The organism is Deltaproteobacteria bacterium (genome assembly GCA_016177765.1).
Classification (GTDB): domain Bacteria; phylum UBA10199; class UBA10199; order JACPAL01; family JACOUP01; genus JACOUP01.
In genome coordinates this window covers 1-57,671 of sequence record JACOUP010000003.1, presented here as the reverse complement: position 1 = coordinate 57,671, position 57,671 = coordinate 1, and the positions used below count along the sequence as shown (strand labels likewise).

Sequence of the window (57,671 nt, the reverse complement as noted above, 5' to 3'; positions counted from 1 at the left end):
GTCTGGTTCCAGTCCGCCGTCAGGGCGCCAAGAGAAAGGGTCCCTGTGGTGGTAATTGTCCCCCCGGTGAGTCCCGAACCGGTCGCTACCGAGGTCACCGTCCCTGCCCCGACCGCCGTGCACCCTTCCGCGGCACCGGAGGCATCCACTCCTCGAGCATAACTGCCCGCGTCACAGTTCGCCCCGTTTGTGCTCAAGGCGGTCCCATTCCAGTAGAGATCACCGCTGACATTATAAAGTTTGTCGGTAGTGGTAGAGGGGGCTGATGCCTGCCCCAAGTGGACCCGGCCTGTCATCTGGATCTGTTCGTCAGGAGCGGTCGTTCCCAAACCGAGGTTACCAGCCCCGGTGACGACCAGTCTGGGGGCTGATGTCGTCGCGATGAGTGTCAGGGAATAGTTGTCAACGGTGGCCCCCGAGTTGTGTGTCGCGGCCGTGGTCCCCAAGGCGCCACGGGTCAAGCCGGTGAATGAGGTCGCGGCGGTACCGGTATAATTAATCGCCTCGGAATCAATGAGGAGTGTCCCGGCAGAAGCGTACCCTGACGTTGAGGTAACGCTAAGGCTCGTGTCTGTCGATCCGGCACCGGCCGACAAGGTCGTCAAACTGGTGGGGGCCAGACCGGCCCGAAGACCGCCGCTCACTTCCAGTTTTTCAACAGGACTGGCGGTGGCGATACCAACCATCCGGTTGGAGGTATTGACCGCAAGGTCACTTGTATTAATGGTCAGGTTCCCACTACCGGTAATCGCCCCTGCCGACAAGGTGTCCCCGGAGGCAATAGCGACAGTCCCACCGGCGCCATCCAGTGTGAGATCCCCGGAACCTGAGGCCACTGTTAAGGCCCCGGTACCGGCGATGGAGGCAATGTTTTGGAGGCCACCGGAATTGGTCAAGCGGGTTGTGCCCCCTGTTTGGACACTGCCGGTAAAATTGCCGGTCGCGAAGGTGGTATTCCCGGTGCTGGCAACCGACCAAGTCCCATTACCAAGGGTGTCTCCGGAGGCAATCAGGACACTTCCATTACCACCATCCAGAGTTAAATCACTCCCTGAGGCTGAAGAGACAGTCACCGCCGAAGAACCGGAATAGGTGGATCCCAACACCGTTCCGCCAACCGTAACCTGTCCATCCAGACGGATGGCAAACCGGTTGGTTTGGGTCCCAACGCTATCTTGATTAATAATCTCAAAGACGTTTTCTCCCGACGACATGTTTGCGTCATCATAGATGACCTTCAACGCGGTCCCTGTGCTGAGGCTGTTATCCGTCTGAATGAGCAGGGCGTTGCCTGTGGTCACGGAGGTCCCATCGATATAAGCCGTTGAAGAGGTGGTGTTGGAACTGGTGACATGCAACGGGTACGAGGGACTGGCGGTGCCAACGCCAACACGGTTATTGGTGGAATCCACCTTCAGGGTGCTTGTGTCAAAGACGGCATCCCCCGTCGTTGTCAGGGATCCCAAGGTGGCGGCACCGCTCGCCGTGAGTGTCCCGGTTGTGGTCGCCCCGGTGGTTGTAAAACCGGCGGCGGTGATTGTCCCGGTGCTGGTGTCACTGGTATCTTTTCTCAGGAGGTTTGAGGTGTCGGTATCTCCACGGGAGATCGTTTTACAATCAGTCTTGGTGCAGGCCTTGAAGGTGTCTGCCTGTGAATCATAATAGAGATGCCCTGCCTCGGTTCCGGAAACCCCCTGCCCCAAAAAGAGGTCTCCAAGATAAGAGGTCCCTTTTAAAACGATAAGATCTTCGTCAATGGTCAAATCGCCACCGGAGTAACCGGAACTGCCTCCGTTAAGGGCACTGACGGCAAAGGCATTATAGGTAAACCTTTGGCACGGCTCCAGTTTTTCATGGATCCTGTTACCGGTCTGGAACCAGATGCAGAGGTACAGCTCATCGGAGGTGTTAAAGATCGAAGAGGGCAGATCTCCCATATTGGGGTGGGTGCTGGCATCCCCCATAATAACGCTGAAATAACCCTCATCGACATCGACATTGATGCTGTTGGACGGTTCACCGGAGGTGTCGGTGTTTCCGTTGTGGCACCAGAGATTTTTACCGTTTGTGACCCCGGAGGCATTGGCGACGCAAAACTTAAACGAGGAAGGACCATTGATCGGAACGCCTTTGTTATCGGTGATAAACCCCTGATACCCAATGCGGAGCGGAGGTGAGGCGAATACAAACCGGCCTAGGAGCAGAATGAAGAAAACAATCAATCCCCTGTTGATAAACCTCCTCATGGATCTGTCGAAAATTGTATCATAAATTACCCCTGTACAAATATATATTTAATAAACATTACGGGTAAAAAATAACCCATAAAATTTACAAGTATAATCATAAACTTTCTTGATTTCGGTCCCCCATTATTATAGAAAGTTTTCATCGCCCCTTTTCTTCAATCTCTGGAAGTCTTTTTGAACAAGACCAGCGACTGGATCTGGGGCCCTCCCCTGTTGATTTTGCTGGTCGGAACGCACCTGTTTCTCACCTTCCGGCTCCGTTTCATCCAGCGTTATCTGGGGAAGGCGATCCGTCTTTCCCTCCAACGCACCACCGAAGGAACCGGGGACATCAGCCATTTCGGGGCGTTGACCACCGCCCTGGCCGCCACGATCGGGACGGGAAATATCGTCGGGGTGGCCACAGCAGTTGCCGCCGGCGGGCCGGGGGCAGTTCTCTGGATGTGGCTGACCGGCGTCTTCGGGATCGCCACCAAATATGCGGAGGCGGTTCTTTCCGTCCATTATCGGATCAAGACCCCAAAGGGGGAAATGGCCGGCGGACCGATGTACGTCCTGGAGAAGGGGATGAACTGTCGGTGGCTGGGAATTCTGTTCGCCTTTTTTACCGCAATCGCCGCTTTTGGAATCGGCAATATGGTCCAGGCCAATTCCATCGCACAAATGGTCGGCGAAACGTTTCATATTTCGCCCTGGATCAGCGGTTCGCTGATGACGGTGTTCACCGCCCTCGTTATTTTGGGAGGGATCCGTTCCATTGCCCGTGTTTGCGAACGGCTTGTCCCCTTCATGGCGATCTTCTACGTTCTGGGCTGTCTCTGGATCTTGATCCTCCATGCCGATAAAATTCCGGAAACCTTTCGCCTGATTTTTTCCTCCGCCTTGACCGGCCAGGCCGCCATCGGCGGATTCATGGGGGCAGGAATGAAAGAGGCGATCCGTTACGGCGTCGCCCGGGGGCTTTTTTCCAACGAATCAGGCTTGGGAAGCGCCCCGATCGTTGCGGCGGCGGCACAAACGAAAAATCCGGTCCGTCAGGCGCTGGTCTCCTCCACCGGCACCTTCTGGGACACTGTTGTCGTCTGCGCGATAACCGGTCTTGTGGTCGTCGGCTCGGGCGATTGGGCGGCCGGGCTGAAAGGGGCGGCCCTGACAAAATCGGCCTTCAGCCATATCCCCTATGTAGGCCCTTTGATCCTGACCGTCGGACTCCTCACCTTTGTCTTTTCCACCATCCTCGGTTGGTCGTACTACGGCGAAAAAGCGGCGGAGTACCTTTTGGGAACGAGGGCGATCAAACCGTATCGCTATCTGTGGGTTGCCGCGGTGATGGTCGGTTCGGTGGCAACGCTCCCGATGGTCTGGGCCTTTGCCGACATCGCCAATGGGCTGATGGCAATCCCCAATCTGATTTCGCTGATCGCCTTGAGCGGTGTCGCCGTCCATCTGACCCGTGAATACCTCTGGAAGGGAGACCTGGAGAAGAGTTCCTCCTAACCGGCTATTTTATTTGACAAAACGACCTAATCGTGGGACGTCCCAAGCCTCTATTTAAGGAGGGGATATGGGGACCAAACTGTATGTAGGGAATCTGCCGTTTAGCACAACCGAAGAAGAATTGAGCCAGACCTTCGCCGCTTACGGCGAGGTCACCAGTGCCCGAATCATCACAGACAAGTTTTCAGGCCGGTCCCGCGGCTTTGGTTTTGTCGAGATGACTTCTGAGGAGGCCGCCAAGCAGGCGGTTGAGAAACTCAATGATACCCCTCTCGGTGACAGAAAAATCGTTGTCAATGAGGCCCGTCCCGAAAGCAGAGACCGCCCCGGTGGTGGCGGCGGCGGGCCAAGACGTGGCGGTTTTGGCGGTAATCGCCGTCACGGCGGCGGCGAGAGTCGTTACTAGTCCTACAAGCGAATAAACTCCTAAAAATCCGGGATCGTAAAGTTGCCCCCGTCGTTGGCGATCATATCGGTGTCATCCCCTTCGAAGAATTCTGCCGCATCGAAGCCCTGACTGATCTCCGGGGTAAGACTAAAAGGGAAAACCCCCTCCCATGCAGTGGCGCTCTCCAGACTACCGCAGTTGAGCGAGTCGGCATCAGAAGGGAGTCCCGAACCGCCCGCCGGCGTCTGGAGGCAGAAGGTCTTGGTCCCCAGGTCTCTCAGACTGCTCATGTTAGAATTGATCCTGAAGAGAGAATATTGGTTTCCCCCATAATTGCCGCGCCCGATGGTCTGGGTCACTGCCGGAGAAGCCCCGTTTTCGGCTACATCGTACTTGGTAACCGTAAAATCGCCGAGACCGATCGTCGGGTTTCCGTCGTTGTCCAGGACGGCACGCCCCGTAATCCGGCTCCGGCTTTTGAAGATAACATCATCAGAGGTTGAAAAAGCCTTGTCCGCTCCATTGTAGGAGCTCCCATGGGCAAAATGGAGGTCAATATAACTCACCTTGCTGCCGTTTTCCTGAACCTCGGCATAAGTGGCATACCGGACGGCACGAATACGGACCTGATCACCGCGGATCGCCGTGCTCTCGGAATTGGTGCTCGTCTTATCCGACATATCGACAAGACGAACAACCCCGTCTTTGTCTTTGCCGTAAATCGTCGTCTCCTGATCCAGCTCACTGACAACGGTTTCCTTAACACAGTCAAAATAACGATTGTCCTGGGTCCCGTTGGCAATCGCTCCATAAAAGGAGATTGTTATTGAATCATCCGCAGTGAGAGGAACCGCCCCTGTGCAATCAATCTTTGAGTCCTTCGAAAAGATATCCTGAAATTTCCCCTTCAAGTGATCCAACAAGACACGAACCCTGGTCACCACACGAGGCTCTTCATTGGCGCCCCCGAAGATATCGGTCAGGACCGTCACGTTGTCACTGTTCCGATAGGTTGCCCAGTGATCGTTCGTCCCGTAGGTCAACGCCTCGATCGAGGTAAAACCGCTGGTGGAAGATTTGGGGATATTGGGAAGCAGAGCCGAAGCGACCGCCTCCACCCGTGATCCCAAGACCGACGTATCTATCTCATTGCCGGTATCCGTCGTCCCTGTCTCCGTCCCCCCCGCACCCCCACAGGCTGTCAGTAACAAACAGGAAAAAAACAGGGCTATTCTTGTAACGGTCTTCATATTTTTACCCCTTTCAAATCCTTCGTCACTGGGAAAAACTGGATGTTCAACTGAACCACCTCTTCAGGCTCGGTATCTTCGGAAACCAGTTTGAGGATCTCCTGGCGGAATTCACGGATTTTATTCCGGAGTTCTTCCAGCCTCTCCTTCTTAACCCCCAACGTCAAGGCACTGACCTCGCGGTCCTTGAGAGACAACTGATCCATCACCTGTTTGGAGAGATCCAGGAGAAGTTTGTGATAATTATGGACCACCACTGAGATCAGTTCCGGCCCTGTCGAGATAATCGTGCTGGTCTGTTGCCATCGCCCATTTTTATCCTTCTCTATAAAGCCGAGCCCTTCGAGAAGTTCTATCGATTTGGCCGCCTGGGCTGGTGCGATTGCCGGGAACAGATGCCTGGCGATCCATTCCGGCGTGCCGTCGAACTCCGGTGAAACAACAAGTTCACGAACAACGGGGTGATACCAGGCCGAATAGTATTGATACTGCTGTTTTTCAATCGGCTTGAGCTGACGGAACTTTCTGGAGCGAAGAAGCTGTTGGTAATAGAAATGCTTGTCCTCATGGGTCTTCGCCTGATTGAAGAAAACCAGGCTCCTGAAAAAATCCTGCTCCTGCTTGTTCAGGCCCAACCCCACGAGGCACTTCTTCAGGCTCTCCTCGGTTAAGTTCCGTTTGCCCTGCATCACCAGCATCAGGAAGTTGCTCGAAACAAACCCGGCCTTTTTGGCAAAGAGACGGAAGGAATAGGAACTCCTTTCCGCCTTGGCCGCCTTGTACCAGTCTTTTAAAAAGGACCGGTAGTCGCGGTATTGAAACAAGTCGATTTTGGAGCCGGTCCTGCCCATGATTTGAATTCTACCGATCTCCCAACCATTAAACAAGAAATTTATATCAATTTTGTGTTCAAAACAACTTTATACAAAAAAATATCTATATATAACAATATATTATAATAAATACTGTGTTCAAAAGAATACGTATTTTAAAATATTATCTTGAAATGCTTCGGACTAACCCTTACAATGATAAAGTATACTTTCAATACTAACGTAAAGGAGACTCTCTATGAAACGGAAGATGCTCGGATTCTTGATAGTCGCAGTAATCTTTCTGGCCTCTTGCGGTGGCAGTGGTTCTTCCGGCGGTACAGATACAGGAAGCACCGCCACCGAGCCAAAAATCTCCTCGGCCTTGAAACTGGCCACACAGACATCACCCCAAGCCTCCACTTCTGAGGCCACTCAGGCACTTGTGGGACAGGCCACGGCTACAGGACTTCAAAGTATGAAATATTACATCACCTCTATCACCATCTGCGAAAAGATAGACACCTCAGGGTCCGCCTACAACAACCCGACCGGCTGTTTGGAATTATACAAAGGTAATCAGTCGGATTCGCGTTACACTTATACCCTAGACCAGGACTTTGCCCCCTTTGGTGATGTCGCCCGTGGGTCCGATGACGGTTTTGTCGATCTGATTGACGATACCTCTCGAGCGACCCTCAAAACCGATAAAACTCTTACAACGGCGGACGTCCGCTCCTATAATTACGGTTACATCAACTGGTACCTTCCGGTTAAACTGAAGGCTGAAGTAACGATGGCGGATGGCACTACTTACAGAACCGCAGACGGGACAACGGCGACTGTTGATTCTAACCAGGGGCCAATGACCACAGCCACCGATGATTTTTCAATGATCTCTTCGGCCAAAGAAGCGGTTGTTGTCCTGGGTAACGGTGGATCCTGGTTCCGGTTTCAGAACCCGTTTGTCATCACTCAAGCGGACATTGATAACAACGTCCAATTTGCCCTCGATCTCACCTTCAATCCTGAAGGTTTGATCAAAGCTTATTCCCCCGGTCTTGGGGGTTGTGGCAGTTGCATCCTCAAGGATACCGTCGGGAACCAGTTGCTCGTCCCGATGATTAGTCTCACACCGGTTCCTCACAAGACCTCTGAGAGCGTCACCAAGGAAACCTACATGGCTACCGTTTCCAGCGGTGCCGATAACTTTGATATCCGGTTGGAATTCTATTCTGTTCAGGGGGATTTGACCAAAACCATTTATGGCGTTGATACCGCGACGCTGATCAATTCAAAAACAACAACCGCCGTTTCTCCGTTTTCAAAAGTGTCTTTCGTCAAAACCGGGAGTGACGGGAATCTGGAACTCCAAGACTACCGGGGCACCACCGGTCCTCTCCTCACCAAGTTTCAACGCCAGACAGAGGTGGGAACCTCTTTTACGGCAACCCTTCACTGCACTGATTCTTCCCAGGGTGGTTTTACATTTGATGGTTGCTCGAACACAACTCAGGAAGTCACGTTTACCCTGCAAAGCGTGGAGGCCTTGAAGTAGGCGAACCACCGGTTCTTGCCTTACCGCTCAAAGTTAACGGCTGACGAGGTGAAACTCCAGGTATTGGGGTCACTGGGACAGCTGCTACTGGAAGCATCCTTCTCCAATTTGAGGGCCGTATTACTGGTCATCTTCAGAAAAAAGCGGCCTGACAACGCCGTCCCGGTAACGGCACTGGCTGTATTTCGCAAACTGTCAAAACAGGCGGTGTTCCCGTCATTGGTGATATCCGCAAAACTCCGGCGGATGAGCCCGCTCGAGAGGGGATCAAAATGAGAAGCCCCCGTACCGACGGTCGAATTTCCCACCGAAAGGACCTTGACGTTAGGATCAAAATTGGAGGGGACCAGGGCCAGGTGCTGACTCTCATCCGAGCTGGAGGCGCTGGAACCGGCCAGGTACCATCTCCCCTGCGCCGTGTTCGTAACATCCAAGGCTACAGTGCCACAGAACGGCTCGGTAGTCCTTACGCTCTTGAGTTTGTCAACAAGACCGTCTTTGACGCTCCCCGAAACGTAATAATCATAAGGGCAAACAACATACTGGCTGTTAACCGCCCCATCCATATTGATAAATGAGGTCTTGGCCAGACGGGTATCCCGAGCGCCAAAATCAAGGGCCGCAGAGCCGTCGGCGTTGGGTCCTCCAATGGACCCTATCTGATCCCCCGCCTTGACCTGGATACTCGGGCAATAGGTGGTCGCCGTGGAAGGACCCAAAGAAGGACAGGCATTGGCAGAATTGAATTGTGAGGTAATACTCTCTACCAAGGTCGTCATATGGTCATAATACCCATAAATTTCGGCACAGGAGTAAAAGGTGACCGAATAATTATTGGAGTAATCAATAACCTTCGTAATCGTGAGATCCCCAGGGGCATAAACAGAAACCGACTGGGTCTTGTCGGTTAGCATCAGATAGGTGTGGTCTGTCGGAAAGGTGTGCGCCGAAGGGTTAAGGTTTCCCAGAGGGGTAATCGAGCTGAAAGCGGAAGCCTCCAAGGGTGAGGCGGTAAAAAAGGTGTTTTGGCTGCCACAAGCGGGGAGATCGTCACCGGTTCCCTCATCGGTGCCGGAATTTCCCTCCCCATTGTCGGCCGTTTGGGACGAGGAACCGCAAGAGGTCAGAAAGATCACCACCACTAAAAAGATTAGCCATGATCCCCGGCGCAAAATCACCTCCTTGTTATATAGAAATCCCAGAAAAAATCTACTAAAAGGGACATGATCTAGATCATGCTGAAAGATAATCCCGGCTGAGTTATAGTCTACTTTTCTGAATTCTGACAATGGGAGGGACCTATGAAAAAAATTATTTCGCTCGCTATTCTGCTCGGTTTTGTGGGCTTCAGCAGTTGTAGTTCGAGTTCTTCCGATGATACCACAACAACAGAAGAAGCCACAGAGGCCGCCACCTATGCCGTTTTTGGAGAAGCATTGAACAACCAGGTCCCTGCCGGTCTCAAAATCGGCACCGTCTCCTCAAGTCTCAATGCCTTCCGCGTGAATCACCCTAAAAATGCCCTTTCCGGAACCTGCAGTTCCAGTTACACCGACTGCCCCAGTCTGACCGCCTCCGGCGGGGCGGATTCCATGGCCGGAGAAATCCTTTCCCGGCTCTGGGGGCTCGATTACAATAACGAGTGTACGGACGCCTTCCTGGCTGACGGCACCTGTTTTAACTGTACCGACTGTTCCAACGGCAGTGTCGGCTCGAAGTATATCAAGCCGACCGTGCTGGCCGATCCCAAATCTTGCGCAACCATCTCAACAACAGCAGGGCACTACGTTAATTTCGGGGTCGATCCCTGTTTCTTTGATTCCATGATCGCCAAGATTGAGAACGTCAAGAGTTGTGTCGCCATCAGGGGGGAGGAGGTGAGCATTGTCAGCGCCATCCCCTGGTACGCCTCGTGGGGGATCCCCCAGACCATCGCCTTCTCCGGTTTCCAAAAAGGTTCAGACGCCACAGACGGTTTCTGGTGGACGGTCAATCAGGGCTCGGCGGAAGACCAATACTTTGTCTCCCTTAATTCCAACTGGCTCTATGGGGGGATCCGAAACAAGGCCGAAGACCGGTTTCTCTTTTTTGCGACCGGATCGCCGGCCTACTACGCCGGTCGCGGGGAGGGTTCAGGGATCAACGTCGCCGGCTATGCAGGAAGCTTAAGCGCCAGTACACAGTTGTTTGAGGCGATTCAGATTCGTGACCAGGCCCCTAATAGCTACATCAACCGATTGAAATCCAATGGGAGTTATCTGTGGGCCCAATATTGGCAGGGGACTGATTTCCCGGCAACCCCCACAGCGGCGGAAACCGTTAAAAACAGCCCTACGGAGACCCGTTGCGTCCAGATTGGGACAAGCATCTCTACCTCCAAATATGTCCCGCTCGCCACTTGCGTGGCCTCTTTTGGAGCCGCCTCGGTCGCTGAACTGAACCAGGATAGCGGTTTTACCCTAAAGATTGTGGATGGCCAAACGGCCGGCTCGATCGATTTTGCCACCCCATTGACGGCGGCGAGTGCGACTTCTTGTGCTACAGCGAAGAAATAAGGAAGGCCCGTTTATCGACACTCACACAGGTTGCCGACGACAGTCGGTGTTTCGTCATCCCCGCATTGAACCATGGCGCAAGGGTTGCCACCGCCGGCCATTTGAACCGGACCCTTAAGAAGGGAGCAACTGCCGTTGTCTGATCCAGGAGTCGGTTGTCCCGCCTTTTCCACCTTCTCTTTGCAGTTCTTTTTGAATAACTGTCGCCACGAATGGACTCCACCAATAGTCGCCCCGGGGAGATCCCCCTCTGTCCCTTCCGGGTTTGGCATGATAACCTTCTCTTTACCTTCTTTTATTGACCCACCGGTCTGACCTCCTCCTGAGAGCTTGACACAAAAAGGATTCGAACTGCCCGGCTGGCAAGAACCGCCGCCCCCTTCGGGACTTGGCATACTGACCGCTGTACCATCGCTGTCTCCCGTTTCGTCAGGGCCGGCCCACTCCGTACCACCCGCATCGGAAGTCTCACCTCTACCTGATGGGGTTCCACCTCCATCTGACGGAGCGCTCCCACCATCACTGCCTCCAACCCTAACAATCGTGTCACCATCACCATTTTTTACCGCCCCCGTATTGCGAGAGGTATCATACTCAACACTCCCGGACCTCGCATCGGCGTGGCCATCCAGATTACCCCTTCCGGCAATGGTGATCCCTCCACGGTCATTTACTACAATACTGAGCCCACCAAAAAAATCTAATCCGGAAAAATCGAATCCGGCCATCTCCTGTTTGCTGGGACAGTGCTTTTCAAATCCAACCGGTAATTCTCCCAGCGCCGTGTCTCGAGGATTGTCTCGTTCCTCTTTCTGTTTCCTCGCCTCTTCGAGGTGTTGATCAATCTCCGTATTAACAAGAAGGCTCCCCTGGCGATCCTCCTGTGCCTCCTCACCTTCCGCCTCCTCTTCGCCGCCGGCACCAAAGACCCTGTCTGAGATGTTGACCGAAGAGGTCAGATTATTCCCGCAATCGGAGGAGTCATTCAGGTCTACAAGGTACTCCTTGAGAGGATCGTCTGAGGGACCTTCTCTGCCCAATATATCTTTGATATGCTCAAACTCTTCAACCCCCTCCATCCCCATCAAACCGACAAGGGTCCCCCACGACTCGGCCAAATCCTGCAGAGGGATAGAGATTTCAATCCTTGCGCGAACGGAAAGCAATTTTTTAACGTAGGCTGTAAATTTTTCGGGGGAGACCCTCTCTTCTCCTATCCTATAAACAACTTTTTCAAGCCTCTTTGAGTGAATGACCCCACCTGCTTCAGCCTGGAGCGGGATCAAGAAGAGAGCCAATAAAAGGATTATATTTTTCATACCCTTTATAAATGCAAAGGGCATGCCATTATAGGCATAATCTATAACTACTTGTTAAATAATCTGTTTTTTACTTATTAAAGGATTGCAGGGCCCAATTTTTGGGGTCTGGAGACCCAAACAAGGGGCCTGCCTCAGGTGAAATCCGATCCGGGAAATTTCTTATTGCCTTATTCGTAAAAACGGAAAGTATCACCCCTTCTTATGGATTTTAGAGATTACTACCAGCCCGGTTCCTGCCGCATCTCCTTTGAGGTCTTCCCCCCAAAAGATGAGGAAGGGATGGGCTCTCTTCTTCAAAGCCTGAAAGATCTGTCACCATTCAAGCCGGCGTTTGTCTCCTGTACTTACGGGGCGATGGGGACAACGCGCGACGTGACCCGTGACCTTGTCATCCAGATCCGGAAGGAACTGGATCTGACAACCGCCTTTCATTTTACCTGTGTCGGGTCGAACCGGATTGCCATCAAAGAATATGTGGAATACTTAAAAGAGAAGGGAATCAATCTGGTAGTCGCCCTGCGGGGTGATCCCCCCCAGGGGAGCGCACAGTTTGTCAAACCGGCCGATGGTTTCTCCTACGCCAATGAACTGGTTGCCTTTTTAAAAAGCATCAACGGCTTCAGCATTGCGGTGGCCGGTTACCCCGAGGGGCATATCGAGGCGCCCGACCTCGAAACGGACCTTCAAAATCTGAAACGAAAGGTTGCGGCCGGGGCCGATGTTGTCTTGACCCAGCTCTTTTTCGACAACCGGTTTTATTTTGATTTTGTCGAACGGGCTCGAAAGATTGGCATCACGGTTCCGATTGTCCCCGGGATTATGCCGATCTTGAGCGTGGGTCAGATCGAGAAAATCACCCGGATGTGCGGGGCCTCCATTCCCAAAGATCTCTACCAACGGTTATCCGCCGTACAGGAAGACCATGACAAGGTCCGGGAAATCGGTATTGAACATGCGTCAGCGCAGTGCCGGCAACTCCTTGAAGCCGGTGTCCCCGGCATCCATTTTTACACGCTGAACAGATCTTACAGCACCCGGCGGATCCTGGAATCACTTTCCTTATAATTGACAGCTTCTTAAGGCTCTGTTACAGATTCTCGCCTTCTTTATTAAGGAGAGTCGGTAGCTCAGCTGGTAGAGCATCGCCCTTTTAAGGCGAGGGTCCCGGGTTCGAGCCCCGGCCGACTCACAGAAGGAGTCCCCATCGTCTAGTGGCCTAGGACATCACCCTTTCACGGTGGGAACACGGGTTCGAATCCCGTTGGGGACGATTGAAAGAGCAAGGGATCTTCTGGTCCCTTGCTCTTTCACAGTTGTTGTCTGACGGATTAGAACCCGTAGAGTTCGACGCTGAATTATGATGACAAAACTCCGATAGGAGTTTTATCTCTGCGGCGCTTGAGCACCGCGGTTTTTACAATGGGGCGTGCGAATAATCCCGTTGGGGACGCAAATGAGTCACCGGTGCCGCGTTTGCGGCATCGGTGACTAAATTTAATACGAGATACCAATGTTGTCTATGTTTTCAAATGGGTGGTTTTATATCGTAACTGCCACAATTGCGGCTGCATATAGTGCTTGGGGGTTTTGGTATGGGCCACACCTTCTTTCAGGAAAAAATGATGTTCCAATGACAAAAGCAATAATTGAAAACTCCCAGCTCGATAAGAGCCCTGTGCTTGTGGACTCTCCCGGTGCCCAAGTTGACTATCGGACGACTAATCTAATCCTAACTAAACAAGATCCTCAGGAAGTAATGGAACGAGTCACTGGGGTGAGGGATGGGACTGTATGTTGGTAATCAAAAAATCGGGACTGTTATCAATCCGATTCTTTCCGAGGAAACTGCAACATTCACAATTGAACGAATAAATTATGCTAAACCGTTTGACGGGCCGATAAATTTTCCTCCAATGGAGTTTAGGCATTACATTCTTCAGATAGAGCATGTAGATTTTCTAGGGACTAGATTTCCATCTCCTACACCGGAAGCTACAGGAGTCCGAGGTAAGATTCTTACGACGACATCCACAACTCGGAAATAGTATTTCTTTGTTGCATCAAGAATAACGGCGCTGGATCAAACTCGATAAAGCAGCGGCGCAGTTCATCGAAAAATCCCGCCGATAAACGCCTCGACTTGTTCAAACGCCTTGGCGAGATCGCAATCAAGCCCGCATTCCTTTGCCAATCTGTCGAATTTCGGTTTCCAGTTTGCGGGAGGGTGACTGATGGTCTTGGGCGCTTCATGGGTTGCCCGATATTCAAAAACCTTTCCGATCGCCGTTTTCAATCCGCCCGAGACGATCAGCAGTACCAAGTCGATCAGATCCTTTACCCGCGAATTTTCGGATTCCTCTCTTGGCGACGTGTAGGCGTGGAGCTTTTCCGCGAATTGCTGCTCTCTGGAAATGGCGGGGAACGGCAGTGTTTCAATGCCCGCGAACCCGAGCCAATCCTCGCTCTCGATTTGTTCAATGGGATAACGGGATCCTCCGTAGGGAACCGCCTCCAGATCGAGGGTCGGCTCTCCGACGAGAAATTCAAAGAAGTCGCCTGAATCTTTCTGCACGGCGTCTTGCAGCATCCGTCGGATGACATGGTCGCTGTTGCCGGTTGACCCGACCCGTGTGGCCTTTAGCACGAGGTCGATGTCTTTCGTGGCGCGTGCCCCTTCAAGTCTGAGTTCCATGGCATAACCGCCCTTGAGGAGCAGGTCCTTCGGAAAGAATTGAAAAAGCCGGAAGAGCAGTCGATCGAAGGCGACCTGTCTGCGTAATCTCTGCAGTTCGATCCCCGTCTTTCGCGAATGAGTTTTGAGACGTTCCTCCAACGATGTTCTGAACGCTTTCGGTGTGGCGAATTTTTTGATCATTGTTTCCTTCCGGCAACCCGGGTTTGGAGCAAATGCTTCGCGAGGAACGGATGCGCCTCTACAAGCCGTAACAGCTCCTTTTCAATCAAAAGCCCCCGTCCGCGGAATTCCCTGATGGCTTGGTCCACGATATCGTCAGGGGTCGATTGGCCGACAACAAGGTCAAGAATAGTTCGGAAAGGCGTGGTGACGGCGTAACCGTTTCTTTTCTGAATGTCTTTGGGTCGCAACTCGCCACGATGCAAAACGATCACTGACGGTACGGCAGCCGATTTTCGGAATTTGACGGGTACGGTCATGTGCAATTTAGCCGGCATGGCATCGCTCACGTCGTAGATACTCAAAGCCGTTTCATGAGAATACACACCTTCGGGCACTTCATCCCTGTTTCTGGACCACAAGGACCACAACACCATTTCGCCCTCATGGGTATGGGGAAAATGCGCGAGGCGATAAATGCTCCGGTGTTCGCGAATCCAGTGACCCCGCTGGATGTGGTAGGCATGGTTTTTTGCCAAATAGCCGGCGTCAATGGCCTGTTTGGCGGTGAAATAGCCAAGCTGGCCCTCCGCGACCTGATAGAGTTTTTTTCCCGCCGTTGGTTCCATAGCACAATACTCTTAAATTATAAGGATATTGTGCATATGATTAATAATAAGTCAACATGATTACCGTAATAATTAAGGCTATCATGAATTCAAGGCTTTTGGCCGGATACCCAATCCGGTCGCTTTCCCGCATTGAAGGATTCACGAAAGGGTTTCGGAAACTGTTCGCGCAATCCTTCCCTGAAGGGATCGTGAAAGAGTTGCCCATTGGGTTTCCCGATCTGTTTTTTGGTTCTTTTCTGGGCAGGTGGGGGGATTATCCGCTTGCAGAGCGGCTCACAAAGCAGTACTTCTTCCTGCACTTGGGGGACGATTGAAAGAGCAAGGGATCTTCTGGTCCCTTGCTCTTTCACAGTTGTTGTCTGACGGATTAGAACCCGTAGGGTTCGACGCTGAATTGTGATGACAAAACTCCGATAGGAGTTTTATCTCTACGGCGCTTGAGCACCACGGTTTTTATAACGGGGCGTGCGAATAATCCCGTTGGGGACGCACATAAAAAAGCCGCTCATCTAATCTCAACCCACTTTTTCTTGCCGCTGAGGCCCCTCGTAATCCGAACGGATGATTGGGGAATATTGAAATAATCGGCCAAGGCTCGGGTCACCGCCTCGTTAGCCCTCCCCTCAATGGGAGGCGCGGTTACCGAAACGCGGTAGGAACCGTCAGGCCTTTTTTCAACCTCGGAACGCTTCGCGCGAGGCCGGACGGTGATGGAAAAAAATCTCGGCTCTATAGCGGGATTTTATATCACCAATACCGGATTGAGGCCAGCATTTTAAGAAATGCCGAATCTGCCACGGATTTGCATTTTGACTCCTTTCTCCGTTTCTGATACTCACAAGGCATGGGAGGAGAACATGAGAAAAATGATGGTGGCGATTTGGTTTCTATGCGGGTCATTTCTCGTGATGGCGATGTCGTGCGGTTCGGCTGAGAGTACGGATGATGGGGGAACGGCAACCAAAACCAATAAAGATAGCCGGCTGATCGGAACATGGGATACCGGTTGTCTCACCCCGGATGCCAATTCCCCCTATTCGGAAAAACACACCTTTGTCATCATGGAAGACGGCGAGACGGCGGTAAAGACCGATATCACTTACGATGCCGTGAATTGCACGGGAAGCGTGAGCCTCAACCAAGCCACGAATTTTGTCCTGGAGATCAAGGGAACGGTTGACGAGACGGCTACGGCAAGCCTCCCTATCAATCTGACTGCAGCCAGCGGTACGACCTCCGGTTCGACTATCTATGACATTTATCAAGTGACGGCGACGACCTTGCTCTTCGGTCACGGCTTTCGGAACACCTTCAGTTATGCCGGGGCCGAAAGCGGTGGTGCAACGGAAGCGGGCCGTATTTCCTCGCTCAATGAGTATCTCGTCTACAAAAAATGAGCGATTAAATCGAAAAGGTCCTCGTCAACGCCCTGTGGCGAAAATATTTGAATCCCTGGACAAACAATCCTAAATCGTCTATCCCTGCCCGGTGCCAACGACCTATTCCCCTCATAACCCGGCCCACAGTTTTTTGGGTCTCGGAATTTCTGCCCCCATTTTAGCTGTTCTAGAGCATCTGCATTTTACAAAGCCGACCCCTATTCAACACCAATCAATCCCGGCGGGGCTTGCCGGCAAAGATATTATCGGTATTGCCCAAACCGGGACCGGCAAGACATTGGCCTTTGGCATCCCTCTTATCCAGCGTCTGCAGGCGATGCAAGGCGGCCGGGCGCTGATCCTGATCCCGACCCGTGAACTGGCAATCCAGGCAGAGGAAATGCTTCAAAAGATCGGAAGGCCGCTCGGTCTTTCAGCCGCGGTGTTGATCGGCGGTGAATCAATGACCCGACAGATCCGGGACCTGCAACGTCACCCCCGTGTGCTGGTAGCCACCCCGGGGCGTCTGCTCGATCACCTGCAACGAAGGACTGTCACGCTGAGGGATGTCAAAATCCTGGTCCTGGATGAAGCCGACCGGATGCTCGATATGGGGTTTGCCCCGCAGATTAATCAGATTATGAAAAACCTCCCGACCGAGAAACAAACCCTTCTCTACTCGGCCACCATGCCTACCGGGATTGTAAGGATAGCGACGGCCCATATGAAGTTGCCGGTCCGGGTAGAGGTCGCCCCCTCCGGAACGGCGGCAGAAAACGTGGAGCAAGAGATCATCATTGTTAATAAGGATGGGAAACAGGCGCTCCTGGAAACGGTCCTTCAAGAGACACCAGGAACGGCGCTTGTCTTTTCACGCACCAAGCATGGGGCCAGAAAAGTTTGTCAGCATCTGAACCAAAAAGGGTACGGAGCGGCTGAGATCCATTCCAACCGTTCGCAGGGCCAGCGCAAAGAGGCGATGGATGGGTTTCGGAGGGGCAAATACCGGATTCTTGTCGCCACCGACATTGCGGCACGCGGGATTGATGTCAGCCATATCGGGATCGTGATCAACTTTGATCTTCCGGATAATTCGGAAGACTATGTCCATCGCATCGGAAGGACCGGTCGCGCCGGCCGCGAGGGGAGAGCAATCTCTTTTGCGACCCCGGATCAAAGAAGGGATATCCGTGATATTGAAAAACTGATCCGAAAAACCTTGAAGATCAGTTCCCGACTGCCAGCCTCCACACCCGGGGCCTCGAACGTGGTCGCCGCTTTCAATAAACCGTACACTCCCTTTAAGAGACGTTTTGGAAGACGTTTCTTCAGAAAACAAGGCCCGAGGACCCGCTAAGGGGACAAAGATTTTATCGGGGCGAAAATAAGACTTGCAAAATAGAAATATATATTCTAAATTGCACATATGTCCTTGACCCCAAGGCTCTTCACCTCTCCCTTGCAAAGACTCCTGCGCGAATTCCCTATCGTCTGTCTGCTGGGGCCTCGTCAATGCGGCAAGACCACTTTTGTGAAAGAACAATTTCCCGAATGGGCCTATTTTGATCTGGAAAAACCTTCTCACAGGACGGCGGTTGAAAGCGATCCGGAAGGATTCATGAACCGCCACCCGCATCAGATTATTTTTGATGAAGCGCAGCAATTTCCACCCTTGTTTCCGCTTCTGCGCAGTTTTGTGGATGAACATAAGGGAAAGACCAGCAAAATTTTGCTCCTGGGCTCTGCCTCACCGAATCTGATTCGCAATGTTTCCGAAAGCCTCGCCGGACGGGTCGGTTTTCTCGACATGACTCCTTTTCAAATGGAGGAGGTCGAAGACGAAAACCGGCTCTGGCTTTGCGGCGGTTTTCCCACACCCTATCTGGCCAAGACGACCGCACAGCGGTTCGACTGGTTTGAGGGCTACACGCGCACTTTCATCGAGCGGGATCTGAAACTCTACGGCATTGAAGTGCGGCCCGTCATGATGCGCCGTCTGTGGACCATGCTGGCCCACGTTCACGGAGGAATCTTGAATGCCAGTGAACTGGGCAATGCACTGGGAATGAATTACCACACGATCAACCACTATATCGACATTCTGGAACAGACTTTCTTGATCCGGCGTCTGTCCCCTTATTTTGTCAACATCGGCAAGCGGCTGGTCAAGAGCCCAAAAATTTATTTGAGAGACACCGGCCTGTTGCATTATTTTCTGCATCTAAATACGAAAGAAGAGATTCTGGTTTCTCCCAAATGCGGCGCCAGCTGGGAGGGGTTTGTCATGGAGCAGTTGATGGACGCCATCCGGATAAAAAAACCAGATACAGAATTTTATTTTTGGCAGACGGCGACAAAACAGGAGGTGGATCTATTGATCAAAGAGGGAGAAAAAATAATCCCCATTGAAATCAAACGCCATACGGCCCCAAAAAAAGAGGACGTAGGGGGGCTGTTTTTTTGCATGAAGGATTTAAAACTTAAAAAAGGTTTCATTGTCCGCCCCGAAGGGGAATCCCGCTATTCCCTGGGAGAAGGGGTGGAAGTGTTATCCCTGGTAGAGATACTGGATATATTCAAATGACACGTTTTATTCAAACTAAGATCTCAAAAACCTTCATCAACCCCCAGAGGATCGGGGCTGAGAGGAGCGGCATGACGAGATTATCATCCAGTTTTTTGAACGACGCCTCGGAGACAGCGCCGGTGAGTCCGGCCAGTAACGAAAAAAGAACAAGCGGCGCTCCGGAGAGGGTGTGGTGAAAAACCCTCCCGGCACAAAGGGCCGCGAGTCCCGCGCAAACCAGAAAGCAAGCGGCGGAGCCTTCCCAACTGACTGAAGAAGAGATCTTGTGCCTCCCCCAATGGATCCCGACAATCCCGGCGATCGGGTCCCCCACCGCAATAAAAAGGAGGGCCAACATCGCCACTTCAACCGGAAAAACAAAATAAACAATCCCCATCGAGAGAATATAAAAGACAGCGGCGTTGACCTTTTCATTCTCCCCTTCTCTCATGATGGAACCAAAAACCCTGAAAACCCACCGGTTCACGCGGGGGTTTAGATGACGGATCAACTCAAGTGAAAAGGCCCAAAGAATAAAGGGGCCGGTGATCCCCCAAATCACGCTTCGGGGCCAGCCGGAATAGACAAAAAGCCAGAGAAATGAAAGCCCGAGGGTGATATGAACCAGCTTGCGCCGCCACTGGAGGATTCTTTTGTCGGGGAGAACGGTCTCTCCCCTGATGAATTTCTGGACGAGGGGACTCGCCTCCAATTCCGCCACCTGCAGTGCCACCCGTGAAATCTTGGCACGAAGCCGATCAGACCAGTCGCGAAATTCCGGAAAGGAATTTTCGCTCATCCTGTTTTTAAACCGCTGGAGTTCTTTCTCAAATAATTTGATCTCGTAGAGCGATTTTTTAACCAGGGGGTGATGCCGAAAGGCCTTCGGCATCTCCCGGATGGTCGCCCTGTAACGAATCAGTGTAAGAGACCATTCCTGCCGGAACTTCTGGAAGGCCTCGGCCGTCCCGAGACCGAGCGAAGAAAAATCGCGCTCCAATTGCGCCAGCAATCTTTGAAGGGAAAAACTGGCCTGCCGGAAATTAAGGGCCGATAGCGGTACCTGAGACATAAGCCCGGTTTAGCCTTTTGCCCCGATGATGTCAAAACCTCTTGAGGCAGGCCTCTTAAGGCATTGCCTTTTCAAGGCTATTTGTATTAGGGAAGGGAGGGATGATTCCCTACCAGAAAACCGTTTTCCTCTGGGGACTCGTTTTTGCCGCCGTCGGTCTGATCCTGCTCTTTGCCCCGACCGCCCTTTCGGCACAACTCACACAATTGGCGACAACACTTGGTCTTTCCGGTGCCATCACGATCCCAACCGGCAATCTGACCTACATCCTTTCTCTTTCGCTGATGGGGGGGATCACCGGGATAGCGATCGGCTCGGCCCGCCACCCCCGGGAAATAGCCCTCTACAAAAGTCTGCTGATTGCCAAACTGATCAGCACCTTGGGTTTTCTGTTTCTGTCTTGGAGCGACGGAACGGCATGGCTTCTCTGCGCCGGGGCAGACGGTTTTGTCGCCCTTTCCCTGGGACTGGCCCATCGTTATTCAACAAGACCCCTGGTCCCGGGATTCCCACGCCGCCACAAGGGGAGGGGTCCTTTTTATGAGGTCTGGTTCGGCAAGGTCAACATCGCCCCCGGTAAGGCCTTCTGGTTTCGTTACAGCCTGCTCGACGGCAAAAAAAGGAAGGCGGCAATCTGGGGGGTCTTCTTCGACAGGGAAAAAATTGAGGCGGGCAAGGAGATCCACCCCCTTGAGGATCTGGCGATCTCCCACGCCGCCTTTCACCTGGGGTTTGCGCATCTCAATGAAACCAGCGCCCGGGGGCAGGCCGGCCCTCTCTTCTGGGATCTTCACTGGACCATGAGCGGCCCCCATTTTGACCATGGCCCCTGGTTGATCCGAAGAACCGGCCTGATCCGGAACCGTTATTCCGCCTGCCTGCTCGATATCCGAATCTCCGGCTCCCTGCAGGTCAAAAGAAAGGGGAGTTCCTCCAAGGATGAAAAAACAGAAACACTCCTTTTGGACAGGGCCCCCGCGATGATCGGGCATATTGGCGGAATCCGACAGGCCCGGTCCTGGGCCTGGGCCCATTGCAACCAGTTTGAGGGAGAAACCGATGTTGTCTTTGAAGGGTTGTCCGCCAGGATCGACCTGGCCAAGTGGACCCTTGGCCCCCTCTCCTCCTTTGTCCTTTTTATCGGCAGGCAACAATATTCCTTTTCCTCTCTGTCGACTATTTTTCAGGCAGAATCGGAAGTCTCGGAAGGTCGGTGGCTCTTTTCAACAAAAAAGGGGGAGGTTACCCTTTCCGGTGAAATCATCGCCCCATCACCGGTGGCGGTGGTCGAATACACCGATACCGATGATTCCCTCCTTTGGTGTCACAATAGCAATCTGGCCTCCCTGAAACTCCGGCTTGTGGATCTTTCCAAAGGGGTTGACCGCACCCTTGTGGCCAAGGGAACCGCCGCCTTTGAATGGGTGGACCGGACGAGACCCCGATAACTCTATGAAATCCCGATGGCCCCTTGGTGAACGATGGCTCCTGGAAATGGGGATGCCGGCGTCTCAGGTGACCGATGCCGCACAGCGTGCCTGGCAAAGGGGCTCCCGGTTTGACAATCCCTTCCGAACCCTCTACCCCCTCCTCGCCCTCCTTCTGGATTTTGCGGGTCCTTTTTTTATTCTGGGAAGACTAAACCGGGTGAGCCACCTTTCGGCAGGAGACTTCGACCGGTTTTTCGACCGGATGATGAACCACCGGTTTACCCTTTTCCGGGCGATCCTGGCCCTTCTCCTGGGCCCCCTCATGGAAATGTTGACGGAAGAAAAAAACGTCCCGCCCAATCCTCCCCATCCTTTAAAGAGGGTTCGTCCAAGGGTGGTTCACCCGAAAGAAATTCCGAACAATGAATTTGATGTTGTGGTGATCGGTTCAGGGGCCGGAGGGGCCCCGGTCGCTTGGGATCTGACCCGGAGGGGGTTCCGTATCGCCATCGTGGAAAAGGGGGGATTTGCGGAGATGGAGTCGGCCCCGCGGATTCTGGAAAAACATTACCTCCTCCAGGGGATGAGCGCCTCCCTCTACGGCGGGATTACCCTCGTGATGGCCGGTTCCGCCGTGGGTGGGACAACAGTCGTGAATTCCGGAACCTGCCTCAGGCCTCTCCCGGAATGCCTGGAGAGGTGGGAGGAACTAACCGGCATCCCTTTTTCCTCCGGGCTCCTCGATCCCTGGATGGATCTTGCCGAGAAACGGATTGGTGTTTCAAAACCCTCTGCCGCCATCACGAGTCTTTCCTCGAAGATCTTTCAGAAGGGGTTGTCCGCCATCGGAAGAAATGAGGTCTATCCCCTGCCCCGCAATGCCCCCGATTGCCAAGGTTCTGGACGTTGTTGTTTCCTCTGCCCCACCGGAGCCAAACTGGGAACAGACCGGGCCTTTCTCGTCGAAGCGGTCGAAAAAGGGATGAGCCTCTTTGACAGGAGTCGTGCCATACAAATTTCGGAAAAAGAAAATGGCGTCATTGTGGAGATTGAAACTGTTGACGGAAAAAAATTGATCCGCTCGAAACAGCTTGTTTTATCGGCCGGGGCCCTCGCAACCCCCGGTCTGATCCGTAGAAACAGGCTCGGGTCTCACGGGTCCCTGGCTGGGCAAAATCTCAAGATCCACCCCGCAACCAAGGTCTTGGCCTATTTCCCCTCTCTCTCCAACAACGGGCATGGGGTGCCGCAAGGGTTGGGTTACCGCCCCCCGGAACTCCCCCGTGTGACCCTGGAAGGGATCCATCTCCCCAAGAGTGTGATCGGTCCGATGCTTTCAAAGGCGGGAAAGCGTTTTGCCTGGTGGATCAGCCAAAGTGAACATCTGGTCAGTTTCGGTCTGTTTGTCCGGGATCGCCAGACAGGCAGGGTTCAACAGTTCGGCGACTCTCCCCCCTGGATCCATTACCGTCTCCACCCCGATGATGCCAAAGAGATCGGCGCCGGTCTCTTGATGATCGCCGAGGCGTTCTTTGCGGCAGGGGCGGAAAGGGTTTTGCTTCCGGCCGTGGATCTTCCCAATGAACCAGCCACTCTTCATGAGCTCAAAAAACTCCGCCCCGAAGATTTTATCCCCCGCCGGCTGATCACCAGCGGCTTCCACCCCCAGGGAACGGCAGGCATCAGCCGGGTTGTCGATGGGGATCTCCGGTTGTTTGGTTCAGACCGTATCTCGGTCTGTGACGCCTCTGTTTTTCCAGATTCACCGGGGGTGAACCCGATGGTAACGATCATGGGGTTGTCACTGCGACTGGCCGAGCGGCTGGCTCAAGAAATAAGATAGGGATCACTTAGCGCCAAACGTAAAACTGGCGTCGACCGTCTGCCCCTCGGCAACGGTCAAATCCTTGGTCTGGATCCCGTACTTCTCATGCCAGGCCTCGAGGGTGTAGGTGCCGGCGGGAAGATTCCCGATGGTAAACTCACCTGTCTCTCCCGTGGCGGCAAAGAAAGGGTTCTCATTCCCAACAACCCAGGCGGTCATCCAGGGATGCACATCGCACTTGAACTTGGTGGCCCCCAACGGAAAGGTTTTTTCCAGGTCCTTCATCCCCTTGAACATCGCCTGGTTAAAACCGGTTGCCGCCCCCTGGTAACTATGAACATTGTGCAGGACAGGATCACTGTTGCGAATCAGGACCTTCTGGCCGGCAACAACCGCCAGGACACGCGGCTTGTAGGAACAGCCGTTCTGGTCCAAAACCACCGCCTGGGCCGGAACAGCCCCTTTCGGGGCCCCCTTTACCACACGGACGACTACGTTCTTTAATGTGCCATTGGCGTTCACCACCACCTCTTCATCCTTGGTCGGGCTCTTGGCACAAAACGGATCGGCCTGCTTGGTCAGCATCGGCATCGCCGGCGCTACCCCTGTAAAACTGGCCCTCCCTTTGATAGTCCCTGCCGCCTGAACGGTGACAGCTCCGGCAAGAACCAACCCAAGGGCGAGGGTAACAACAACAATCGTCTTTTTCATACTGCCTCCTTTTTTTGTGTCATGGTTCGACAAGCTCACCATGCCCATGAACGCAACAATGGACATCCTTAAGCTCAGTCGAAGGATGGGCACTTTTATCAACAAAAACTTTCTATTTTTCAACCTTTATTTTTCCAGTCAGTTTTTTAACTCCAAAATATACTCCACAGAAGTTGTCTCCCCTTCCCTCACCGTCACCTTCTTTTGCTGTTCTCCAAGAAATTCATGCCAGAGTTTTAAGGTGTAGGCCCCTGCGGGGATATCCGCCATGGAAAAATTTCCCTCCTCATTGGAGAGGGCATAATAGGCATGTTCGGCGACAACAATCCAGGCCTGCATCCAGGGATGGACATCACACCCCACGGAAAAAATCTCCGGTTTCTGGAAAACAAAAGGAATCGGGGCACTCCCCCCGGATTGGGCCCGGTTGGTCGGGGGATTGACCTTGCCTGCGGTATGAAAATTGTGAAGGGTGGCATCGCTGTTCTGCACGGTCACCGGAATACCCACCGGCACAAGAAGGGTGTGCGGGACAAACTCACACCCCCTCTGATCGATCACCAGCGAAGGAAGAGAAAGTCTCTTCCCCCCGGGAACAGGGCCTTGAATAAAAACAACGGCCCCACCCACCCCCTTTTCTTTGCCAATCCCTGTCTCCAAAACCTTTTTGGAACCACAAACAGACTGATCATTGGTCACATAAATCGTTTTCGGTTTTGGCAAAACCCCCTGAAACCGAACGTGGCCCGAAATGGCACCGCCGGCCCAGCAGAAAGAGGGAAGGAGGAAAAAAAACAAAACCCAAAGAGACCCTTCGACAAGCTCAGGGTGTCCACTTGTTTTTTGAAAACCTACTCGGACATGGTGAGCCAGTCGAACCATCATTTTCCGATGCTAAAAATATACTGCTCAATCGCCTCAGCCTGTTTTTGGGCACTCCCATTCAGGAAATCCGGCGGCGCCGCTGAATCGTCCGGTAAGAAACCGGGCATATTCACCCCCGGCGTGAATTTCTGGGGATCCCGAACCCATTTCTGTATGAAACCGGGGCGGATCCGTGGGCGAGAGATCGACAGATCGGGGGCCCACTGCTGGGGCATTCCGGAGGGGTTTTTGCCCCCCTGAACGTGACAAGAGAAACAGCTGAAATAATCCGGTGAGGCCAACTTGGCACCGACGGCCACCAAGGCAGGGTCCGGCTTGAAGGAATCACCGGTCATAATGCCGGCATCGACATGGTTCAAACCGGAGAAGTAACGGACAAACGCCATCGTCTCCTGATCGCTGAATTGAAAGGTCGGCATCCGGAGTGTGAGCCAGTTCCGGATCTTCGTGCTTGAAGGATCCTTGAGGAAATGGAACATCCACTCCGGCCGGACCCTGGCACCGATCCCCATCAGATTTGGCGGGAGGAAACCGGGATCGCTAACAACCTGTGAAATGGCCTCCCTCCCCTCCCCCTCAATCAGGTGACACCCTTTACAATTGTATCGATTCACCAGTAGCTGACCCACACTGACAGCGGCAATTTCAGGATGTCTCTTGACCGGCACCGCCCGCTCCGGCACCTCCTCCTTCTTGAGACTCCCCAGGAAAACCAGGAGATCATCAATCTCCGCGTCGGTCATTTCAAAATTCGGCATCCGCGAACTTGTCTTTTCGGTCAGGTACATCCTCGGGTTGTGAAGTTTTCCCCGGGTCCACTCCTTCCAGGTTCTGGAAATTTCCGTATCTCCAAAATCGAACTCGACAACATCCTTCCTTCCAAAGGTGGTCAGATCGACAGAGAGCTTTGCGGCGTTTTCAAACCCCCGGATTTCGTGGCAACCGTAGCAACCGTACTGTGAAATGAGCAGGAATCCAGCCTTCGCATTGTCCGGATCCTTCAGTTTCTCGGCCAGCCCCTCTTCGGCTGGGATCAAATCCCCTTGTTGCATCAGAAAGGCCGTGACATCGGCCGCCTCCTGGGGAGTCAGGCGTAGAGAAGGCATCTTGGCCATCGGGCTGTAGGCCCTTGGCTCCTGAATCCAGTTATAGATCCAGCGGGCACTCGTCTTGGAAGCGATTTTGTCCAGGGCAGGGCCATGGGTCCCTCCCTTTCCATCCAAGCTGTGACAGGCGTAGCAACCGACCGTTTCAAAGACCTGTTTCCCTTTTTCTGCCAAACCACCCGGATAGTTCCCTTTTGGAAAATCAAAGGGCTTGGAATTTTGTAAAAGATAAGAAGCAACTTTCTCCACCTGTCCCGGTTCGTCAATATCCAGCGGAATCTTCGGCATCTTGGAATGGGGCAGATAATCCCGCGGATTCCGGAGCCAGCCCACCAGCCATTGGGGATCAACCTTGCTCGCCACCTTCAGGAGCGGAGAACCTGCCTTCGGCATCCCTTCGAGACCCTGAACATTGTGGCAACCGATACAGCCACGTTCGACAAAGAATCGCTTTCCCTGGATGTAATTGGGGGCCCAATCGAGCTTCCACTGATCCTGATGGCATTTGTTACAACTTGTTTGGAGATCGAGCCCCCGACGAAGCGGGTCATCCCAATGAGGAACAACCCCATGGGCATGATCCCCCTCTTCCAGAGGTTTCTTCTCAATCTCGGTCGCCCGCCCCTGACCGCCGTGACAGGTGACGCAACCGAATTTTTCCACAGGATGTTTGGCAAAAATGAGTTCCCGATTCGGGTGGGTCTTGAATGGATTTTTTTCTTCCTCAAACCCGGCACGGTTGATCGTCACATGGCAGGATTCACACCGATCAACCGCCCCCCACTGGACAACCCCTCCTTTGCCCAAATCATCAACGACCACCTGCTTCAAATCCAGCCTGCGCGACAGGATCGCATCCTTCTTTTTTTCGAGAAGTTTAAGCGGTTTCAGGCGTTCTTCCTCCGCCCTCTCCCATTTTTTGATCTCCGCCCGGATTTCTTCTACAAAGGAAGAGGCCTTGGCGAGGTTTTTTTCCTGATCTTCCATCTCCAGTTTGAGGGCGATCAGCTTGCCGTCACTCTCATAATAAGAGGCCATCAGTTTTTCAAAAGGCTTCTTGTTCTCCTTGGCATGCTTCCATTCGTAATAAATTTCCTCCTGATCCGCCTTGAGGAATTGATACCTCTGTTTCAAATCATCCATCCGGATCTTCTGACGGGCCGTCCCGGTCACAGCCTGTTTGTATTCACCAGACTCCATCCGGTTGGTGGCCGCTTCCTTCTTTAAACGAATCTGTCGGAGCGAGAGCAAGACGGGGTCATCAGGCAAGGACTCGTAACTCACGGACTGGGCCTCCAAAGCCTTGTCCTCTTCCAAAATCTGTCTCTTCTTTTCCTGATATTCGGTTTCAACCCTTTTGAATTCGATCCGGTTGAATTCGCTCTGGTACGATTTCCAGCTCCGACGGGTGACTACCTCGTTAAAAACCGCCCAAACAGAGGCGAGAAAAAAAAGGGTCCCCAAGACAAAAAGGTATTTTGAATAAGATATTTTTTCGACCCGGTCGATCTCTTTCTCTTTGCCGTCAGCCATAATCAGATGTTAATTCCTAACCAGGGGATGACACAGACATATTTGATGTTCAGGGTCCAGCGGAGAACCATCTTGATCGGCAACGCCATCATTGTTAAAAAGAGGAAGGCGACAATCCCGTAACGAACTGGCCCCAGCTCGCCAATCACCTTGTTTGTCTTCGCTTTTAATTTATAAACAAGCGCCGCCGTTGAATAGTAGCCACCAATCAGGCCCAGGCCGAGGAGCATCCCCCAAACGGGACCCCTCAGGAAATCGAGGCCGAAGGTCTGGGCCACCCAGATGTTCAGATCAATGTTGGTGAGTGCCACGACTTTATGAGGGTCCCAATGTTCCCAAGGCATGAAAAAGTTCCAGCCGGGCCCACGCAAGAAAACACCGACAAAGATCAGAAAGATCCAGAGGATGAGAAACCCGAAGGCGTACATCCCGACGGCAAAGGGGCGTTCTCGAATAGTGTAGTAGCCGTTCCCCTTTGGATTGATATCGACGTAAGGGATCACCATGAGACCGACAATGATGAGGCTTGGCAAAACCACACCGGCGATCCAGGGATCAAAATAGACCAACATCTCCTGCAGACCCAGAAAATACCAGGGGGCCTTGGAAGGGTTGGGGGTCCGTGAGGTATTGGCCGGTTCCTCCAGCGGGGCATCCAGGAGGAGTGACCAGGCTGTCAGAAAGATCAGGGTGGCCAAGCCGACAATAAACTCGACACGAACAAGGAAAGGCCAACAATGGATCTTGTCCGAGGTGAGCGACGAGGCAGGGACAATTTTTCCTTCTTTTTTCCTTAAATCGGCCATAATTTATAGGGGCCCTGAAATGCCACCATCTTTTCGCACCCTCCAAAAATGAACAATCATCAGGACGGCGGCCGCAATCGGGATGAAAATGCAGTGCAAGACATAAAACCGCAAAAGGGTCGGGGCCCCCACAACTGTGCCAGCCGTTAACAGGGAACGGGCATCGTAGCGGGGCGTCGCTACCAGGTCGCCTGTCAGGGCCCGAACCTGTTCGGCCATCGGTCCTTCGTGGCCAAGGAGCGGCGTCGCCCTGGCCATGTTGGTCCCGACGGTGACCGCCCAAACCGAGAGCTGGTCCCACGGGAGCAAATACCCGGTGAAGGAGAGAAGAAAGGTCAGGACGAGCAGGACCACACCAACGACCCAGTTAAACTCGCGCGGCGGCTTGTAGGAACCGGTTAGAAAGACGCGGAACATATGGAGCATCACCAGGATCACCATCGCATGGGCCGCCCACCGGTGCATATTCCGCATGACCATCCCGAATGGGATGTCAAATTCCAGATACTTCATATCGATGTAGGCATATTCGGCCACCGGCCGGTAGTAGAACATCAGGATGACACCGGTCACGACCGTCACCAAAAATATCAGAAAAGTGAGCCCGCCAGCACACCAGGTATAGGAGATTTTGATCCCGTGCCGCCGGACCTTGGAGGGATGGAGGTGTAAAAAGACGTTGGAGGCGGTCATCAGAACCCGATTGCGAGGAGTATCCTTATAACCGTGACGGAAGACAGACTTCCAAACGGTGGAGTTGATCACCACCAGCCTGACCTGTTCGTACTGATGAAGGAGTTTTTCTTTAAGTGTCATATTAAACCTTTACAAAGGAATCGGGGTCTTCCCACTCCCCCTTTTCCCAAAGGAATTTCTGGCTCTTGTCCACCACCAGATTCTGTTCTTCGTCCAGAGTCACTTTCAGTCTTTCCAGAGGGCGCGGCGCCGGCCCTTCAAAATTGACCCCCCCTTTATCAAAGCCACTCCCATGACAGGGACATTTGAATTTGTTTTCCAACGGAAGCCATCGCGGGGTGCAACCAAGGTGGGTGCAGATCGCCTGAATGGCGTAGATCTTTTCTTCTTCCCGGACGATCCAGACCCGTTGCTCCTCCTTATACTTCTCGCTTACCTCCCCCACAACAAAATCCTCGATTTTTCCCGCCTTAAAGGTGGGGTCCGGCTCAAAAAGAACCCTGGGGTAGAGCATCCTTAAAAAGGAAAGGAGTCCGATACCGATGGCGGAAAGGAACGCCCCCCAGCCGGCAAAACCAAAAAACTCGCGGCGCGTCCAAAGATTGGCCCGATCCTCCGGCTTGACCTTGGCCAGTGTCTGACTCTCCGGGATGGTGCTCTCTGCGGGCATAGAATTTTCCAAAAATTGGGTCGCCGAATATTAACCAAGTTGCTCATCTTGTCAAGAAACTGTTGCGGATAAAACCCTCCGTTATTTCAGAGAGATTCATCCAGCGAATTTCTTTGTCCGCCCGGAACCAGGTCAACTGGCGTTTGGCATAATTCCTGGTTTTCTGTTGGATCCGGGAAATCGTTTCCTCCTTTCCCCTTTTCCCTTTCAGATATTCGGCAATCTCCCGATACCCAACCAGTTTGAGGGGTGGAATATTACTCCCCCATTTTTGGATAATCCCCTCCACCTCCCCGATCCAACCGGCATTGATCATCTTCAGAACCCGTTCGTTGATCCGGCGGTACAACTCTTCTCTCTCTAACGTCAGGCCGATTTTTAGTGTAGGGGCGCGGCGAGTAGCGCCCCTACTCGCCTCCCACCACTCTGAAATCGGCTTCCCCGTCAGGTGAAAAACCTCCAGCGCCCGGACGATCCGTTGCGGGTCATTCGGATGAATTTTCTCGGCCGCCTTGGGATCCACTCGTTTTAATTCCTGATGGAGAAAACCATTCCCTTTCTCCTTTTTCAAAAGCTCCAGTTTTTTCCGGTATTCTTCATTTCGTGCCGGTCCCTCAAAAATCCCTTCGAGAAAGACCCGGATGTAAAGACCGGTACCCCCAACGAGAAGAGATCTCTTTCCGCGGGAAGAGATCTCCTGAAGAGCCGCATCTGCCTTTTTAGCAAAGAGGGGTGCGGAAAAGGATTCAGGCGGTTCGATCAGATCAATCAGATGATGCGGGATCTTTTTTCTCTCTTCCGGGGTCGGTTTGGCGGTGCCGATATCCAGTCCCCGATAAACCTGCCCGGAATCGGCGCTGATGATCTCGGCGCCCAGACGTTCTGCCAGTTCAAGCGCCAGTTTGGTTTTGCCGGTGGCGGTCGGGCCACAAAGGACGATAAGTGACATCAGACTCGAACATGGTGAGCCAAGTCGAACCATGAATCAGAGTCTCCTCCGAAACCCTTTTTCAAGCTCTTTCCACGAAATCTCAATCCCGACCGGTCGGCCATGCGGGCAGTTGGAAGAAAAGGGGATCCCTTCCAGGTCCCGAAGGAGGGCCTGAATCTCGAGAGACGACAAACGATCCCCTGCCCTCACCTGACGGTGGCAGGCGATCCTCTCCAGTACTTCGTGGAACTTCTCTTGAAGCGGGGTCAGTTTTTCAAAGGTCGCAATCTCAGCGACCAGATCCTGGATCAGTGCCGGGTAATCAGCCCCGTTCAGAAGCGCCGGAATGGCACGGATCACAAAGGTGTTGCCACCAAAAAAATCGACATCCAACCCGAAGGTGTGAAGCTCGTCCGAATATTTTTTCAGGAGGGCGGTTTCGGATGGTGCCAGGTCGATATTCTCCGGGATCAGGAGTCTTTGGCTTTCGATCCCCTTGGGTGAACCACCCTTGGGTGAATCACCCTTGGGTGAACCACCCTGGCCCTCGTACTGTTTTTTGAGTTTTTCAAAACCGATCCGTTCGTGTGCGGCATGCTGGTCGATCAAGACAAGATTGTCGGCCGATTCACAGACAAGATAGGTCCCATGAACCTGCCCAATCACCTGAAGGGAACCGTAAGCGGTTTGGGTGAAGTGAAATTGAGTCCCCCTCCCTTGATGGGAGGGGATTAAGGGGAGGGTGACCGCGGGGTCAGACCTCTCCCCGCCTTCGGCACCCCTCTCCTTACTAAGGAGAGGGGTCAGGGGTGAGGTCTGCCACGGCCTCTCGCTCAATTTTTTCCGAATCACCTCCCGCACTCCGTCATGCACCACCGAGCCATTGGCAAACCGGACCTCTGCCTTGGTCGGGTGGACATTCACGTCCACCTGTCCTGGAGGGATCTGAAGATAGAGAACCGCCCAGGGGAAACGCCCCTTCATCAAAAGGTTTTCATAGGAAGAGAGGACTGCATGCTGGAGGGTCCTGTCCTTCACATAGCGGCCGTTCACGAAAAAGAAGAGGGAACGGGTCGTCGAGGAATTTAATTCCGGCGAGGAACAGTACCCTGAAATCTCCAGGGAGGAGACGGTCCCCTGGAATGGAAAAAGAGATCCGGCAATTTCCTCACCCAGCAACGAACGGATCCTCTCCTCCAGAGATTCCCCCCGTTTCAAGGTGAGTTCCTCGCGGCCGTCACGACGAAAAACAAAGGCAGTCTCCGGGTACGAAAGGGCATACGCCTCCAGAACATTCTTGATATGAAGCGCCTCCGTCTCCGGCGATTTTAAAAATTTCAGGCGGGCCGGCGTATTGTAAAAAAGTTGTCGAACCTGGATCCTTGTTCCGGCAGGCAAAGAGGCTTTTCCCTCCCTGGTGGTTTGTCCCCCTTCCAGCTCGATAAAATTTCCGACCTCTTCTCCCTCCTTGCGGCTTTCAATCCTCAAGAAAGAAATAGCCGCAATCGCGGCGAGGGCCTCTCCCCGAAATCCGAGAGACCGGATGGCAAAGAGGTCTTTTTCGTCATGGATCTTGCTTGTGGCATGGCGTTGAACCGCCAACCCCAGATCTTCCGCCGACATTCCGCCGCCATTATCCCCTACAAAAATGAGGGATCGCCCCCCTTTTTCCACCTCCACCGAAATCTCCGTCGCCCCGGCATCGAGGGCATTTTCCACCAGTTCCTTCACGACAGAAGAAGGCCTCTCCACAACCTCACCGGCGGCGATTTTGGAAATGAGGGAATCCGAAAGAAGCTGGATTGCGGAGGGCATGGTGAAGCGATATTTTATTGCCACGGTATCGTCAATAAGATACGGTTCACCACCATGGACGAAAGCCGCTCTTTCTGGGAAAAGGTGGGGGTAAAGATCTATCAGTCAGCCCGCCAGACCTTATCCTTCCTGGCGCATCTCCCCGGCAAGTTCCTGTTTGGCATTGAAAACTACCTCAGGAGCCGGATGAGGGAGATCCCCGGCCCTCCACCGGAGTCCCGGCATAAAGTCGTTGAAAAACTGCTCCAAGACCCCTCTCTCCAAACAACACTGCAACAATATTCCCAGGAAACCGGCTTTTCTCCGGTGGAAATGGAAAAGAAGGTGGCGGATCATTTAAGAGAGATCGCCTCTGAGCTCAACTACCTTTCCTTTCCCCTCTGGGACATCCTCCTCAGCTGGGTCTTCAACAAGATCTATGAAGGACTGAATGTGGATGAAGAAGGGATCGAGCGACTGCGGAACAAGGTGGGAAAGGCCCCGATCCTTTTCATCCCGAACCATCGGAGCCATACCGACTATCTCCTCCTTTCCTACATCTTTTACTACCGGAGGCTCCCGATGCCGCTTGTCTGCGGCGGCATCAACCTTAACTTCTGGCCGATCGGACCGATTTTCAGGCGGGGCGGCGCTTTTTTCATCCGGAGGTCTTTCGAAGGATACAAACTCTACTCCGCCGCCCTCAAGGCCTACATCAAGTATATCATCTCTGAAAACGCCCTGATCGAATTATTTATCGAAGGGACCCGGAGCCGGACCGGAAAATTGCTGCGCCCCCGGATGGGAATCCTCTCCTATGTGATTCAGGCCTATTTGGAAGGGGCGGCACCGGACGTTATTCTGGTCCCCACCTCTTTCACCTATGAATCGGTCCTCGAAGAAAAGAGTTACATCCGCGAACAGGAAGGGGGGAGCAAAAAGGATGAAAATGTCAGCAGTCTTTTTTCTCTCCGCCAATACTTGAAGAGAAGAACCGGTAAGGTCTACATCCAGTTTTCCGAGCCGCTCTCGCTGAAAGAACTGGCCGAAGAGATCGGCACCGAGGACAGGAAGAACCTGACGGAACAGGTCGCCCTGCAGGTCACTTACGGCATCAACAAGGTGACCGTCGCCACCGCTACCGCCCTGACGGCGATGGCCCTCTTGAGCCACCACCAAAAGGCGGTCCCGGCCTCCTCTATCGAAGAGAAGATCGATTTTTATATCCGGTACCTCGCCACCAAGGGTGATCCACCCAAGGGTGATTCACCCAAGGTTGCTTCACCCACGGGATGCCGGCTCTCCGAACCGTTGCTAAAAAATAGAAAAGGGGCCGTTCGTGAGGCGTTGAACAAATACCTCAATGCCGGCATGATCCGTCAGTACCACGACGAAGAAGGGACCTTTTACGTGGTGGAGGAACTGCGGCGACCGCTCCTTGATTACTACAAAAACAGCTCCATCCATTTTTTCATCTCCCTTTCCTGTCTTTCCACCATCCTCTGCACGATCGGGAAAAACCAGCTTCTCTTGAGTGATGTGGAAAAGGAGTTCCGTTCCCTGCAGGAGATGTTCCGCCACGAATTTACCTTCAGCCGCCGCCACCCGATCAAGGACCATCTGGAAAAAGTTCTGGTTTTCTTTGAAAAGGAAGAGTGGCTCAAGGTTGCCGATAATCAGGTAACACTCACGGAAACCGGTTCCAGGGCGATCGAACCGATGAGCCGGATCCTGCAAAATTATTTTGAATCGTACTTCATTGCCTGGAAGGGGTTGAACGGTTTTTTTGGGAAAACGGTGGAGGAAAAGGAACTGGTCAACTATTTGAGGGGCAAAGGGCTTCTTCTCCTTCTCAAGGAGAAGGTAAAATACCGTGAATCGCTCTCTGCCTTCAATCTTAGAAACGCCCTGTCATTTTTCAAGGATCTGGGGATTATCGAGGAGATCCACCCGCCATTTAAAAAGAAGTTTCAGCATTTTCTGCATATTAAAAAGGAAGAGAAGCGGTATGAGACGCTTGGGGTGCGATTATCAAAATACATTACCATACATTAATATTCACAGGGTTATCCACAGTTGTGGATAATTTTTTTGCCTTCTTTTTGTGCATTTCGCTCTCGCACCTGTGAAGTCGGTTTCTCAAAGAGGGAGTTATGGTTTAGAGATGAAGTTGTCCACAGAATCCGGGGAAAATTCCCTCCCCTTAAGGTAAGGGGAGGTTAGGAGGGGATATGAGTGAAGAAGCCTACATTATCGATGCCGTTCGTACCCCGAGGGGGAAAAGAAACGGTTCGCTTTCTCTCGTCCACCCGATTGATTTGGCCGCCGCTCCGATTCGGGCGCTGGTTGAAAGGACAAGAATAGATCCTAAGACGATTGATGACGTGATTTACGGCTGTGTCTCCCAGCGGGGAGAGCAGGATAACGTGATCGGACGCGAAGCGGTCCTTGCGGCGGGGCTCCCGATTGAGGTCCCCGGTTACACGGTAAACCGTTTTTGCGGTTCCGGCCTGAATGCCGTGATGGCGGCCTCTCATGCCGTCATGGCGGGGCAGGAGGATTTGGTGATTGCCGGTGGGGTGGAACATATGACCCGTGTCCCGATGGTGATTGAGTTCAAGATGGAAGGGTCGGAACTGGACAAGAGATTTCCCAACATGGTCTCGCAGGGGATCTCGGCCGAGATGATCGCGGACCGCTATCATTTTTCCCGTCGGGCCCTGGATGAATATTCCGCTGAATCCCAAAGGCGGGCCGGTCAGGCCTGGGAAGAGAGGCATTTTGCCAAGGGAATCATTCCGATCAAGGCCAAGACCCAAGATGGGAAAGAGTTCCTGTTTGAAAAGGATGAACATATGCGGCCGCAGACCACAGCGGACTCCCTCGCCAACCTCAAACCGGTCTTCAAGCCGGATGGAGTGATCCATGCCGGTAACTCTTCAGGGATTGTTGACGGGGCCGGGGCTATTCTCCTCGCTTCTGAAAAAGCGGTCAAAAAGAACGGGCTCAAATCGCGCGGCCGGGTTCTCGCTACCGCCCAGGTCGGGGATGACCCGATCCTGATGCTCTTGGGACCGATCCCTTGCACCCGCAAGGTTTTGCAAAAAGCGGGGCTTTCCCTAAAACAGGTTGATCTCTACGAGGTCAATGAGGCGTTTGCCCCGGTCCCGATGGCCTGGCTCCATGATTTGAAAACCGAAGGGGCCGATTGGAAAAAGTTAAACGTAAATGGTGGCGCGATTGCCTTGGGTCACCCGATCGGGGCGACCGGGGCGATGCTGGTCGGAACAGTTTTGGATGAACTCGAACGGACCGACAAACGATACGGCCTTGTTACTTTGTGTACCGGTCTCGGGATGGCCGTCGCGACCCTCATCGAAAGGCTGTAAAAGGTACCGGGTACCTTTTGGCCAAATGGTACCAGGTACCCAAGTTTATGGATGCCTCTTTGTGGGACAGAATCATCGGCCAATACAAAGGCGATCCCTACCGCCGCCTTGTAATGCTCCCTACCATTCTTGGCCTCCTACCCAGTATCCGCGGCAAGAAAGTCCTCGATATTGGGACAGGCAATGGTTTTCTCATCCCGCATCTTTTGAGAAAGAAACCGCGAATAGTCGTTGGGATTGACAAATCAAGTGAGTTGTTGAGCATCGCCAAAACAAGATTACCCCAAAACGTTAGGCTCATTCAGGGAGATATCACCAAAAAATTTGTTCTGGACGAGACTCCTTTTGATGTTGCCATCTGCAATTTTGTCCTCAATGAAATCGAAAATCTGTTTGTAGCCTGTAAAAATATTGCGAGACAGTTCCACAAGAATTCTACCCTGATTGTTGGGGTCCTTCACCCCTTTTACAGTCTTGGTCAATATTTAAGGGCTGGGAACAAAACCGTCAAAGATTTTGAGAGGTACTTTTCAGAGAAAAAAATCACTGAAATTTATAGAAATAGTAGAGAATCAATCCGGCTAGAGAACTTTTCTAGGCCGTTATCGGCTTATATCAATGCCTTATTAGAGGCTGGATTCATTATCGAGAAGACTATCGAACCACAAACTCCCTTTCGGGTGGTGAGAGAGAATCCTTGTTACAAACCTTATAAAGACCTACCAGTTTCTTTCTACTTCTTGCTTCGACTCCATCGGTACCCGGTACCTTTTAGCTAAAAGGTACCGGGTACCTTTCTAAGAACCTCAAAGATAAGATCTGTCACAATTTTTTCCTTCAAACCTTTAAATTGACGAGATCCTGGTTTTAACGGGCCAGAAAAGAACTTTTTTTCTTCATCAAGCCTAAGACCAGCCTCTAAACAACCAAGCATCTTATAGATTACCTCTCTTTTTCGCTGATGAGAACCCAATCCGAGATATGAAGGAAGCGGTGTTATAAGATTATTTGGTTCTCCAAAGGCATAAAACCTATACGAACTCCACAACCAATCCCCCATTCCTTTTACAATCCCTGCCCTGAGAGGGTTCCTATCTATATATCTCATGCAAGTTAAGGCATAAAGATCATCATCGATAACAATACTTTTGAACCGATCTCTCCAAAAATGACCCTTACGATTCCTCCTTTTGTTATATTTCTTAGCAAAGGGAAGATGTGCCGCATGAATGATCTTATCAATACCACAACCGTTCCTCGTCGTCACAATAAGATGAACATGATTACTCATAAGAACGTAACTGTTTAATTCAAATTTATGCTGCTCCATAGCGTCAGATAACGATTGAAGGTACCCTCTAAAATCCTCTTTTTCCTTAAAAAGGAACTCTTCGTTATTGCATCTCGCTATAACGTGATAACTAATGTCAGTTCCTATAACCCGATGAGGTCTCGGCATGCCCCATATCAAAGCAAATAACGTGCCACATACAGGACCCCATAATTTCTAATAGGCTGACTGAACCGTTCGATTTTGAAACTGTGGGTACGAATTTCGTACCATTCGGTACCTGGCACCTTTCGGCCAAAAGGTACCCGGTACCTTTTCTAAGGAATGAGGGGGAACTGCAGAACACGCCCCAGCTCGGCGCCCCGGGTGGTTTCGCCGCGGAGTTCGCGGGCCCCTCGTTCCAAGCCAAGGCCGGGGTGAAACGGTTCGCCACGAACCTGTTCCAGAAGTAAAACTCTTGCCCCCTCAAGTCCGATCGTCTCGAACGGAATCCCCCTCTCCTCCAAAAAGCGGGTCACCGCCGCCCGAGGATCAGAAGCCTGCTCCACAATGACGCGATCTTCAGGGGGAAGAAGATCGATAACCCCGGCAATCGGCTCATCAGGAAAAGCCAATTCGGCAGTGCTGATCGAAGGGGTTGGTTCAAGACAAACGGCGCCAAATGTGGGGTAAGAAACAACCCCGGAAGAACCACCCAAGGCCTGCGGCCCCTCCCCTCTCCTCCGATCCTGACCCAAACCCCGGCCCCCGCCAACAAAACCATGGTCCGCTCTTCGGCCCCTCCCTCCCCGACGCCGGCGATTGGGAGGGCCATCAGGACCAGGCCAATCTCCCTTGTCAAAAGTGGAGGCGATCCGTCCTGCCTTGGTGATTGCCGCCCCCTCATTCCGTTCGGTCAGGCAGTTTCCCGCAATCGTGCCGGCGTAAGTCTGCCAGCCATTCTCCCAGGCCCACCGATAAACGGCATCATAATTATCCAACATCTTCCGCGCCGCCCCAATCGGATCCCTGAAAGAAAAAGACTTGTCGGCCACCGACTGCGCCGTTTGCCTATCCCGCCCCCCCTTATACCTCTTGGCAAAGGTCAAGACCCGATCATACCCCCTCAAGAAGGCATGAGTCCTTCTGACCGCCGCCTCTTTAAGACCGGCCGGATTTTTGACCGATCCCGCAGTCATCGCCTCCTTTGCCGCCGTCGGGGCGATATGTTCATAACGCCGGGAACGATAGTTCGTGGCAAACCTTAAAGCAGAGTCATACGCCTCCAGATACGCCTTGATCACCTGACGGATCCGTCTCTTGTCTTCCTTCCATTGCAGTCTGGCCGTTGCCTTTTTCTCGCCAGCAACCATGATGCAAAGACCGGCCAGTGTCCCCTTGAGGTGGGCATATGAACCGCCACGGTACCTTTCTACAAACCGCTCGGCATACTGATAACGGTTGAGTGAACGCCCCGCCTTGGCCACCGCTGCCTCTTCGTCTTCAGCAATAAAAGACGACTGGGCCATGGTTTCCTCGAATCCTACAAACTGGGCGCCGCGACGACGAACAAAGGTCAAGACCGCCTGGTAATTTTTCAGGAGTTGTTCGGCACGGGTAACAGGATCCGGCGAGCCGAAGGCGCCGCTGGCGATTGACCTGGCAATAAAACCGTACCGCCCCCCTTCAATACTCCTGACGTAGGCCTCTGCCGCTTCGCGGGCCCCTTTGAGTTCCGCCGCCCTCTTCTTGATTTGATGGGGATCCGGTTCCCGAATCGCAATGTTCAGGATAATGGAACCGTATTGCTCCCTCAAGCGCAGTATCTCCGACGCTGAAATCTTTCTCAAGACGCCACAATGGGCCAAAGTCGCAAGGTCTTGACCCCCCAGGATCCCAATCTCGATCGCTACCAAACGACCCAGGTTTTCAATAACACCTCTTTGGCTCAAAACGTAAGGACGGACGATACGAACAACCTTGTTAAGAATCAGTCTGGCCGCTTCTTGTCTCACCGTCCGGTCCAACGGTGTCCCCAGGTTGGTCGCGATGGCCCGGTCGAAAGAATCAAAGGAGCGTCTCACGGTTTCCTGCCTGTCGCCCGGCATGGAACCGGTCGGTTCCGGGGTGGAACGGATCACCAGGAGGATCTCTCTCGCAACAACCCCCGGTGAGGACGGCCTGTCCCCCCCGCCTCCGGAAATTCCTCCCGCACGGGGAAGCCGCCGACGGTTGCCGGCAAGGCCGGCCGGTCGTCGTGCCGGATGACTGATACTGCGGCCAACCCCCGGTCTCGGTCCAGAACTTTCCCTCTCCAGGCGGGGCATTGACCGATGCAAACCACCGGGACGCCATTGAGAGGGAACTGCCAAGGCTGGAAGAGCCCCGCGCGCGACCGGTGTAAAATCGCCCCCGTCATCCGGTGGAGGGGTTATCTCCCGGCGCGAAGGCCCCAATGACCCGGTTCGTGGGTCGGCACTGACCCCTGATCGAACCAGGGGAGAACGAATTTCTCTCGCCCTTCCCGGCGAAAGAGGGACAACAACTGAAACTTTCTCATCTCCTACCCCCATCACAGCTTGGGCATACTGACGGACGGCCCTGTTCAGCTCGCTGGAAAGGACGGCATAAACAAGCCCTTCTTTCAGGGATTCAATCCAGAATGGATCTGTCTCAGGATCCAATGCGGCCCGGTAGGTCTCTCTGACCACCTCGGCCACCGCCAGAGCGGCGCCGGGACCCAAACGGACCCGGGCGTCGTGGTACCAGCCAGAAAACCAGTTGCGCACCGACACGGAGACTTCCCCTTCCGGCTCCGCCAAAGATTCCAAAGCGGCGTTGTACCTTTCCGCTTCGATATCTGCTTCCACAGCGACACCGAAAGGGGAATTCAGAATAATGTTATCGGATTCGGCCCAAGGGACGAGGGTCGTAAACATTTTCTGATCGGCCGCGGTTTGAGCCACCAACGCTTCATCAACCGGTGAACCGTTAATAGAGAGCTGGGCGCGGACCATCGCCTCCCGAGCCTCTTTCAGACGTCCGAGAACTTCCTCGGTCCAAGGAGGATGATCGGCATAATAGGTTTTCACACCGCGCGAGACTGAACCGACGACCCCTTTGGAAACAGCCACCGGTGCTACTGGTTTCTTCCAAAAGGCACGGTGACGATCCCCAACCAGACGCCCCCGCTCCTTCATCTGCCTCAGATCAGAAACCGCCTGATCCAGAACCCGGAGGACCGGAGGGTAATTCAGCACACCTTCCGCCTCATGTACCTCTTCGGCAAGGGTGATATCCCCCTGCCGGTAGGCATAAACATCCGGCAGATTGATCACCACGTCCAGCATGGCATTGATACCGATCTTGGCAGTCGTTTCCGCAATCCACCGGTCGAGCCACTCCTGGACAACCGATTCCCTCATCCCGGTTCTTTCGACCAGGTCGTGTTTCACACTCCGGAGCATCTCATCAATCTCGTCGGCATCATCAATCGGTGGGATTCCGAACGGAGAGTCAAGCAGTTCCAAGGGACGTCTCGGCGCCCACGGCACGAAACGGGCATAATCCCCCGATTGCGCCGCCACCGCCAGAAATGCCGGATCTTTCGCCAGGGCGTCAACAATCTCCCCAAATTTTCCCTTCTCCGCCGCCTGCCTCACCTCCACCTCTATTGATTTTTCAAAAATGAATTGAGGCCGGTAAACCGCCCCCGCACCGGTCATTTCGACCAGCCGCTGGGCCCCGACCAGTTCAGCCACCAGCACGATATTTCCCGGCGTCGGGTTATCACGGATATCCATCAGATGCGCCCGGAGCATCAGGACACGGGCAAAATGGACCCTTTCCTGATCCCCCGGATCAATGGAACCATCCACAATGCCGGCTTCTTCAGGATCTATTTCATCGGTAACGGTTACCAAGGAAGGGTCGGCCGGTTTGAAGGCAGGATGGGCTTCAATCCCGACAACGGGGGCCACCCTTTCCGCCTCCGGAAATTTGGTGGCATAGATCTCTCCGGCCATCAGCTCCAGGCTGACCGCCAGCATCTGAAATCGCCGGGCCGGGAGGAGTTTCTCCTCCAGCTCCGGGTCGCTGACAAAGTAGCGAGCTCCATAGTAGTCGGGGAGGTGACGGAGGAGCCAAACCGCAAGCCCGCTCCCAAAACGGAACCGGTTATATTCAAACCATCGACGAACCCTCTCCCGAACCTTGCCATCCGTTTCTGTTTCTATCTCTCCCGGTCCGGCGGTGAATCTCCCAACAACGGAATCAAAGACTCCCTCCTGGGCCTTTTCCGGAACTGGGGAACTGTTGAACGGAGAGGCGAGGATCAGTCCGTTTGACGGGGTCCAAGGAACCAGGGAAAGAAACAGTCGGGTATCCTTGTCGGCGGCGATCCGGTGGATCACCCGGTTGTCTTCCAGGATTTCGTCAATAAACCGGGCAAAACCGACGGCCCCTCCCTTCTCCACCTCAGTATGGACCGCCATCGCTTGATCGGTGGTAGACTCCTGGTCAAAATAGCGGGTCTGGACAAGGAGGTTCGCCACCAGACGGATATTTTCCGGGCTAAAGGCGCCGCGGAAACTGTCCAGCTGGAAACGAAGCATCACCTCGCGGGACGCAGCAAGACGTCGGTTGAGTGATTCTGCTTCACCGGAGGGATTGGCAATCGCTGTCACCTGTCTCGGAACGGTTCCTGAAAAACGGGGGGTAACGAGTCCTATAACCGGAGCGAGTGGAGGTTCCCGTGTAAAATGAGAGCGCCCAAAAGTGGTCGCAACAGTGGCCTCTTCCGCCCCATCAGAACAAACCGGCCCGTCTTGCGTCGCCTCAGGCGAGGCAGGCCCGTCTTGACCGACATCGGGTGTGAAATCGGCAGGAACGAAGGGAGTCGGTCTGCCTCCCAAACCAATTTTTGGATCTCTGGGGTCCCCCATAGCAATATAAAATTCTCTTTCTATTATCGATAGTTAATATAACTAGTTGCTGTAATAATTGAATAAAGTGGATAATTTGGTGCCTGGCACCAGCAGGCCCTTTTGTGCCAGGTACGCTTATAACCAATTGATTTTTAAGTATTTTATCTGCTGACAAAAAAGGATTGCCAAACTGATAAAAAGGAGTAGAAGCCGCCTTATCTATAAAGGAGGTGTTTATGGCCAAGATCGTCAAGGAGCTCTCGGCCCATTGCCCCAACAAGGTCGGCACCTTTGCCAAGGCCTGTGGGGCGATCAAGGAGGCCAACGTCAACATTGAGGCGGCCTGTGCCTGGGGTGAAAAACAGGATGCGGTCTTCCACATTGTGACCGCCAACAACACCAGGGCGAAAGAGGCGCTGGAAAAGGCCGGCTTCCAGGTGGAGGAAAATGAGGTTGTTATGGCGGACCTCGCCTTCCGGGTCGGGTCGCTCGCCGAGGCCTCTCAAAGACTGGCCGGGGCCGGCATCGATGTGAATTATTGCTACTGCTCCACCGGAGAGACAGCCTCGACAGCCCACGGTATCTTTAATACAAAAGATAACAAGAAGGCGGCCGGGCTGGTTTAGGACTCTTAAGGGGCCAGGAGGCGAAGGGTCTCTGCCCTTTCAGGGGCCCGGTCGATCTCGACCAGTCGTCTCTCGCCAAACCTGGGAGAAGAAAGCCGGCCCGCCCCTGCAGTCAACCGGTCGATCACCACCGCCACAGAAAAAGGATCTCCTGCCCCTTGATCAGTGAGCAAGACGGAGAGCTCTCGGGCCGCGACCTCATACTCCGGCCGCCCCATCATCACTGCGAGGGGTAACACCACCGACGGATCGGCAAAAGGCGTTGCTATTGAGGGAGTTGAGGGTGTACCCGGTACCGAGGAGGTCCCCTCCACAGGAGGCGGACTGGAGGGGTTGCCAGACGGCTCGTTAAACGGAGGAACCGAATCGGCATGAATCCCGTTTTCCGCCAAAAACTCCCTGAAATCCATTCCCGTATAGGTTTTTTGAAAAAACCGGGACGCTTCTTCATAAGAGGCAATCTTGATCGGAAGGATAAAATCGGTCAAAAGACGCCGATGCGGGGGGACCCACCGCAGAACCAGTTCCGCATAGCGACGCCGATCGGAAGGGGTCATCGGCGAATGAGGTAGAACCAGCCATTCGGCCGCCTGCCCGGTATTCAATGGTTTGATTTTGAAGGTCACGAAGGCCGGCCGGATCCCGACATCCCTTTCGACCCAGCCGAGCCATTCCTGTTGTCTTGCCGGGGACCAGTAACCGTTCGCCCCCATCAGGATGATCTTTCCCCCATCCTCCACAAATGTCCTGAGGCCGGAGGCAAAATCGCCGTAATCCTCCCAATCCTTCGGGTCAATCACCGCCTCGTCGATAATCAGAACTCCCCGGTGCCGCGGAACAGAGAAATGATCCGGAATCGTACCTTCTGCACTCAACTCATCAAGATCAATAAGGCCTATCGCCTGACCCTGTCCTTTCAAACGCGGGGCAATCTGGTACCGCGCCACAACCGTCTTCCCCACCCCCGGAAAACCGAGGGCGGCAACAATCGAAGAACCCTGATCCAGGAGACGCAAAATTTCTTCTCTTTCACCCTGACGGTGATCGTCCAAAGAGACCGGTTCCGGGTCGGCAGGGATTGACTCCAGCTCCCCTCCATCCTGAGAAACGAACCGGTACTCCAAACCGGAGACGAGTCGGAAGAGACGATTCGGATTTTCAGGACCACCGCTTCCTCCCCCACCCATCACCTTGACAAGTTGGGCATCAGGGGCCGGTTCGGATGAGAATGAATCGGGAGCCGATGAAGCTGGTGATGCAGAAGAATCGTCGGAACTGCTGGGAGGCAAGGCCACTCTGGGACAACAGGAATTAACTGGATTGCATTGGGACATTGCTCTTTCTACCGGATTTTTACTTCTCGAAGGAGATCTCTCCCTCTTTCACCATCACGCCTGACAGCCTCCGTCGGAAGGAGCCGACCCTCACCAACAGAGGTCATCTGGCGAACACCCACTGTTAACCGTTCGACAACTACGTCTTGAGAAAAAGAGGCGCCGGGGATGGCCGAACGATCCACCAGTAATGCGGAAAGTTCACGAGCCGCCATGGCTAAAGGATCAACCCCGGCCAACAATGGCGGGAGAGGGGCGAGATCGACACCAACAACAGATTGATCCGTCCCAAGCGCTTGTGACACGAGCCGTCTCTCAAACGCATCCCGGTACTCCGGTCCCATCCGCTCGGCCAGCACCATCATCAAGGCAGGATCGGCCGGCGACAGGCTAACCGAAGAGGCCAGATCAGTAACAGGATAACGCTTACGCAGACTTTCCCCTGCCAGAACCCGGCTCCGGCGACGCCATCCTTGACGCCATCTTTTGTCAAAAACCAATCTTTGGCGGTTCGGATCATCCCTGTGTCCTTCAGGAATTTCTTCCACCGGTTCCAGGGCCTCCAAATCCTCCAATCCAGCCGGGTAACGAAGAACCGTTCGTCCATTAAGGGTCATTTCCTGAACCGGCTCCAGTGTTTCTCCACGCGCGAGACGGTCAAAGAGATCGGCAACCGCCCATTCCGGATTGGCAAAACAAAAAGCGAGCCGGAGATTATCCCTGAGGATTGCCCTCTCCCTTTCTGTCGCTGTCCCGGCAACAAGTTCCCGCGAGAAACCACGGACCGCCCTCAAGAAATAGGGATTGTACAACTCCTCCGTCAAGGCGGTCATCAGGTCCGACCTTTCATCGTCCGGAAGGGTCCAGGCGAGGAGATCATGCAGTTCTGTCCGATCCTTCTCGCCCCACAAAGGAGGGACGATCAAAGGATCAAGAGGTCCTTCGGTAAAGGCTTTTTCCAAGACCATCGAAGGGGCCCGCTCGCGAACGACCGCAACAACCACTTCTCTTTCTGTCCTGGAAGAAACGAGACCCCCAAACCGGTCTATCACGGCCACATCAATCTCTTGAAAAAGGGTTCCGGAGGGGACCGGTTGATGAAAACCGTCGAGCCAACGGGCAACAACCACTTCTGTGCCGACTCTTACCGCCTCTTGCTTCATAGAGCGGGGGGCTCGTTCCCCCAAGAGGGTCGGGGCCCTTTGCTCCAGGATTGGGAGGACAACAGTCTCCCAGGCCTCGTCAACATCAATCGCCCTGATCTTAATTTCTAGACCTGCCGGCGACCCTCTGAGGGCGGCCTTCAACGCCCTTACAGTCATCGCACGTCTTGGACCTCTGTTCCATTGATCAAGGTAATGGTTCAGACGACGGGCCACTTCGGCATCCCTCTCTTCAGGCCTCCGATCAACAACAGGGGGGAGCGAACTCAGTCCAGCATAACGCCGGAGCCCTGTCGCCACCTCCTCTGCGGTGAGGCCAGAAAGATCGGAACCCTCTTCGTAACCCAACAGTTCTCGCAAAGGGGCCAAGACATATCGTTCCAATGTCTCTCTTTCAAAAAAAACTGGTTCACCCTCGCGATGCGCGACATAGGCCTGTCTAAAGGCGGGAGACTCCGCCGCATAAATGACCGCCAACGCCAGTCCCCTTTCCACGCCATCCGCAATAATCGGGGCCATACTTTCGATATCTTCGTTATCCAACGAACCCCTTCTCTGAATCACCTGGATAAGTTGTCTGACGGTGGCGGGGTGTGACTGGACATCATCGTAAACATCGAGGCGGTTGGCAAAAAGAGATCTCACCTCACCACCATGCTGGAGCCGCCAGATAAACTGCCACGGGTGACCGGCTGTCCCCTCCACAGAGGGAGGTCTGGGGATATCAATCTGGGCGAGTAGGCGCGAAAGGGGATCCGCCCCATGTTCCCGGGCGAGGGTCACCAACCGGCCGAGATCGGACCAACGTTCCAGACTCCCGGCGCGAAGTTGAAAATGCCCATTGAGTGCCACCGTAAACCCTTCTCTCATCAATGCCTCGTGGGTCTGGCGACGGGCCTCCCGGACCTCCCGGATTACCCTTACCCATGTCGCCCGATCCAGCCCCTCGAGATCGCGCGGGTCCGAGATGGGACGATCGAGGAGGACGGCGATCGGGAGAAAAAGCGCCATCTCCAGATAGGCAGGGTCCCAGACAAGCTGGATCCTTCTTTCAAAATCAGGCTCCTCCCAAGTAACTCGATTTTTCAGGGATGCCGGTTCACGCGCGTACCGTTCAGCGACCGCCCGGACAATCGGCAAACTTTTCTCCAGATCATCCAGGATCTCTGTCTCAGGAAACCGATCCAATCCCCCCAGAAAAAAATGGTCCAAACGGGACTGGACCGTCAATAGCTCAAAGGCGAGACGGCTATAGAGAAAGGCCCGTGCCTCCTCTGTTGGCGCCGCATCGAGCGCCGAAAGGGCCCAGGGAACAGGATCGCTTCCAAGAAGGAGAGGCCCGGGGACCGGGGAAGAACGGGAGGGATGGGGGGAAACGATTGCCGCCTGAAAAGGACCCGACCGATCGCGAACCAGACAGGAAACCTTCTGACGAGGGTGCGTCAGGCGGAGAACCCTCTCGTCCGACCCATAGTCTCTCAGGACGGAAAAACCGTGAGAGCCGGCCTTCTTTTCTTCAAAGGCATCCGTCACGACGGTTCCACCCTGATTCAGATTCAAGACAAGATTCCTTTCAGCCGTGTCCAAAAGGGTCGCCCCCAGAACTTGGCCCCCCTCCCCTGCCTGAATTTCACGCCGCAGGTGCGGCTTGACCAGACTAAAGTCGACAAGATCGTACCCGGTACCGGGTAACGGCTCAAGCACCGACCGACGGTGGAAATGAATTCTATCCAAAACCTCCCGCGGCAGTCTCACTTCGTAGACGACTGTTGCGCCCTGAGGGAGTCTACCCAGATGCTCGGCGGTGACATCACGAGCCTGGGGACCAAAAACCGTCTGAATATAGTCACGCGAGACGCCGGCATGATCCGCCACCAGAAAGCGGTGGGATTCGACCGCCGCGAGGGCCCGGAAGTAGGCCTCAACCTCCCCGTTCGGATCGACGACATCGATCGCGTAGTCTAAACCATGGTTCGCCATCAGCGCCGCCAGTTCCAGGACGTTGATCGCCTCCTTCCTTTCCTGCAACAAGGGACGGTAACCGGCAACATGACTCATGAAGGGAACCGCTTCGTTAATCGGAAAATCAAGACCGGCCCCAACAACCAGCGCCCGAACCCTGCCGGTCCGGGATTCCGGGCCCCACTGTGCCGCCGCCGCCAAAAACGACTTCCAATGACGCCCAAAAGAGGTGTGGTGTTCGCTGGAACCGGACCGAAAGGGACGATCCAACTGGGCTAAGTGGGCCGTCAGATCTTCCCGTTCCGTCGCGGACAAGATCGGATAACGAACCCCCGTCTCCACCGGGAGATCCCGGAAAAGGGCCCGTGTCGCGACGACATCGGCCGATTCCTCCGGCGGCGGGGGGGGATTGGCCGCCGCCAGTGCACGGTTTTTTCCCTGAACCACTGTAAAGGCCCGGACCAGCATCGCTCCATCAACATCCCGGAGGTCAACACTCGCCTGTTCCGTCTCTTCAAAAAGTCTTCGGAGGGGGGCCCCCACGGAGGATTCAACTTCTTCCCAAAGTCGTCTCGTGGTTGTCCGGGCCCTGTAGGCCGACTTGACCGCTTCCGGCTCACCGGCAAAAAGCTCAGCAACAACAAGCGTTCCCGGCAAGGGAGCGTCTATACCGTCGGCCAAATCTTTCGGGGTAGTGAAACTGTCACCAAGGTTGGGAACATCGGCAAGGCTGGTCATGACAGCAACAACAAGCCCATGAACGTTGCCATAAGCCTGGGCCCTGGCAGACGGATTATCGGCATGTGCCAAGGCATGAAGGACCTGTTGCGGCGTCTGTGGAGAGCCCCCTTCAACAACGGCCATTGATGGATCCATTTCAATCTGCCCGAGAACCCGACCGACAAGATCGTTTTCAACACCGGCCTCCTTGGCCGTTGCCACCAGTCTTCGGAAATCACCCCAGGTCTGAAAGTTTTCTGCAATAAGGCGATTGCCGACAAGGAGTGGCCGCTCCCCCTCACGAAGGGCCACCATTGCCTCCGCCGCCGGGATATCTTCGGGAAGAGTGGTGACGGTGATCCCTGAACGGGCCCAGCCGGAACGGTTTTTTGGATCTCTCATCAATCCATAAAAGTAATCCCTCGCCTCCGAAAAACTATGAATCGGTGTTGCCCTGTTAAAATCGGGCGGTCTCAAACTAAAATGTTTCACGGGGCGCAGGTACGGCGGGAGATACCGAAGGACAAGATCGGTATAGGCCTCCTTGTCGGCACCGGAGAGAAGAGTACCCTCGGTCAGGAGGTCCCGGGCCTGATGGGAATTGAGCGGCTTCACATCAAAAGGGACGTTGAGTAACCGAACCCCCTTTGCCTGCTGGACCCACCCCATCTCTTCGACTTGTGTTTCGGGCGTCGTATTCCCACCAGCCCCCATCAAAATGATACGGCCCCCCGCCGCGAGATACCGTCCGATAACCTTGGCTACTGGTCCTGTTCGCCCCCACTGTTCTTTCGGGATTGCCGCCTCATCCAGAACAACCACGTGGGGAGGGACCAACCAATGTTGTGCCTGCACCCCCTCATGGTCAACAAGACGAACCAGATTCTTAAATTCCCAATGCAAACTTGAAAATCCGGCCGCGTCCAGGGCAGACTCGAGCTCGGTCACAGAAGTACGCGTCTTCCGCGTACCGGGGTAACCGGTGAGCGTCACCAGATTGGCCGTATTATCCCGAAAGGCGGCAACAATTCGCCCCACTTCTTGCCCACGGTATTCGGCGAGCCCTTTATCTTCCGTATCGGGGGGAAGAAAACGAAGGTCTCTTCCATCATCCAGCTGGAAAGAATATCGGGCGCCGGAAGAAAGAGTCAACCGATTGGCAGGGGAACCCTCTGACTCCGGAAAAAGATCCTTCCACGAGAGATCAACCCCCAAGGTAAGCGTGTGTTCAATGACCGCCTCAGGGATATCCCCTTGATAGGTGGTCCGTTCTACCGGACCGACTGCGTCGAGCCAGTCGGAGGGGATCAACCCTTCTCGCGCGGCACGAATCAGCGTAGCCATCCTGTGTTGGCCGTCGATGACAAACTGCCGGCCGGAGGGGAGTCTCAACACCTTAACCGATTGTTCATGCCCCGCAACATCCGGCAGGGCAAAAAAGCGACCGATCACCCTTTCACGATCAGCTCCCTCACCCTCTTCCACAACAATTCTGCGCAAGGCCGCATACTTCTCATCGACAATCCCCTTTCGATGACGAGGGTCCGGATTGTAATCGGCCAGGGAATGGATCGGAACAACCTCGTCAATGGAAACAACCGTTGTCTCTGGGACACTACCGGAAAGCAACTGAATGAATAAATTGGACCGCATAAGATTTTGATGGTCATTGTCGATAACATAGGGGGAAATCCCAAATTCAGGACTTTCCCCAGAGGCGGTCGAGACCCCTTCGGTAAAGGAATCCCTGCCGACAACACGGGCCGCCGCAGGATCCAACATTTTGAGGATCTTCCACGCCAGATAGGAGTTAGTCGGGTCCGGGTCTTTCATGCCGAGAGCCACAATCCTCAGGACCGGGTCGTCTCCCAAGGATTGTTGTCTCAAGAGATCTTTACGGACGATCTCGTGGGTCAGGGCCAGGACATAGTACCGCATGTCCGGATTGGAACCACGGGACATAATATCCTGACAGCGATTCCAGACAGGGTCCATAAAAGTTGCCGCCTCAGTAGGATCCACCATAGAAAGGTTGGTGACCGTACTTTCAAGGCCTAGTCGTGAAAAATAGGTGGAAAGGACAATCTGCCCCCCGCTTCTGAAATTCTCTTCAAACCGCATCCCCCCGATAACGGCAAAAGCGGTGTCCGAATGAAAATCGGGATCCTCCCGTGTGAGACGCACGAATTCGTCAACCACGGGGGTGTCCAGAATTCTCAGATCGGCAAGGACAAGCTGTCGAAGCGCTACCGGATTGTTGCGTACCAGAAGGAGTTTTGGCAAAAGTTCGTCACCACCCCCTCCCCCGGATCCGGCTGGTGGAGGATCGGGTGGAGGCGTCACTGGCGGTGCGGAAGGTGCTGTGTGACCTTCATAGCTGGCGGCCAGTTTGCGGGAGAGTTCGTCCCAATCTTCAAACACGGAGGATTCGACAGGGGGGATTTCATGGGCCTTCCCGACCTGCCGTGGCGTCACAACTTGAACCGCAGCTCTAAATTCATCCGAAATAGCCGGATCATCAAGATCAAACCGGACGTCATCCTCCATATCATCCAGGACAATAACGTTAAATCTGCTCGGATCAACACCGTGTGCCCTGAATTCACGTTCTTGTTCCCCGCCATTGGGAATAAATTTGGCAACACTCAAATCACCGGCTAACTTGGGATAAAGTCCTCTCAAACTCTGATAGGTCGGTCTTCCTACCGCTCTTGCACTCGCTTGTGCCTCACGCACCTCAGCCGCTCGTGTCGGCCAGCGTCCATCCAGCTCTTCTGGATCCACCAATTCATCCGGATAAACCCCAAAGAGGTAAATCCCGGAAACATTCGGGTCCGCCTGCATGAGAGACAAGAGATCAACCGCGCGACGCGTGGTATCGAGAACCCCGTTAAAATCGAGCAAGACAACGGTCGGCTTGGAAGGATCAATCTTTAGATTGCGAACCGGGTGTTCCCCAGAACTGCTCCCGCCCGATTCCGAAGTGGGTCTCCTGACAACACCGGCCTGTGGATGACCTCCCGATCGCAATTGTAACAGGGCCAGGTCAGCTCTCGGGAGCAATTCAAAACTGCCCCCGCCAGAACTCAAACTCATTCTGGAATCGGCCTTTTTTCCCGTATCCGGCCTGTCCGGAAAAGAGGCGTTTGGTTCATCAGAGGGGTCGGTTTCTCCGGGGCGACGCGGGCAAGATTGGCTGATCGGATCGCAAGACATAGGCTTACCTGTTTTATCGGGTGAGAATAGGGAAAGTTGCTAGAGAATCAGGGGTTTAGGAAGGTGCCTGGCACCAAAGGGGGGGCTGGTGCCAGGCACGCATGGAACCTATTGATAAATAAATTAAAACATGAACCGGCGCATGGAGAGGCTCAACAGAAAACCGATCCCAAAGAGGATCCCCACCCGGAGGTAGGCTTCATGGGGGGCCTGTGTGATCATAAAGGCGGAAATCAGTATCCCCAAAAAGGGAACAACCAGGGGGATTCGAAAAAGCCGGGTCTCGGAATCCGGTTTGTCCCCACGGATCCGGATCACCAGCAAAGAAAGGTGCACGATAATAAACATGCTGAGCATGATGACACTGGTGGTTTGCCCCAGGATTTTGAGCGAACCGGAAAGGGCGAGAACAAGGGTCAGGAAAAAAACGGTGATGACAGCAACAACCGGCGTCTGACGACGGGAAGAAACAAGAGAGAAGCTTCGGAAAATCCAGCCCTCACGGGACATCCCGTAGAGGAGACGGGAAGCCATGATCATGTTGGCCAAGGCAGTGTTGGTGAGGGAAAAAAGGGCCAGGGTGGCTATGACCTTGGGCGAAAAAAATGGGATAATCTTGGAGGCGACCAGGGCGAGCGGGGCCTTCGATTCCCCCAGTTCCGGGATGGAAACAACCGAAACCACGGTCAAGGCGATCCCGATGTAAATCAACGACGAAATAGAAACCGCCAGAAGGATCGCCTTCGGAACCGTTTTCTCCGGATCGATCACCTCTTCCGAAACATTACAGATATCCTCAAAACCGACCGCCGCATAAAAAGCCAAAATGGAGGCGGCGCCGATCCCCTCCAGGGTCTCCCGGCTCAGAAAACCCTCCCCTCCCCGGCCCACGAGAAAATTTCCCTCCCCCCAATGCCCCCAGCCAAAGGCGATAATGAGAAGCAACCCTCCCGCCTCCGCAAGGACACAAAGGATGTTAAAATTGGAAGATTCCGCGATGCCGCGCCAATTGATGAAGGTGAGAAAGGAAAGAAAAAAAACAATCGCCAGTCCCCGTGGCACCTCCCACAAGGTGGAAAGATAGCCGTGAAAGGCGTTCGCCACGGCCGCCGAGGAAACAAGACCCGACATCAAAACGATAAAACCAACCACAAAAGGAATCGAATGACGACGGAAGGCCCTGCCGGCAAAAACAGAGACCCCACCGCTTTTAGGGTAACGACTGGTTAGCTCGGCATAAGAAAGGGCGGTCGGCAGGATTGAGAGGCCGGCAAAGAGAAAGGCAAACCAGGCTAGCCCCCCGGCCTCCCAAGCAACCTTCCCCACGAGGGCATAAATGCCGGCCCCCAGGATATCCCCCACTCCGTAAAAGGTCAGCTTGGGAAGATTAAGATGCCGCTTGAGTTCAGTCACAAATCAGACCTAATGTAATTCGGCCCTTGGTGCAAATAAAAAACCCTTCACCTCAGGCGGGGGTTTTTCAATTTTAATCTGGCAACCTCTTACCTTTAACTACCAGATATTTTGCGATTATCTGTTTTATCCCTTGAACAGCGGCCTCTTTCATCTCGGCGGGACTCTGGGCCACAAACATCGCCACTTGATACAGGGTATCCGGGTGCATTGACAGCCAGCGGTTGTTAAGATCTAAAAATACAAAGAGTGAGGTAACGGCTATTCTTTTATTTCCATTCTGGAACGGATGATTCTTGATCATCAGGTAAAAAAGAATAGCGGCCTTGTCCACCAATAAGGGATAGAGATCCTTCCCCCCATAAGTTTGGAGGGGCGCTTTCAGAGAACTTTCGAGTTTTCCGGGAAACCTTGTTGTAAAATCAGGAATCGGTTCATCCCAGCTCATCACCTGACGTGCCAAGCGATGAGCCAGCTGTTCCACATGCTCCAGAGTCAATTCTCTCATCACTCATGACCCAGGCGACGGATCACATCGCCGTATTGCCGAATCACCCTTTCCACCGCCTTCTCTACATTCTTTTTCTCAGATTCGGTAATAGGCCGATGAATCCCGGGAAGTGAACCCTCTTTGATCATGTAAGAACGCCCAACTTTATGGGCCAAGAGTTCTCCCCTCTTGATTTTGCGCACCACTTCCATACGACTAATCCCCAGCCTCTGGGCCACCTGAGAGGTGCTCATCCATTTCATTTTCATTGGATTGTCATTCATGATTGGATCATAGAACAGTTGTAACAAGTATTCAAGATCAAGTTACAATTGTAACCTAATAATTATCCGTGTTACGTGTAACTATTTGATATTAAATAAAAAACCCCGACCTTCTTTCGAAGATCGGGGTTTTCCGCCAAAGGCGGGCCCGCCTCTGGCGGGAATTTTAATCTGGCAACGTCCTACTCTCCCTAAGGTTAAGACCTTAAGTACCATCGGCCCTGAGGGACTTAACTACCGGGTTCGGAATGGGACCGGGTGTGACCCCCTCGGTATGGTCACCAGAAGATTCAAAATAAGTAGTAGAGAATGATCAAGCACTAAAAACGATCATGACATCATAAAAATATGGTCAAGCCGCTCGACCGATTAGTACGGATCGGCTGAATCCCTTGCGGGACTTACACCTTCCGCCTATCAACGTCGTAGTCTACAACGGGTCTTAGTCCCGTATTGCTACGGGACGGGAGATCTTATCTTGAGGTCAGTTTCCCGCTTAGATGCTTTCAGCGGTTATCTGATCCAGACCTAGCTACCCAGCCTTTGCCCTTGGCAGAACAACTGGTGCACTAGAGGTCTGTCCATCCCGGTCCTCTCGTACTAGGGACAGCGCCTCGCAAATCTCCTGCGCCTGCGAAAGATAGGGACCGAACTGTCTCACGACGTTCTGAACCCAGCTCGCGTACCGCTTTAATGGGCGAACAGCCCAACCCTTGGGACCTACTTCAGCCCCAGGATGCGATGGGCCGACATCGAGGTGCCAAACAATGCCGTCGATGTGAACTCTCGGGCATCATCAGCCTGTTATCCCCGGCGTACCTTTTATCCGTTGAGCGATGGCCTTTCCATGCAGGACCACCGGATCACTAAAGCCTGGTTTCCCATCTGCTCGACTTGTAGGTCTCGCAGTTAAGCCTCCTTATGCTTTTGCACTCGACGGCTGGTTTCCAATCAGCCTGAGGAGACCTTCGCGCGCCTCCGTTACTCTTTAGGAGGCGACCGCCCCAGTCAAACTACCCGCCAGACAGTGTCCTTCACCTGGATTCACAGGTTGAAGTTAGAATTCCAGAATAATCAGGGTGGTATTTCAAGGTTGGCTCCACCCTACCCAGAAGCAGGGTCTCAAAGCCTCCCACCTATCCTACGCAGATTGCCCCGAAATTCACTGTCAAGGTATAGTAAAGGTGCACAGGGTCTTTCCGTCTTTTCGCAGGGAGACCGCATCAGCACGGCCATTACAATTTCGCTGAGTCGCCAGCCGAGACAGCGTGCCTGTCATTACGCCATTCGTGCAGGTCGGAACTTACCCGACAAGGAATTTCGCTACCTTAGGACCGTTATAGTTACGGCCGCCGTTTACCGGGGCTTCGGTTCAAGGCTTCTCCTTCGATTGCTCGAAGGATGACCTCTTGCCTTAACCTTCCGGCACCGGGCAGGCGTCAGACCCTATACATCGTCTTGGGAGACTTAGCAGAGTCCTGTGTTTTTGATAAACAGTTGCAGGCACCGTTTCACTGCGATCTCGCTTCGCTCGGGGGGTAAACCCCTCCACAAGGCGAGACACACCTTCTTCCGAAGTTACGGTGTTAGATTGCAGAGTTCCTTAGCTAGCGTTCTCTCACGCGCCTTGGTATTTTCTACCCACCTACGTGTGTCCGATTACGGTACGGTCACTTAAAGGATTATCGGCGAGGCTTTTCTTGGAAGCGTGGAATCAGTCACTTCATTGCCTTACGGCAACTCGTCATCACCTCTCGGAGTTAACGACCTGGTGGACTTGCCTGCCAGATCCCCCTACAGGTTTAAACCGGCACAACCAATCGCCGGATGACCTATCCTTCTCCGTCCCCTCTCCGCGTAACACCCCTTCAGTGGTGCTGGAATATTAACCAGCTCTCCATCGCCTACGCCTTTCGGCCTCGACTTAGGACCGACTAACCCTGGGCGGACGAACCTTCCCCAGGAAACCTTGGGTTTACGGCGAGTGGCATTCTCAGCCACTTATTCGCTACTCATGTCAGCATAATCTCTTCTCGGGCCTCCAGTCGTCCTCGCGGTCGACCTTCACAGGCAACGAGAATGCTCCCCTACCACTCCCCTTCACCCGAAGGTGAAGAAAAGTTCGTGGCTTCGGTAAGACACTTAGCCCCGTTACATTTTCGGCGCAGATTGGCTCGACCAGTGAGCTGTTACGCTTTCTTTAAAGGATGGCTGCTTCTAAGCCAACCTCCTGGCTGTTTTAGCCCTTCCACATCCTTTCCCACTGAGTGTCTATTTAGGGACCTTAGCCGACGATCTGGGCTTTTTCCCTCTCGACCACGGATCTTCTCACCCGTAGTCTGCCTCCCATGGTTTCACGAATGGTATTCGAAGTTTAATTGGATTTGGTATCCCTTTCGGGACCCTAGTCCATTCAGTGCTCTACCCCCACTCGCTACCGCATGAGGCTATACCTCAATATATTTCGGGGAGAACCAGCTATCTCCAAGTTTGATTAGCCTTTCACTCCTACCCTCAGCTCATCCCAAGACTTTTCAACGTCTAGAGGTTCGGACCTCCATGCCGCTTTCGCGACACTTCATCCTGACCAAGGGTAGATCACTTGGTTTCGGGTCTACTCCCACCAACTTTATTTCGCCCTTTTAAGACTCGCTTTCGCTACGGCTCCTCCCCTGAAGGGATTAACCTTGCTGGTGAAAGTAACTCACTGACTCATTATGCAAAAGGCACGCAGTTAGGCGTAACTGCCTTGCGGCAGTCATAGCCCTTCCACTGTTTGTAGGCATACGGTTTCAGGTTCTTTTAACTCCCCACCTGGGGTTCTTTTCACCTTTCCCTCACGGTACTAGTTCACTATCGGTCGAAGGTTTGTATTTAGCCTTAGGAAATGGTCTTCCTGGATTCCCACAGGATTTCTCGTGTCCCGTGGTACTTGGGATACCGCTAGGGCCTCCTTGAATTTCACTTACGGGGCTATCACCCTCTATGGCCGGACTTTCCAGACCGTTCAGTTATTCTCAAAGGTCCCACGTTGCGGTCCCGCAACCCCGTTTCATCTTGCGACAAAACGGTTTAGGCTCTTCCGATTTCGCTCGCCGCTACTTTCGGAATCGAATTTCTTTCTCTTCCTCCAGGTACTGAGATGTTTCAGTTCCCTGGGTTTGCTCCCTGGCCCTATGTATTCAGACCAGGGTGTTGAGGCATGACCCCCAACGGGTTTCCCCATTCGGAAATCCCCGGATCAAAGCCTGTTTAGCGGCTCCCCGAGGCTTATCGCAGCTAACAACGTCCTTCATCGCCATCCTTCGCCAAGGCATCCACCGTACGCCCTTAGTAGCTTGACCATATTTTCATAAGGTCATGATATTTACGTGCGTTTGAAACGCTTTGGTTCTCGTACTTGATGCATTCTCCATGTACTACTTATTTAGTTTTCAAAGATCGATTCGCTCGCACTGGCCAAGCCAGATGCTCGCTATAGTCAGGTGGAGATACCACTCTCCCCCTGAAACCCCCATCTGGGGGACAAAACATTCTCGCGCCGCCTGTGTGGAGCTGACCGGGATCGAACCGGTGACCTCCGCATTGCAAATGCGGCGCTCTCCCAGCTGAGCTACAGCCCCGTTTGATATCGTGTGGGCCTGAATGGATTTGAACCATTGACCCCACGCTTATCAAGCGTGTGCTCTAACCGCTGAGCTACAGGCCCGAAAATTTCCGGCAGGAAATTTTCCCCGAAAAACGAAGAACGTGAACGAATCTGCCGGAAATTTCGTTCTTCGCAGATCGTTCATCGTTATTCGAGCCTTATTCTCTCAAAGAACTTTTCCCCCACTCCTTCAAAACCAGGTAGTCAAGACAAGTCGTATGGTTTGACCTAATTAAGGTTATACACCTTAGAAAGGAGGTGATCCAGCCACAGGTTCCCCTACGGCTACCTTGTTACGACTTCACCCCAATCATGGATCATACCTTGAACGGCTGCCCCCTTGCGGTTAGCTCACCGGCTTCTGGTATAGTCCACTTTCGTGGTGTGACGGGCGGTGTGTACAAGGCCCGGGAACGTATTCACCGCGGCGTTCTGATCCGCGATTACTAGCGATTCCAACTTCATGCAGTCGAGTTTCAGACTGCAATCCGAACTGAGAGTACTTTTTTGGGATTAGCTCCCCCTCGCGGGTTGGCAACCCTTTATGGTACCCATTGTAGCACGTGTGTGGCCCTGGGCATAAAGGCCATGAGGACTTGACGTCATCCCCACCTTCCTCCCCCTTAACGGAGGCAGTCCCCCTTGAGTGCGCCCCGCTCATTCTCGAAGAGGCTCCGGTTACTGCGAGTCTGCCCATTGTATTTTTGGC

At 53.5% G+C, this 57,671-nt stretch carries 38 protein-coding genes, 4 tRNA genes, 2 rRNA genes and 1 other annotated feature (1 of these 45 running past the window's edge); of the genes, 16 read left to right on the top strand and 28 right to left on the bottom strand.

Translation table 11 applies throughout. The annotated features are described in order from the left end of the window. Nucleotides 1-2,246 carry the 5' portion of a hypothetical protein gene (locus HYS22_01705; protein MBI1908868.1) on the bottom strand. The gene continues 3,331 nt to the left of window position 1, outside the view, so only the first 2,246 of its 5,577 coding nucleotides appear in the window; its start codon is at nucleotides 2,244-2,246; its stop codon lies off the left edge, out of view. Nucleotides 2,247-2,411: 165 nt separating this feature from the next. On the opposite strand from HYS22_01705, the gene HYS22_01700 reads away from it, so the two are divergent. Both HYS22_01700 and HYS22_01695 read left to right on the top strand, forming a co-directional pair. Continuing rightward, nucleotides 2,412-3,746 (top strand): sodium:alanine symporter family protein, encoded by a 1,335-nt coding sequence (locus tag HYS22_01700; GenBank protein MBI1908867.1) that lies wholly within the window; start codon nucleotides 2,412-2,414, stop codon nucleotides 3,744-3,746. A gap of 67 nt (nucleotides 3,747-3,813) precedes the next feature. Next, nucleotides 3,814-4,152 carry an RNA-binding protein gene (locus HYS22_01695; protein ID MBI1908866.1) on the top strand — a complete coding sequence of 113 codons (339 nt, stop codon included), beginning with the start codon at nucleotides 3,814-3,816 and terminating at the stop codon, nucleotides 4,150-4,152. A 20-nt stretch (nucleotides 4,153-4,172) separates the two neighbouring features. On the opposite strand, the gene HYS22_01690 is transcribed toward HYS22_01695, so the two are convergent. After that, nucleotides 4,173-5,384: a hypothetical protein gene (locus HYS22_01690; protein ID MBI1908865.1), complete on the bottom strand. Its 1,212-nt coding sequence runs from the start codon at nucleotides 5,382-5,384 to the stop codon at nucleotides 4,173-4,175. Continuing rightward, nucleotides 5,381-6,235: a TIGR02147 family protein gene (locus HYS22_01685; protein ID MBI1908864.1), complete on the bottom strand. Its 855-nt coding sequence runs from the start codon at nucleotides 6,233-6,235 to the stop codon at nucleotides 5,381-5,383. The genes HYS22_01690 and HYS22_01685 overlap by 4 nt, the downstream gene beginning before the upstream one ends. A gap of 220 nt (nucleotides 6,236-6,455) precedes the next feature. On the opposite strand from HYS22_01685, the gene HYS22_01680 reads away from it, so the two are divergent. Continuing rightward, nucleotides 6,456-7,754, top strand: a complete 1,299-nt coding sequence (locus HYS22_01680) for a hypothetical protein (GenBank protein ID MBI1908863.1) — start codon at nucleotides 6,456-6,458, stop codon at nucleotides 7,752-7,754. A 20-nt stretch (nucleotides 7,755-7,774) separates the two neighbouring features. Here HYS22_01680 and HYS22_01675 read toward each other — a convergent pair whose 3' ends face one another. Next, complete coding sequence (locus tag HYS22_01675; protein ID MBI1908862.1) at nucleotides 7,775-8,926, bottom strand: hypothetical protein; 1,152 nt, start codon at nucleotides 8,924-8,926, stop codon at nucleotides 7,775-7,777. Nucleotides 8,927-9,055: 129 nt separating this feature from the next. On the opposite strand from HYS22_01675, the gene HYS22_01670 reads away from it, so the two are divergent. Next, nucleotides 9,056-10,309, top strand: coding sequence for a hypothetical protein (locus tag HYS22_01670; GenBank protein MBI1908861.1), 1,254 nt, complete (start codon nucleotides 9,056-9,058; stop codon nucleotides 10,307-10,309). Between the two features lie 11 nt (nucleotides 10,310-10,320). On the opposite strand, the gene HYS22_01665 is transcribed toward HYS22_01670, so the two are convergent. Beyond that, nucleotides 10,321-11,628 (bottom strand): hypothetical protein, encoded by a 1,308-nt coding sequence (locus tag HYS22_01665; protein ID MBI1908860.1) that lies wholly within the window; start codon nucleotides 11,626-11,628, stop codon nucleotides 10,321-10,323. 204 nt (nucleotides 11,629-11,832) lie between these two features. On the opposite strand from HYS22_01665, the gene metF reads away from it, so the two are divergent. From metF to HYS22_01650, 3 genes are all read left to right on the top strand, one after another. Next, nucleotides 11,833-12,696 (top strand): methylenetetrahydrofolate reductase [NAD(P)H], encoded by an 864-nt coding sequence (gene metF / locus HYS22_01660; protein MBI1908859.1) that lies wholly within the window; start codon nucleotides 11,833-11,835, stop codon nucleotides 12,694-12,696. Nucleotides 12,697-12,747: 51 nt separating this feature from the next. Then, nucleotides 12,748-12,820 (top strand) — tRNA-Lys (locus tag HYS22_01655). 8 nt (nucleotides 12,821-12,828) lie between these two features. Next, nucleotides 12,829-12,901, top strand: a tRNA-Glu gene (locus tag HYS22_01650). 837 nt (nucleotides 12,902-13,738) lie between these two features. Here HYS22_01650 and HYS22_01645 read toward each other — a convergent pair. The 3 genes from HYS22_01645 to HYS22_01635 form a co-directional block, all read right to left on the bottom strand. Then, nucleotides 13,739-14,506, bottom strand: a complete 768-nt coding sequence (locus tag HYS22_01645; protein ID MBI1908858.1) for a nucleotidyl transferase AbiEii/AbiGii toxin family protein — start codon at nucleotides 14,504-14,506, stop codon at nucleotides 13,739-13,741. Continuing rightward, nucleotides 14,503-15,114, bottom strand: a complete 612-nt coding sequence (locus tag HYS22_01640) for a hypothetical protein (protein ID MBI1908857.1) — start codon at nucleotides 15,112-15,114, stop codon at nucleotides 14,503-14,505. Before HYS22_01640 ends, HYS22_01645 begins: the two co-directional genes overlap by 4 nt. Nucleotides 15,115-15,622: 508 nt before the next feature. Beyond that, nucleotides 15,623-15,850: a DUF167 domain-containing protein gene (locus tag HYS22_01635; GenBank protein MBI1908856.1), complete on the bottom strand. Its 228-nt coding sequence runs from the start codon at nucleotides 15,848-15,850 to the stop codon at nucleotides 15,623-15,625. 133 nt (nucleotides 15,851-15,983) lie between these two features. On the opposite strand from HYS22_01635, the gene HYS22_01630 reads away from it, so the two are divergent. From HYS22_01630 to HYS22_01620, 3 genes are all read left to right on the top strand, one after another. Continuing rightward, nucleotides 15,984-16,514, top strand: a complete 531-nt coding sequence (locus tag HYS22_01630; GenBank protein MBI1908855.1) for a hypothetical protein — start codon at nucleotides 15,984-15,986, stop codon at nucleotides 16,512-16,514. Nucleotides 16,515-16,605: 91 nt separating this feature from the next. Next, the gene (locus HYS22_01625; protein MBI1908854.1) at nucleotides 16,606-17,853 is read left to right on the top strand and encodes a DEAD/DEAH box helicase; all 1,248 of its coding nucleotides are present in this window, start codon (nucleotides 16,606-16,608) and stop codon (nucleotides 17,851-17,853) included. 69 nt (nucleotides 17,854-17,922) lie between these two features. Then, complete coding sequence (locus HYS22_01620; GenBank protein ID MBI1908853.1) at nucleotides 17,923-19,080, top strand: ATP-binding protein; 1,158 nt, start codon at nucleotides 17,923-17,925, stop codon at nucleotides 19,078-19,080. Between the two features lie 10 nt (nucleotides 19,081-19,090). Here the strand turns inward: HYS22_01620 and HYS22_01615 are convergent, their stop codons facing one another. Continuing rightward, nucleotides 19,091-20,134, bottom strand: a complete 1,044-nt coding sequence (locus tag HYS22_01615; protein MBI1908852.1) for a hypothetical protein — start codon at nucleotides 20,132-20,134, stop codon at nucleotides 19,091-19,093. A gap of 101 nt (nucleotides 20,135-20,235) precedes the next feature. On the opposite strand from HYS22_01615, the gene HYS22_01610 reads away from it, so the two are divergent. After that, nucleotides 20,236-21,582, top strand: a complete 1,347-nt coding sequence (locus tag HYS22_01610) for a hypothetical protein (GenBank protein ID MBI1908851.1) — start codon at nucleotides 20,236-20,238, stop codon at nucleotides 21,580-21,582. A 4-nt stretch (nucleotides 21,583-21,586) separates the two neighbouring features. Then, nucleotides 21,587-23,407: a GMC family oxidoreductase gene (locus HYS22_01605; protein ID MBI1908850.1), complete on the top strand. Its 1,821-nt coding sequence runs from the start codon at nucleotides 21,587-21,589 to the stop codon at nucleotides 23,405-23,407. A 3-nt stretch (nucleotides 23,408-23,410) separates the two neighbouring features. Here the strand turns inward: HYS22_01605 and HYS22_01600 are convergent, their stop codons facing one another. From HYS22_01600 to mutL, 8 genes are all read right to left on the bottom strand, one after another. Next, complete coding sequence (locus tag HYS22_01600) at nucleotides 23,411-24,100, bottom strand: carboxypeptidase regulatory-like domain-containing protein (protein MBI1908849.1); 690 nt, start codon at nucleotides 24,098-24,100, stop codon at nucleotides 23,411-23,413. A 138-nt stretch (nucleotides 24,101-24,238) separates the two neighbouring features. Then, the gene (locus tag HYS22_01595) at nucleotides 24,239-24,823 is read right to left on the bottom strand and encodes a hypothetical protein (protein ID MBI1908848.1); all 585 of its coding nucleotides are present in this window, start codon (nucleotides 24,821-24,823) and stop codon (nucleotides 24,239-24,241) included. Nucleotides 24,824-24,981: 158 nt separating this feature from the next. Beyond that, nucleotides 24,982-27,624 (bottom strand): c-type cytochrome, encoded by a 2,643-nt coding sequence (locus HYS22_01590; protein MBI1908847.1) that lies wholly within the window; start codon nucleotides 27,622-27,624, stop codon nucleotides 24,982-24,984. A 2-nt stretch (nucleotides 27,625-27,626) separates the two neighbouring features. Continuing rightward, complete coding sequence (locus HYS22_01585; protein ID MBI1908846.1) at nucleotides 27,627-28,430, bottom strand: cytochrome C; 804 nt, start codon at nucleotides 28,428-28,430, stop codon at nucleotides 27,627-27,629. A 3-nt stretch (nucleotides 28,431-28,433) separates the two neighbouring features. Further along, nucleotides 28,434-29,246, bottom strand: coding sequence for a cytochrome b N-terminal domain-containing protein (locus tag HYS22_01580; GenBank protein ID MBI1908845.1), 813 nt, complete (start codon nucleotides 29,244-29,246; stop codon nucleotides 28,434-28,436). Nucleotide 29,247: 1 nt separating this feature from the next. After that, complete coding sequence (locus HYS22_01575) at nucleotides 29,248-29,796, bottom strand: Rieske 2Fe-2S domain-containing protein (GenBank protein ID MBI1908844.1); 549 nt, start codon at nucleotides 29,794-29,796, stop codon at nucleotides 29,248-29,250. 43 nt (nucleotides 29,797-29,839) lie between these two features. Beyond that, nucleotides 29,840-30,745: a tRNA (adenosine(37)-N6)-dimethylallyltransferase MiaA gene (gene miaA / locus HYS22_01570; GenBank protein MBI1908843.1), complete on the bottom strand. Its 906-nt coding sequence runs from the start codon at nucleotides 30,743-30,745 to the stop codon at nucleotides 29,840-29,842. 36 nt (nucleotides 30,746-30,781) lie between these two features. After that, nucleotides 30,782-32,542, bottom strand: coding sequence for a DNA mismatch repair endonuclease MutL (gene mutL, locus HYS22_01565; protein MBI1908842.1), 1,761 nt, complete (start codon nucleotides 32,540-32,542; stop codon nucleotides 30,782-30,784). Nucleotides 32,543-32,596: 54 nt separating this feature from the next. Here mutL and HYS22_01560 point away from each other — a divergent pair, with 54 nt between their 5' ends. The 3 genes from HYS22_01560 (at nucleotide 32,597) to HYS22_01550 (ending at nucleotide 36,689) form a co-directional block, all read left to right on the top strand. Beyond that, nucleotides 32,597-34,576, top strand: a complete 1,980-nt coding sequence (locus HYS22_01560; protein ID MBI1908841.1) for a 1-acyl-sn-glycerol-3-phosphate acyltransferase — start codon at nucleotides 32,597-32,599, stop codon at nucleotides 34,574-34,576. Nucleotides 34,577-34,752: 176 nt separating this feature from the next. After that, a complete protein-coding gene (locus HYS22_01555) occupies nucleotides 34,753-35,910 on the top strand; it encodes a thiolase family protein (GenBank protein MBI1908840.1) in 1,158 nt (385 codons plus the stop codon). A gap of 17 nt (nucleotides 35,911-35,927) precedes the next feature. Then, complete coding sequence (locus HYS22_01550) at nucleotides 35,928-36,689, top strand: class I SAM-dependent methyltransferase (protein ID MBI1908839.1); 762 nt, start codon at nucleotides 35,928-35,930, stop codon at nucleotides 36,687-36,689. Here the strand turns inward: HYS22_01550 and HYS22_01545 are convergent. Further along, a complete protein-coding gene (locus HYS22_01545) occupies nucleotides 36,686-37,369 on the bottom strand; it encodes a transposase (GenBank protein ID MBI1908838.1) in 684 nt (227 codons plus the stop codon). The genes HYS22_01550 and HYS22_01545 overlap by 4 nt on opposite strands. A 149-nt stretch (nucleotides 37,370-37,518) precedes the next feature. Then, nucleotides 37,519-42,123 (bottom strand): hypothetical protein, encoded by a 4,605-nt coding sequence (locus tag HYS22_01540; protein MBI1908837.1) that lies wholly within the window; start codon nucleotides 42,121-42,123, stop codon nucleotides 37,519-37,521. A 218-nt stretch (nucleotides 42,124-42,341) separates the two neighbouring features. On the opposite strand from HYS22_01540, the gene HYS22_01535 reads away from it, so the two are divergent. Continuing rightward, nucleotides 42,342-42,731, top strand: a complete 390-nt coding sequence (locus HYS22_01535) for a hypothetical protein (GenBank protein ID MBI1908836.1) — start codon at nucleotides 42,342-42,344, stop codon at nucleotides 42,729-42,731. Nucleotides 42,732-42,736: 5 nt separating this feature from the next. On the opposite strand, the gene HYS22_01530 is transcribed toward HYS22_01535, so the two are convergent. The 9 genes from HYS22_01530 to HYS22_01490 form a co-directional block, all read right to left on the bottom strand. Next, the gene (locus HYS22_01530; GenBank protein MBI1908835.1) at nucleotides 42,737-44,065 is read right to left on the bottom strand and encodes a hypothetical protein; all 1,329 of its coding nucleotides are present in this window, start codon (nucleotides 44,063-44,065) and stop codon (nucleotides 42,737-42,739) included. A gap of 8 nt (nucleotides 44,066-44,073) precedes the next feature. Continuing rightward, nucleotides 44,074-51,126: a hypothetical protein gene (locus HYS22_01525; GenBank protein ID MBI1908834.1), complete on the bottom strand. Its 7,053-nt coding sequence runs from the start codon at nucleotides 51,124-51,126 to the stop codon at nucleotides 44,074-44,076. 123 nt (nucleotides 51,127-51,249) lie between these two features. Then, nucleotides 51,250-52,539 (bottom strand): amino acid permease, encoded by a 1,290-nt coding sequence (locus HYS22_01520; protein ID MBI1908833.1) that lies wholly within the window; start codon nucleotides 52,537-52,539, stop codon nucleotides 51,250-51,252. A gap of 73 nt (nucleotides 52,540-52,612) precedes the next feature. Further along, nucleotides 52,613-53,050, bottom strand: coding sequence for a type II toxin-antitoxin system death-on-curing family toxin (locus HYS22_01515; GenBank protein MBI1908832.1), 438 nt, complete (start codon nucleotides 53,048-53,050; stop codon nucleotides 52,613-52,615). Then, complete coding sequence (locus HYS22_01510) at nucleotides 53,047-53,313, bottom strand: helix-turn-helix domain-containing protein (GenBank protein MBI1908831.1); 267 nt, start codon at nucleotides 53,311-53,313, stop codon at nucleotides 53,047-53,049. The genes HYS22_01515 and HYS22_01510 overlap by 4 nt, the downstream gene beginning before the upstream one ends. Before the next feature lie 169 nt (nucleotides 53,314-53,482). Continuing rightward, nucleotides 53,483-53,599: ribosomal RNA gene (gene rrf / locus HYS22_01505) — 5S ribosomal RNA — on the bottom strand. Between the two features lie 60 nt (nucleotides 53,600-53,659). Further along, nucleotides 53,660-56,661 (bottom strand): 23S ribosomal RNA (locus tag HYS22_01500). Nucleotides 56,662-56,863: 202 nt separating this feature from the next. Then, nucleotides 56,864-56,936, bottom strand: a tRNA-Ala gene (locus HYS22_01495). Nucleotides 56,937-56,949: 13 nt separating this feature from the next. After that, nucleotides 56,950-57,022, bottom strand: a tRNA-Ile gene (locus HYS22_01490). Between the two features lie 185 nt (nucleotides 57,023-57,207). Further along, nucleotides 57,208-57,618 (bottom strand) — a sequence feature (possible 16S ribosomal RNA but 16S or 23S rRNA prediction is too short). Between the last annotated feature and the right edge of the window lie 53 nt (nucleotides 57,619-57,671).

Coding starts and splice junctions, on each gene's coding strand:
- HYS22_01695 (MBI1908866.1), top strand. CDS start 3,814: ATGGGGACCAAACTGTATGTAGGGAATCTGCCGTTTAGCACAACCGAA.
- HYS22_01690 (MBI1908865.1), bottom strand. CDS start 5,384: ATGAAGACCGTTACAAGAATAGCCCTGTTTTTTTCCTGTTTGTTACTG.
- HYS22_01685 (MBI1908864.1), bottom strand. CDS start 6,235: ATGGGCAGGACCGGCTCCAAAATCGACTTGTTTCAATACCGCGACTAC.
- HYS22_01680 (MBI1908863.1), top strand. CDS start 6,456: ATGAAACGGAAGATGCTCGGATTCTTGATAGTCGCAGTAATCTTTCTG.
- HYS22_01670 (MBI1908861.1), top strand. CDS start 9,056: ATGAAAAAAATTATTTCGCTCGCTATTCTGCTCGGTTTTGTGGGCTTC.
- HYS22_01665 (MBI1908860.1), bottom strand. CDS start 11,628: ATGAAAAATATAATCCTTTTATTGGCTCTCTTCTTGATCCCGCTCCAG.
- metF (MBI1908859.1), top strand. CDS start 11,833: ATGGATTTTAGAGATTACTACCAGCCCGGTTCCTGCCGCATCTCCTTT.
- HYS22_01645 (MBI1908858.1), bottom strand. CDS start 14,506: ATGATCAAAAAATTCGCCACACCGAAAGCGTTCAGAACATCGTTGGAG.
- HYS22_01640 (MBI1908857.1), bottom strand. CDS start 15,114: ATGGAACCAACGGCGGGAAAAAAACTCTATCAGGTCGCGGAGGGCCAG.
- HYS22_01630 (MBI1908855.1), top strand. CDS start 15,984: ATGATGGTGGCGATTTGGTTTCTATGCGGGTCATTTCTCGTGATGGCG.
- HYS22_01620 (MBI1908853.1), top strand. CDS start 17,923: ATGTCCTTGACCCCAAGGCTCTTCACCTCTCCCTTGCAAAGACTCCTG.
- HYS22_01615 (MBI1908852.1), bottom strand. CDS start 20,134: ATGTCTCAGGTACCGCTATCGGCCCTTAATTTCCGGCAGGCCAGTTTT.
- HYS22_01610 (MBI1908851.1), top strand. CDS start 20,236: ATGATTCCCTACCAGAAAACCGTTTTCCTCTGGGGACTCGTTTTTGCC.
- HYS22_01605 (MBI1908850.1), top strand. CDS start 21,587: ATGAAATCCCGATGGCCCCTTGGTGAACGATGGCTCCTGGAAATGGGG.
- HYS22_01600 (MBI1908849.1), bottom strand. CDS start 24,100: ATGAAAAAGACGATTGTTGTTGTTACCCTCGCCCTTGGGTTGGTTCTT.
- HYS22_01590 (MBI1908847.1), bottom strand. CDS start 27,624: ATGGCTGACGGCAAAGAGAAAGAGATCGACCGGGTCGAAAAAATATCT.
- HYS22_01585 (MBI1908846.1), bottom strand. CDS start 28,430: ATGGCCGATTTAAGGAAAAAAGAAGGAAAAATTGTCCCTGCCTCGTCG.
- HYS22_01580 (MBI1908845.1), bottom strand. CDS start 29,246: ATGACACTTAAAGAAAAACTCCTTCATCAGTACGAACAGGTCAGGCTG.
- HYS22_01575 (MBI1908844.1), bottom strand. CDS start 29,796: ATGCCCGCAGAGAGCACCATCCCGGAGAGTCAGACACTGGCCAAGGTC.
- miaA (MBI1908843.1), bottom strand. CDS start 30,745: ATGTCACTTATCGTCCTTTGTGGCCCGACCGCCACCGGCAAAACCAAA.
- mutL (MBI1908842.1), bottom strand. CDS start 32,542: ATGCCCTCCGCAATCCAGCTTCTTTCGGATTCCCTCATTTCCAAAATC.
- HYS22_01560 (MBI1908841.1), top strand. CDS start 32,597: ATGGACGAAAGCCGCTCTTTCTGGGAAAAGGTGGGGGTAAAGATCTAT.
- HYS22_01555 (MBI1908840.1), top strand. CDS start 34,753: ATGAGTGAAGAAGCCTACATTATCGATGCCGTTCGTACCCCGAGGGGG.
- HYS22_01545 (MBI1908838.1), bottom strand. CDS start 37,369: ATGCCGAGACCTCATCGGGTTATAGGAACTGACATTAGTTATCACGTT.
- HYS22_01540 (MBI1908837.1), bottom strand. CDS start 42,123: ATGGGGGACCCCAGAGATCCAAAAATTGGTTTGGGAGGCAGACCGACT.
- HYS22_01535 (MBI1908836.1), top strand. CDS start 42,342: ATGGCCAAGATCGTCAAGGAGCTCTCGGCCCATTGCCCCAACAAGGTC.
- HYS22_01530 (MBI1908835.1), bottom strand. CDS start 44,065: ATGTCCCAATGCAATCCAGTTAATTCCTGTTGTCCCAGAGTGGCCTTG.
- HYS22_01525 (MBI1908834.1), bottom strand. CDS start 51,126: ATGTCTTGCGATCCGATCAGCCAATCTTGCCCGCGTCGCCCCGGAGAA.
- HYS22_01510 (MBI1908831.1), bottom strand. CDS start 53,313: ATGAATGACAATCCAATGAAAATGAAATGGATGAGCACCTCTCAGGTG.